The organism is Jeotgalibacillus marinus (assembly GCF_040801915.1).
In the GTDB taxonomy this organism is placed as follows: domain Bacteria; phylum Bacillota; class Bacilli; order Bacillales; family Jeotgalibacillaceae; genus Jeotgalibacillus; species Jeotgalibacillus marinus.
Window position 1 is genome coordinate 1 of sequence record NZ_JBFMIA010000012.1, and the last position, 57,671, is coordinate 57,671.

A 57,671-nucleotide genomic window follows, 5' to 3' on the forward strand; every position below is an offset into this window, starting at 1 on the left:
ATGGAACCGAATGGGGGAAGTGTCTTCAAACGGTCAAGAGGTTGAATGGACAACGGATACGTATCACCAGTTTGACGGGAAAAATAACGATGTGGTCCAACTGAACAATGGTCGGCTGCTAAACGTTCATGAAGATCATGATAGCGATGAGATTCGATATGTATTGGGAATCTATGATGAGGAAGAAAAACGGGTCTTTTGGGGGGAGCCGGATAGGGAAAAACCAACAACAACTTCCCCCATTCAATATGATACAGGAGTAGATCCTTCTGTCACCATCCTTGACAATGGGGATGTGTTAGAGGTTCATAAAAGTGAATGGAGTCATACTCTTTTTTACAATTTAGGGAGATTCAAAGACGGGAAAATGTATTGGTATAGTACAGGGAATGAATATGATAAAGGACGAAGCCCTTCTGTTACCACCCTTGCCAATGGAGATGTGCTAGAGGTTCATCGGGGTGAGGGGAGTGATACTCTTTGGTACACCATAGGGAAGTACGAAAATGGGAAAATCGAATGGGGAGGCCCAAGTATTAAATATGATACAGGAAAGGCCCCTTCTGTCACCGTCCTTGCCAATGGAGATGTGCTAGAGGTTCATCGGAGTAATTGGAATAATGACCTTTGGTACAACATAGGGAAATACAAAAATGGGAAAATCGAATGGGAAGGCAGTATTAAATATGATAGAGGGAGGGCCCCTTCTGTCACCGTCCTTGCCAATGGAGATGTGCTAGAGGTTCACCAGAGTGATTGGAATGATGACCTTTGGTACAACATAGGGAAATACAGAGATGGGAAAATCGAATGGGAAGGCAGTATTAAGTATGATAAAGGCTGGAACCCTTCTGTCGCCGTCCTTGAAGATGGAAAGGTGCTAGAGGTTCATTCGAGTGAACATGCAGATAGGCTTTGGTACAACATAGGGAAATACAGAAATGGGAAAATCGAATGGGAAGGCAGTATTAACTATGATAATGGATGGAATCCTTCTGTCGCCGTACGTGATGGAGATATTGTAGAGGTTCATGAAAGTGGTGGCATTAAGCGTCTTTGGTCCACTTTAATGGAATACGAAGATGGTGACATATATTACCTTCCTCCAAATACAATAAGTCCTATAAATTGGATGGAGGAAATGGGTAATCAAAGTCACCTATTTGGACAACTAAGGTTAAATGAGGTTCTATTACCAGGAACACATGATTCAGGATCAAGTACAATTACTCACCGCTCTAAAACATCTCCAGATGCTCCGTCGAACCTATATAATATACTAGAAAGTCCTCTAGGTCTTATTGCTAGAGAGATAACTGCTGATTTTGGAAAGACACAACATTTATCTGTTGAGCAACAATTGGATGCGGGTATTCGTTATTTTGATTTACGTGTAGGTCCCCATACACAAGAGGACGAAGACAAAGGTACTCTTAAAACTATGCATCAGCTATATGGAGAAGAACTGGAAACTATTCTAAACAATGTTAAATCGTTTATAGATCAAAATCCAAAAGAAATTATAATACTTGACTTTCAACATTTTCATGAAATGACCCCGGATAAGTATGATTATCTTGTTAACGAAATTAAAACGATTTTTTCATCATCAGGTCGTACAGATGGTGATCAATTGATCTCACAAGATGAATTGAAAAATGATACTTTGGAAAACCTATGGGGTAAAAATAAAAATGTTGTTGTTCTATTTGGTAAAGATAATCACGAAAGAGAAATAAACGATTCTGTTGATATTACGAAGTATCAAGATGGTAAAACAATATTAAATGGAAATAGTAACTTATATTCTCCATGGCCGAAAACAACAGACTCAGAAGTTCTTAGAGAAAAATTATCGAGTAATCTTGAAAAAGCCAAAGAAGGTGGCAACAAAGACAAACTTTTCGTGTCGCAAGGAATATATAATCCCTCAGTTACTCAGTATATATTGCAAGGAATTAGGGATTATACCCTAGAAGATTATGCTTACCGCGCTAATCCAATAGTGATAAGTTGGTTAGGTTCAAGTTGGTTAGATTCAAGAACGAACATTGTTATGATAGATTTCTTTGATAATACAGATCTAGTAGAACGTATCATTAATAGTAACTATTTCATAGAAGAACAGAACTAAGGTAGCGTCTGCCCAAAATGAAGTTATATTGGTTCTGGTGCAAAAAATTAAAATAACCGTAAATACTCTTTAAATATTGGACATACTGATACGATTATTCTAAAAAGGGTGTGTGATCGGTATGGAAAATCAATTTAAGTGGAAGCACGATCAGCCCGAAATGATTTTATTAACGGTAAGATGGTACCTGCGGTACAATCTAAGTTTTCGTGATTTAGTGGAAATGATGGAAGGTTTATGATTGCACACACCACCATTATGCGTTGGGTCCATCAATAGGGTCCTGAATTAGATGAACGAGTACGACGTCATCTGAAAACAACCAATGATTCTTGGCGAGTGGATGAAACGTATGTGAAAGTAAAAGGTCAATGGATGGTTCTCTATCGTGCAGTAGATTCAGAAGGGAATACGATTGATTTTTATTTAAGTGAATCGAGAGATAAAACAGCAGCCAAGTGCTTTTTCAAGAAAGCCTTGGCTGCTTCTCATAATCGTGTCCCTCGCGTGATCACGGTAACAAAAATCTGTAGCTATTCAGGAGTTAAAAAAGAGAAAAGGATGTCTAAAGACATCCGCATAAGGCAAGTAAAATATCTCAATAATATCGTAGAACAAGATCATCGTTTCATTAAGAAACGTATTCGTCCGATGTTGGGATTCAAATCGTTTGAAACAGCTACTTCTATACTAAGTGGCGTAGAAGCCATGCATATGATGAAAAAAGGGCAACTTTGACCACAGGTGAAGTCTGTCCAAAATTAAGTTGAATTCATACATACGTTGTTTGGAATCGCATCATAACTGGTCAAATAGAACTGAAACAGTAGCTCTATGTCTCTATCAAAATGTTTTTGCACCAGAACCTTCATAAATCCATTTGTCTAATCCAGGATCAAAATCATCATAGGCTGGCAGTTCAAGCTTTAATTGTACTTCTACGTCAAGGGAATACCATCCATCCATCCATCGCTACGTGACGAAAGGACGTTTGACAGTTACTTATGGCAAATCCAGGAGCAAAAAATCCGTTATATCTCTCAAGATGTCAGGGAAAAGTATCATTTGCTACAATCCCCATAACCGCTATCCCGCCGAACGAAAACATAACATAAACAATTGAAGACCATAGAGCTGTGATATTCTTCGTAAAGAACGGTGTAATTGATGCCTGCTCCCCATTTTCAGAAATATGCATGGGGATAACACCTGTGATTAGAAGAACCGCAAAAAGAATAAAAATGATTAAGGTTGAAAGTTTAATGGATGCAAAAAACGACTCGATTGTTCCAAAATTACTCGCTCAAAATAGAATAATCTCTAACTCTAACGATGCATAAATGACAGAAATATCTAAAGGGGCATATGAGGAAACCAGAATTGTGTAAATGTAGATAATGCGATTATTTCAGTCGAGATAATAAGGATTCCTGACGTCCCATCCATCCAGTCACAAACCACAAGCTGATACAATAATAGGGGATTAATAAAACCGAACAGGAAAGGGACCACTATGAAAAAATTCATCAAGCCTTATGATCGTTTTGATCTAACCATAATTGCTTTCTATATCGTGCTAGTGGGTATCATTCAACCAGACATTTTATATACGATTTTAATCACGGCACTGGTGTCTCTGATTCTCATAAGTAAAAGATTATATATTGTTTTCAGAGGGGGCGAAGTTGAGGACAAGGAGAGCAAAGAACAGCGTAGAAAGCGCCATAACAGAAAGTATAGATAATCGTGTGTGAATTAGATATTACCGGTGGTGAAATGAGGGATTAGGGAGGGAGCATCATGATAAAAAATAACTGGTATAACAAAACAAAGAGCGCCCCTGTATGCTAATGTACTTGGCGCTCTTACCTCTATGTATTCGCCATGGATGGTCCAAATGGTATTTTAGAATATGTTCGAAAGGAACCTGGCTGAGGATCATTAGCGGTCATTTCAGCTAAAGCACTAAATACAAGAAAAGCTGTCACTCCTGAATACAAATAAAGCAAAAGGACAGCGGGTCCTGATTTTGAATAGCTAGCCCAGAACCGAGGAAGAAACCAGCACCAACGATAGAACGGATCCCATTTAAGGAGAGGGTCTGCCAATTTAATTTAATTTAATTTATGCCCTTTTCCCTCTTTTTGCTGATGTTCTACCTGTTGCGTTATCGAGCGGTGTGGTCTCATATAAATGTCCCCTTAAGAAATCATCTGCTTATTTCATTAGTTTGTGTAGGTTTGGGTCCTTCATTCTTTTAGTTGAGCAAGGATGTCTGCAAATTTTTGTTTGTCTACGTTTTTCCGAAAGTCGCGAAATGGATTGCCTTGGTTTTTGATTCGTTCTAAAACAGCCGGCATTGAAAACAGGTCGGGCTTCAGTGAATCATTTACTTCGCTCCAGTTTAAGGGGGTAGCGATTAAAGCTTGCTCGTTTCCCCTCGGTGAATAAGGTGCGATAATGGTTTTCCCCATGTCATGCTGGATGTAGTCTAGGTACAATTTGTTGTGGCGATTCTTTTTTAGTCGCTCGGTTGTGAACCATTGAGGTTCCTGTTCACATAGGAAACGGCAGACAAATGATGTGAAAATCCTTGTTTCTTCATAGGAAAAGGTGTTGGTGGGTAATGGAATATACACTTGTAGCCCTTTTCCACCAGAGGTTTTCACGAACGATTCAAGGTGGAGTTGATCAAAGATTGTTTTCATCCTCGTCGCTGCCTCGATCGCTAAGGAAAACTGATCGACAGAAGGCGGATCGAGGTCAAATACAATTTCAGTAGGATAGGTAGTGTCTGTTGTTTGAAACGGGATATGAAACTCTAGTGCAAGCTGGTTCCCTAGCCATAACAACGTTTCTATGTCATTACAAACAATGTACTTAATATCATCAACCTGATTTGTTAAAACGAAATCTGGTGCATAATCAGGACAATTCTTTTGGTAAAATCGGTCATCCATCGCCCCATGCGGATAACGGATGACTGTAAGAAGTCGTTGCCGTAAGAAAGGAAGGAGATAAGGAGCGATCAGTTGTAAATAAAGCAAATAATCATCTTTTTCAATTGACACTGTTGGCCAAATTGGTTTATCAGGATGTGTGATCTCAACCTTTTCTGGGAGAGGAAAAAGCTGCCGTTGCATGTTTTTCCAGGTACAATCTGCAGGCTCCTTGTCAAAGTTAAATGCATGAAATCTTGGTTCTCTCAAATGCTTCCTATCAAAAGCAATGCAGGCAATGTCTACGCACACAGATGGGTCCAATTCCCAGGTCGTTTGCGAATCTTTTTTCCCATTGGATTGAAAAAGCTCAATTAGCGTTTTTTCCTCGACTTTTTCAAGACCATGACGAAAATGAACAATTTCAACAGAAGTTGTCCCTTTATAGATGGCCCCATGGAAATACCCATTCTTTTTATCCCAGGTAGTTAGGAATACACTAATATATCTCCAGTTTTTAATTTTCAACCAATCGACCGTACGCTTATCGCTTTTCCACGTACTTGATTTTTTCTTGGCGACGATGCCTTCTCCGTAACTTACGACAACGTTCTTCCATAAGTCATCGCTATTTTCATACACATCAATGGACTGTATCCTTTTCCTGTCTTCATCGTTAATAGACAAAGAGAAAGAAACGGCTTTAAAAAGCTTTTGCAGTTTTTCCTTCCGTTTTGACATGGAAAGATCAGTGAGCTTTTCTCCTTTTAGCGTCAGCAGATCAAAAACGACATAATGGCAGGGGAAGTCGTTGACATGTTTTTTGATGGCATTGGCATTGCTCATACGTCCTCTCACTTGCACGGTGGAAAAGTCACTTTGAAAATGATTGATTAAATAAACCAATTCTCCATCAAACGTAAGCGGTAAAAAAGGTTGGATTTGCTCATACCATTCATCGCAGAAGTCAATGATTTCAGGGAACATGTTATTCAGTGATTTGCCGTTTCTACTCATTAACTGGGGTGTCCGGTTCTCCCATGTCAATAAACAACGAAAACCATCATATTTTGCTTCGTAAAGCCACTCTTTTCCTATGGGAATGTCGGTTGTAGCTGTTAAAAGCATTGGCTTCAATTGGTACCCTACTTTCTGCTGTTTTGCCAATAGGTTTTGATGATCTTTTGCTCCTCATACATAAATATGATCAAAAGATTGCATTCTAAGAAAAAAAGTGAGTAGGTGAAGTATGTGCATACAGTTTGGAAAGGAAGCATTAGCTTTGGACTTGTGAACATTCCAATCAAGCTTCATACGGCGACAGAAAATAAGGACATTCAATTACGGCAGCTACACAAAGAATGCCATACACCCATTAACTATCGAAAAGTTTGTTCTAACTGTGAAAAAGAAGTTCAAACCGAAGACATCGTTAAAGCATATGAGTATTCAAAAAACAAATTTGTTGTGTTAGATAATGAAGACCTGGAAAAGTTGAAAAAAGAAAATGAAGACAAATCAGTTGAAATTATCGATTTTGTCAAACTGGAAGAGATCGACCCCATCTATTTTGAAAAGAGCTACTTCATGGCCCCAGATAGCGGGGGAGGAAAAGCATACTCTCTGTTGAAAAAAGCACTTATGGAGTCCGGGAAAATTGGTGTCGCTAAAATCATTATACGTTCAAAAGAACAGCTGGCAGTTGTGCGAGTATACAACGAGACGTTAGTCATGGAGACCATCCATTTCCCAGATGAAGTTCGAAGCTCAAAGGATGTTCCGAATATTCCTGAAGACCAACAAGTGGTCCAAAAAGAACTGGATACAGCGCTGTTACTCGTTGATCAATTAACAACGACATTTGATCCTGAAAAATACACAGATGACTACCGTACAGCCCTTATGGAACTAATCGAGGAGAAAAAATCAGGCAAGGAAACGGTCACAGCAAGCGAGAAAAAACAACCAACCACCGCCTCAAACGTAACCGACCTAATGGCTGCACTCCAAGCCTCAGTCGATAAAACCAAAAAGAAAAAAACAACCCCACGAAAACGTGCCACGACAGCGAAAGTGAAGAAGAATGCTTAACATGGAAGCGTAGAAGAGACCACTGAGAGATTATTTCTTAGTGGTTTTTTTTGATAATCGTAAATAAGCTTTTATTATTTCAGAAGGATTTTTTTAATTCATTCAAGGCCATTTCTTTAAGGTTCGAAACCCTATAAAACTTCACTTAACCAATTATTGTTAAAATATGTATTTTATAAAATGATGAAATTACTATCAATCTAAATTTTCACTTTTAAAATCTGGTTATCTAACTGCAATGTTTGACAACACGACGTTTATTGAGGTTTTTTCGTTACAGATTCGACTAGTGATCTGATTCTACAGGTCTTTAAATACAAAGAGAATGCTTAACATGGAAACGTTGAAGAGTCCACTGAGAAATGATTTCTTAGTGGATTTTTTTGATAATCGTAAATAAACTTTTATTATTTCAGGAGAGGATTTCTTTATTCACTTATGGCGATTTTTTAAGGTTCGGAACCCTATAAAACTTCACTTAACCAACTATTGTTAATATATGTATTTTGTAAAATAATAGAAAGTACTATCAATCAGAACTTCGCTTTAAAATCTGGTTATCTAACTACAAAGTTCGACAACACCACGTTTATTGAGGGTTTCTCGTTACAGATTTGACTAGTGATCTCATTCTTTTGGTCTATAATTATAAATTAAAAAAATTGTCATAAAATAAAATATATTTACAATAGTTGCACAATTCTAAAATATAAATTATAATCAATTTAGAATAATTAGAAGGGGTGATGCGAGAGGGAAGATACTAGAGAAGTAATATCACTGGTGAAAGGAAGTGGGGGATACTACAAAAAACTAGATGGATTTTATTATGAAAAAGAACAGTGTCATTAGTCATGTTCTACAGCAGTAAGTTAAGTAATGTTAGGTAGTGTATTGATGTTCAGTAGCAAGCAAGCGCCGAAGTACATAAGAGGGATCTTTCTGACCTCCCTAATAATGAAAGCGCTGATATCCAAAGGTGTGTTTGGAGATAACACGCCATACGAATTGATGACTTGGTACTTTGGAAAGAAGAGTATGGCATTAGTATTGCCATATAGGTTATGAATCTATCGGATTAATTGGAGGGTATAGCTCTATCGCTGACTAAGTTGCATGCAGAAGCGGAAGCGAATAGTCTATATATTCATGTCGAAATTCAACCCTAGTTAAATTTCGAGGTGAGTGGTAGCCTACCAGGAAAAATGAAATACTGTGCGAATACTATGAAAAAGCATAAAAAATGAGGGGGAATTGATGATGGGAATCACTATGAAAAGAAATAGTATTGTAGGTCTATGTTCAACATTCGCATTAATGGGTGGTCTAGTATTTAGTTCAACTGCAAGTGCAATGGTACCAACAGACGAAACAGATCCAATTGTAGAGTTCACAAATCTTTCTTCTTCATTTGACACGACAATTGACGGTTCTCAAGAAAAACAAATTTATGGTGAGTATGGTGAAGTGATTGGTACACTATCCCTTGAGCCGATCGAAATGGAAAACGATGTAGTAAAAACTTATGAAATTACTTTGAGTGATCATGGTGAAGTTATTCGCTCTATGACTTGGGAACTGAAAGCAGTAAATGATACAAAAGGTGCAGGAGTTATATTTATTGATATAGAAAATCCGCCATCGGTTGTGTTACATCCTGGCTATACTCGTGGTGCTGCAGGATATCAAGTTAAGAACCCGATGGAAGACCCTTTACGTGGGCATCCAATGCAAGTAATATTAGAACAGCATGTATTTAGTCTAAATCATGATGAGAGATATTCCGCTGATATAGATGTACAAGGTTCAAGTGGTACTCTGTATTTAGATTTTGAATTAGTGAGACATTAAAATTAAAGTAATAAAAATCCCACTGAATACTATGAAGTGAACCCAAAAAGTTAGACACTTTATTATTAGGCAGCGGGTAAGGCATGAAGTCCGGTATTCTACCGGGGTCCTGCCTTTTAATTTTGACTTAATCCGTATGAATACTTTTTCATTTGATAATGCCAGCCCTGGTCGGAATGGAGGGTGACCTCGTCTCCCTCTTGTAAGCATTTCACTGCTTTGTCGAGCATCAGGGGGTAACAGGTCTGGATTCGATATTGTATGAAATAATTTCACCGTTGAATAGATCCAGTACAGGGGACAAATAGGGTATTTCACCAAAGAGGTGGAATTCGATCACATCTGTCACCCATTTTTGATTTGGCTTCGTGGCATGGAAGTCACGTTGTAAAATGTTCGGAGCAATCTTGCCCACTTTTCTTTATACGAGCGATATTTCTTCATGCGAACAAGAGATTTCAATCCCAATGCTTTCATAAGCCTGCGTACGGATTTTATTAAGAACAGTGTCATTCGTCTATGTTTTACAGCAGTAAGTTAGGTGATGTGTTGATGTTCGGGTGCAAGCGCCGAAGTAGATAAAGAAGGATCTTCTGACCCTCTTAAAAATGAAAGCGCTGACAACAAGGTGTGTTTGGAGATAATACGCCATATGAATTATGACTTGGTACTTCGGAAACAGAAGAATATGACATTAGTATTGCCTATATAGGTTATGAATCTCAGGTAAAGAATTACGCACTTTGCAGGTAAAGCGAAAAAAGAAATTTGAAGAAATGGGTATCGAGTGGAAGTGATTGACTCGAAAGAATCAGTGGATGAATTGATTGAGAGGTTGCAAGAGCAAATGACGGAGAAAGATGATCACCATTCGGTTGGGTAGCCGAACTCATGCCGTTCCACTTTAAATCAGCCACCTCTGGTGGTATATCAAATTTGAAAGGATGTTTTAAAGATGAATCGTTTTTCTATATTTACAAAGATGTTATTAGTTTTATTACTCGCAGTTCCATTTGTTTCACCTGTTACATCTCACGCTTCTTATGATGATGTAGGTATCGCAATTGCAATAGGTACTGAAGCCTCCATAGCTGTTCTTGATGAAGAGACCATAATTCATTCTTATTCTGATAATAACACTTTGTTTATTCAAATTGGAAAATACGCTGAGAATGATATCATATGGGGCACTGGAAAAAATTTCGGTCCAGGAAATTCACCCGAGATATCTACTAATGGAGACAGTATAATAATGGTTTATGAAGATGTTTCTGATAGATCAACCTATTATGCTTTAGGAGATTATAAGGAACCATCAGAAATTACTTGGAGTGTTAAAGATGTTGAATATAATTCAGAAGTACGAGTTAAACCTACAGGTGCCTATTTAGAAAGTGGGTGGTTTGTAGAATTTCACAACGCTGGAAATTTCGGAATCGATTACACAGTAGGTGACGTAGATTCAGATAGAATATTTTGGGATCAAAAACGTGAATTTGAATCTGATAACATAAACCCTTCTGTAACAGCGTTAGATGATCACGCTATGTTAATTTTGAGTGAAGATATAGATGATAATTCAACATATTATAGTGTAGGCTCATTGGATGCAGTCAGAGGCACATTAGCTTGGTCAGACAATAAAAAGTTTATAGATGGTGACAATGCCTCTGTTGTTCAATTGAATAATGGTGAAATTCTAGCAATGGCTTCGTCAGAAGCACGCTTGCCTGTGCCTATTGGTCCTCTTCTTCCTGCTATGAAATATTCTATAGGTAGTTTGGGCGTTGGAAATCAAATAGATTGGGATAATACAGATAATATACATTCGTTTTATAGCACAAGTCTTGACTTGGCTGTAATGGATGATGGGGTAATAGTTAATTTATACACACGAAATGGTTTACTTTATACCGATTTAGGACATTTGGACAATGGAAATATAATTTGGCAGAATGTAAACTAGCGTACTTTCATGTAAACTTTAAAACCCTTGATGATTCCAATAGGAATTATAAAGGACATTATACACTGCGTCTGATCGAATACTCATAACGTACATAGTAAAGACCGACTTATCTTTTGGTGGTCGGTCTTTGTTATAGGTATTCTTTCCTCTATATATTGAAATCGTTAATCACTTGGTCTATTTCATTCCGGGAGATTCCTATATAGCGTTTCGTCACGAAGATGGAACGGTCATTTATTTTATAACTTAGGAAAATTGGAAGACGATAAAATGGTTTGATTTCTAAACGATCATTATATAAAGGGGAGATCTTATGTTTAAGAAAATCATTACATCCGGTTTAGCAGTGACTATGTTAATGGGTGGAGCACATGCAATGGCTTCAGAAAAAGAAGATCATGAAGCAACGATAAATCAAGAAAATACTGTTTCATATTCGTTTGATGAACAGGATCATAACTTTTTACCGGGTATTTCTGACTATCTTAAATTTGCGGGTGAACCACATATGATTGAACATCAACATTATTTGTCCGATCTTCCAGAAGAAATAGAAGGTAATAAAGGTCTTTTGATGGGTAGTAACAACTTTGGTGTTCAAAACTTTTTATACACGACAAAAAAAGTGGATGCAGATTTAGATTTAAAACCAAACACAACATACAATGTTGAATTTGATGTGAATATCGCCACGAACGCTCCAAAAGATTCCCGTGGTCTTTATGGAAGCCCTGCTGATGATCAAGCGATTAAAGCGGGAGTGACAACGTTCAAACCAAAAAGCGAGGTAACAAGAATGATTGATGGTCCACGTGGATCATTCTACGCGATCAATATGGATCTTGGTATGGGATTGGTTTCCGGAACAGATGCAATCATGCTTGGTGATATGGCAAAGCCTACAAGTTTAGGTTTTGAAACGTATGAATTGAAAAATGTAAACAATGAAAATGAGCCTTTCGTTATTACAACAGATCAAAACGCTAATCTTTGGTTAACGGTTGGTACGCATTCATTTTTCGGCGGAAAAACAACGTTCTACCTCACAGAAATCAGCGTAACAGCAAGAGAAGTAGAATAATAAGTTATACGAATAAAAAGAAAGACACCACCTTTTTTGAAGTGACCCCTGTCCAGTAGACAGATTAAAAAAGCATATTTTAAGCAACCTGAGTTCTATATGTATAAGGGCTCAGGTTGTTTTTCTTTTTGAATCTTGGTGAATATAAAAATGGTTGTATCGGCGAACGGCATACATAACCTCCTCAGCCTTACGGAAAATGACTAAAGGGATTTTCCAGATGCATTGTCCCAACAGTTCTTCTTTTGGGACTATCTGCTTTCTTCTGGTGCTTCTTTAGTAACTGATTGGGCACCTTTATCACTATGTAGAAGAATTCCTTTTACCTCCCGTTTTTCCCTTGCCTTGCCTTCATGAGGGGATCTATCACCAGTTATAATGGTGGTTAAGAAGGAAAAAATGAACTCTCACTTCTATTTTTCTACTTATCCCTTGAAACATATGCAGATCTGTGGCAAAGTTAAACACTGATAAAGCATTTGAACGAACTTCATAACTGAAACATGTGGGGGGACCAGTGTTGCTGGTTGAGACCGTATCCTGAAGATACACACCCTTGGAACCTGATCTGGTTAAAACCAGCGTAGGGAACATATTTAAACATTCTTATTTATGTTGATATGCACCCTAGGTAAACGGCCTATGGTGCTTTTTTGTCGTATGTTTAAGGGATTAGTATGCATACCTTTTTAGCGGTGTTTTGCGCTTTTCTTATTGATATGATATGTCCCTCATTTTAGTTCCATCGTTCAATGCTTTTAACAGATTTGGTAGAGGGAGAGAAGAAGATAATGAAAAAATGGATAGGATTTCTAGTGGTTGTTCTGTTGCTAGCGGCTTGTGGGAATAGTGACGATAATAGCTCTGAACAAAATGACGGTGAAGAGAATTTAAAGGAAGTCACAGTGGTATTGGATTGGACGCCGAATACGAATCATACGGGTTTATATGTAGCTCAAGATCAAGGATATTTTGCAGAAGAGGGACTTGATGTCGAGATCATACTGCCAGGTGAAGCAGGTGCCGATCAGCTTGTGGCTTCAGGTCAGGCGGAATTTGGGGTTAGTGCTCAGGAAACCTTAACGCAAGCGCGTGTCCAAGATATACCGATTGTTTCGATCGCAGCGGTGATTCAACATAATACATCTGGCTTTGCGTCGCCTGTAGATAAGGAGATTACCTCACCACAAGATTACGAAGGTAAAACGTATGGAGGATGGGGAGATCCTATAGAAGAAGCAGTGATTTCCTCTTTAATGAAGCAAGAGGGTGCAGATGCAGAAAAAGTGGATATTGTGAATATAGGTGAAGCAGACTTTTTTACAGCTGTCAAAAGGGATGTCGACTTTACATGGATCTATTACGCATGGACAGGAATTGAAGCGGAACTTCGCGGGGAAGAATTGAATATGCAGTATCTTACGGATTACTCAGATCAGTTAGATTACTATACACCTGTTCTGACGACGAATGAGGAGTTGATTGCAGAAAATCCCGATATCGTTCGTGCATTTGTAGCAGCAACTTCGAAAGGGTATGAATATACCATGGATCATCCAGAAGAAGCGGCGGATGTTTTAATAGAGGCTGTTCCAGATTTAGACTCAGAATTGGTTAAAGCAAGTCAACAATGGTTGTCGCCAAAGTATCAAGATGATGCATCACAATGGGGAATACAAGATCAAACGATTTGGGAAAACTATGCACAATGGATGAATGAAAATGGTTTATTGGAAGGCGATCTGGAAGCGGAAAAAGCCTTCACAAATGAATTTTTACCAAAAGGAGAATGAATAGATGAGTAACTCTTTAGTTAGTATTCAAATTATACCGAAAACAAAAAATGGAGAAGATTCCATTCCATATGTAGATGAAGCGATTGCTATCATTCATGAGTCAGGAATACGATATGAGGTCCATCCACTTGAAACAACGATGGAGGGGAATTTGACAGAAATTTTCTCCGTTATTGAGAAGATGAACCAACGTATGACGGAAGCCGGCTGTGAATATGTTATTTCCCAAGTGAAAATCCTTTATCAGCCGAGCGGTGCCTCGATGGATAAATTGACAGAGAAATATCGTTCATGAAGGTTCTACATAGAGGATGGAGACCATTATTGGTCCTCATCCTCTTCGTTTCTATTTGGCAGTTATCCAGCTGGGTATTTGAAATACCGAAGTGGCTTCTTCCTGCACCATCGGAAATATGGGCAGAGGCAATAGCAGGGTGGGGAAATTACAGTCATCATTTCATTTCAACGATCAAGCTATCCTTACTCGGGTTATTGATTGGTAGTGCTGTCGGTCTAATCGTAGCTGTTAGTTTGCATCGCTTACCAACGATGAGAGAGGCATTTTATCCGGTTATTATTTTGTCGCAAAACATTCCTATCATTGTTTTGGCCCCGTTGTTAGTCATATGGTTTGGTTTTGGAATCCTACCAAAAATCATTATCATCACGTTAGTTTGTTTTTTCCCAATTACGATTGCCGCATTGGATGGATTCCGGCAAACGAGTGCTGAGCTTATGCATTATATGAAAATGGCTGGTGCATCAAACAAACAAATTTTTTGGAAGGTAGAGTGGCCATATGCGTTACCTTCGATTTTTTCAGGCCTGAAAATAGCTGCTACATATAGCGTAATGGGTGCGGTTATTTCTGAATGGCTGGGAGCTCAAGAAGGGATTGGGGTTTATATGACTCTTGCCTCTTCTTCATTTCGGACAGATCGTGTCTTTGTTGCGATTTTCCTAATTATGATTTTAAGCTTATCATTCTTTGCTATTATTTCTTCATTGGAGAAGAAAATCGTGAAATGGAAGCCTAAGGGAGAGGGAAGTAATCATGAATAAGCTCAGTGTGAAAAAGATAACGAAATCTTTTGAGGAGAATAAGGTGCTGGAAGAGCTATCTTTTCATGTCAATGAAGGAGAATTTGTTTCGATATTAGGTCCTTCTGGAAGTGGGAAGAGTACCTTGTTTCATTTAATTGGCGGCCTCTATACCCCAGACTCGGGAGATATTTGGATGGATGGAGAACGAATCAATGGACAAAGGGGATCAATCAGTTATACGCCCCAATCTTCATCATTATTGCCATGGCGGACAGTCCTTAGCAATATTCTGCTTGGAGGAGAGATTGTTGGCCAAAAAAACGAACCAGAAGCCTTGCGAATGATTGAAAAAGCAGGTTTGAAAGGATATGAACACTCGTATCCTTATGAATTATCCGGCGGGATGAAACAGAGAGTGGCTTTTATCCGGAGTTTGTTGAGCCCACAATCACTCATTTGTTTAGATGAACCGTTCTCAGCCCTTGATGAATTTACGCGGCTGGAGATGCAAAATTGGCTGCTTTCCATTTGGGAAGAATACAAGCGCTCCATCTTACTGGTCACACATAATATTGAAGAAGCCCTCTATCTATCCGACCGTATCATCGTCTTATCTGGTAAACCAGCAAAGGTCAAAAAAGAGTTTATTGTTCCTTTTCCAAGACCGAGGCAGGAGTCCATTGTGTTGAGTGAAGAGTTCTTGCAATGGAAAAAGAAAATCTATAATGAACTATAGCAATCACCTGACTGCTCCAAAACTAGCCAATGGGAAGCAAATAGGAATGATTCGTGCCATGTCTTCTCAAGTAGCAGAAAAGCGTGGGAAATCGGTTGCGTATGGGGGCAGTCAGCTCAAGCAGTTGTTTGGCTACCACTCAATCATTTCGATTTGGTGGTTTTTTTATTGTTGCCACTAAGGTACATGTTAATGACAGTAAATGAACAGGAACTGCCATTTTCATACGTCATAAATAATGATATGATTGGTGAACGAGAGGTTCAAGAAGGAGTATTGGACACGACAACACCGATGGGAAAGCTTATGGTCACGATGCTTGGAGGATAGTCGAATTTGAATATGACGTGAACCGAAAAAAACAACTTGAGGGGATCGCAATAGCAAAGAAGAACGGGGTATACAAAGGCAGACCAGTCAAATATTCAGCGAACAACATAAAGTCAAACATGCGATTGATTATACCTATAGGAGCGAACAGTGAAAGAGGTGGCTTCTATCACGGGTATTAGTGAGCGGATTCTCTACAGAAGGATGAAGGATCAAAATATTACACGAGAGGTGACTCTATGAAAAAACTAGTAGCGGCATTTAGTGTGTGGGCTTTGTTTGCATTGACTGTTTTTATTCTAATAGATCCACCAACGAATGGACAGTCATCAAATAACAAATCGGCCCACTATTTGGTGGGTGTAAATTATGATCGCTTAGTAGAGGTGGGAGAAGTAGCGGTTGGGTTTGAGGTTGGAGCGGTTGAAATTCTGGAAATGGATACACCTATAGTGGAAGCTATATCTGTAGAAGGTGTAGCGGTTGGGTTTGATGATGAAACGGTTGAAATTCTGGAAATGAAGACACCTATAGAGGAAGTTGTATCTGAAGAAGATGAAGGTAATTAAAAACGCCTTGCTGGGTCCCCATGGATCACGGCAAGGCGTTTTTGACAATCTGCAAATGATAGTCTTTAGAATTTACATTTTTGTCTTTTATTTATTGCAGTTCGTACCAGTGCCAGTCTAAGCGCTCATTAATCACGACCGATATATAGTTTGTCAAAATGGAATCATGTGTTTAGCAATGATACTGCCATTTTTCATGTATTTTCTACTTGCCCAATACAGTTAAAAACGAAAGGAGTTTTACCTCTGTCAAATAAAAATAATGATAGAATTGCAAAAAAATTGGAATGACAGTCGCTGTTATGTTAACGATCATAGTAGTTTTATTGTTTTTTATATCTATTTCTATTGGTATATGTTTTGGAGTTGTGTATTTATTATCAAATTTTTCATTTGTTAATTTTCAATATTATTCGAATTTCTGGGATAATGTTTTATTTTTTATGGGACTTACTGTTTTAAATCTATTTGTACTTGCATTAATTGAGGTATTAATAACGATAGATAGGATAAAAGTGAAAAAGTTATTAGATTTGGGACCTACTAATGTAAAAGAGTGGATTTTGTACTTTTTAGTGTTCATTGTTTATATGAATGTTTTTAATATCTATTCTGTTAGATTAGAGGCTACTGTCGTGGGAACTAGTTTCATTGCTATATGTTTTGTCACCATTTTTGTTTTTCTTGAATTTTTACTTGATAAAATTCAAGGTGAGGAAGAGCAGGAGCGTTTGGAAGATGTATAAAACTCTATTGTTGAGTCTGTATGTGACCTGGTTATAACAAAGGATGTTATCGAAATCAATATAGGTATTGTATATATCGAATGGAGGGTATACAAAGCTTTGCAGATTATATTTGAGTAGGAACACTCGTATCCTTATGAATCATCCGGAGTCTGCTGGGCCCACAATCACTCAGTTGTTTAGATGAACCATTCTCAGCTCTTGATGAATTCGCACGTCTGGAGATTGCTCTTCACGGGTAGGATTTTGTGTGGGGCGCTACTTATATAATATGAGTACATAATTTCTCTTTTTGGGTATTTTTTTTCGCATCTTGGTCAATGATAGGTGAAAAAAGGAGGGAAGGTAAAGATGTTTGTATTAGGAAAACCGAGGAGTAAATTTGGTTTTTTTTTAGATAAGAGAAGTATTACCGTAGTTGAATTTTCAAAGGAATCAGGTGTTACTAGAAAAACATTGGGGAAGGCTTGTAACGAAAGAGATTATATTCCACGCCAAGATGTAATGAAGAAGATTTTAAAGACTGTTAGAAAAGTAGATCACAACGCTAAAATGAGTGATTTTTGGAACATGTGACTTTCGATGGGATAAAGGGTTGGACAGGTTTCGAGTCATATTCAGTCTTATTGGTTGAACGTTAAAGTAGAAAAGTTGTGTGTGCATTTATGGAATAACATGAAAGGTGTGAGGCAAATGCTTGATATTACTTGGGAAGTGTTTAGTCAGACTGGGAATGTTGAATTGTATCTTCTGTTAAAAGAAATAGAAGAACAAGAAGTTGTGCATATAACCGAAAACAAAGAAACAGCGGATTTTTTCGTATAATCGCTTTTAACTTTTGATTGAATATTCTGTATTATTGTGCTAAACTAATATCAACTGTCATGATACGTACGGTTACTCCATCCGTTCGGATCAAGATGACCCCCAGGAAGATAATCTCTCGCCTAGGGGTTTTTATTTATGGGAAATAAAGTATAAAAGACAGTCCACCAGTCCACCTATCCACCTACCAATTGAAGTAAGAGTGGTTAAGTGATGACGGTCAATATAGTATATGTAAACCCACATCATCAAAGTTTTGAACAATAAAATTCTTCACCAATACGCCAGAAGTATCCATAATAGTTATACCGATACTTCCGATAATACCTCCATCTATTACAGGTGTCACTTTCCCGATCCCAATCAGCTTGATATTCTCTTTACTAATGGTGACTTCTTCTGTATAAGGATCACCATTTCCTTTTGCTTTTACTAATATGATATCTGCTGGATTGGCTTCCGTAACTGCATCTGAAATCGTAGGAAATTCATCAGGCACCATGAGTGTTTTTCCGTTAAAGACAAGGACCCCTACCACGATGACGACACCTATGAAGAGTACCCCAACAAACGTGAGTATAATACCCGTCACTGAACATTTGGACGTTTTTTAATCCCTCACCTCTCTACCTTTCCGAACGGTGTTTTCAGCAGTGATGCTTTTCATCTTTCAAACACTTGCGTACAAATTTCGCAATAAGAAAGACGGTAATTATCGCAAAAATAATCCCGATAATAAGGACGATAATCGCAGGGATGACAACCACGAGATCGCATATTTCTCCGAAACCTAATACCAACAATGCTGTGGCGATAATAATGGCGTTTGATAGTGCCAACCAACAAAGGGCAAAGCCCACTCCTTTACATGCACAACAGACTTTTTCTTCTTGAAGGGTCATCGTTTTTCACCTCGTTTTTTTATTTTTGCTGACTATCCACCTTATGAGAGAAGACCCCGATATGTTGATGAAGTTAAAAAAGACCCGTTAGCGTCATTTTCGCCGTGCCATTCGTTACGATTAAGCGGTAAGACTTTTTCCTATTACTGTTTCAATGTACTAAATTATGTTTTTGGGTGATGTGACTTAAGTCACACTTTGTTGATTTGTAACAATTTTACGTGTTCCTTTTTTTCTATTTTCGAAGGTGTATCCTTAGTTAAAATTGGTGTTGATGGTTGATTATTGTAAGCGAATAAGTTAATAATGAAGACATAGCTTACCCTTTTTGTAGGTCAATGGGTGTGTCGTAACTTTACACGTAGAGGTGACTAGTTTTTGGTCGCTCAAAGCTGTTACATCAACGAATTTCGGAGATTTCTTAAATGTAGTTTTGACAATAACTGAAGGTTGGAGCAGGCTAGATGAAAAATAAAAATATAATGACTGATGTAGAAAAAGAGAATTCACTTATATCAAATGATAGGGTACAAGAATTCCAGCGATTTATTGATCGTTTAGAGGGAATGGGTGAGTATCGTTTACCTCAACGTGCTTACCATATTATTAGACTGGCTATTCGAGATTTAATGCTGCCTCCTGGAAAGGCAATATTAGAACGTGAGATGAGTGAAGTGCTCCAAATGAGTCGAACTCCTGTAAGAGAAGCGCTCGTACGATTAGAAACGGAAGGTGTTGTTCGACTGGTTCCAAGACGAGGTTTTATTGTAGAGCCGATTGAAAAGGTGGATCTTAAGGAAATTTATGAAGTTGTCGAAACGTTGGATGGGCTTGCGATCGAGCTGGCTACTATGCGGGTAGGCGACACAGAACTTGATAAACTTGAGTCAATCATTAAGAATCAGGAGGAAGAACTTGAAAAAAGGAATCTAAAAGGGTGGTCCATTCTAGACGATTTATTTCATTCTTCAATTATTGAATACGCAAAAAGTAAACGTCTTCATGCAGTGATTGATAGTTATTCAGATCAATCTTATAGAGCTCGATTATTTACGATCAAACATCGTCCAATTCCTCATCGTTCTATTGTAGAACATAAAGCAATGGTTTCATGTATGAGAGCAAAAGACGGTAAAGCTGCTCGTATGGTCATGCAGTCACATCGGAGACGGGCTCAAAAGGAAATTTTGGACGCTCTAGATAAAATAGATGAAATGAAGCGCGCAGATAAATAAGAAAAAGGCAGTTTCCTATAATCAATAAAGGAAACTGCCTTTATAAATGTGCAGTAAGTAATTGGGTTATAGTAACCCACCAAAGACGAGGGGAACAAAGTAGTAAACAATAATGGTAGTAAAGAGGATGGATAACAAATTTAGCCATACGCCCGTTTGCGCCATTTTACCCATTTTTACATAACCTGTTCCAAATACAATGGCGTTTGGTGGTGCGGCAACTGGAAACATAAATGCAAATGTCGCTCCCATGCAAGCAGCTACCATTAGAACGATCGGATCAGTACCCAATGATACGGCAGCGGCAGCTACAATTGGATACACCATTGTGGAAGTGGCTGTATTGGAAGTGAACTCAGTGAGTATAGAAATGAGACTAACGATTAATACAATGATAAGGAAGATTGGAACACTGTTGAAGTTAATTAGTTGTCCACCGATCCATTCATCGAGACCAGAGTTCATAATACCCGCAGCCAGAGCCAACCCCCCACCAAAGAGCCATAAAATTCCCCATGGAAGTTTAAGAACTGTATCCCAGTCTAAAATCGTCCCTTTTTTATTTTTGGCAGGGATTAAAAAGAGAATGAACCCGCCAATTAATGCAATAAGTGTGTCATCGAGCGTAGGAATAAAATTGTTAAGTAGAAAACCACGTGTGATCCATGCTAATCCTGTGAGTGAAAATACGGTTAATACTACTTTTTCTTCAAAACTCATCTTACCGAGGTTCTCAAGATCTCTTTTAACAATGCTGCGTCCTCCAGGTATATCCTTTACTTTCATCGGAAAAGCGATTTTAACAAGATAAAGCCAGACAAGGGGGATAAGAATAATAACCATAGGTAAACCGAAAAGCATCCAGCGTGCAAAGGATATTTCTACACCATATAAATTAGTTACTGTGGCAGCTAAAATTATATTGGCTGGCGCACCAACCAGTGAACCGAATCCTCCTATAGTAGCTGAATAGGCAGTCCCGAGCATTAAAGAAGTTCCAAAGGGGAAGTTCCCTGGGGTGGTGTCAATGACTGTATTGTTTTTCAGAGAATCCGCTACATGTTTTGTTACTGCTAAGCAAATAGGGACCATCATCATGGTTGTAGCAGTATTTGAAATCCACATCGATAAAAATGCGGTGGAAATCATAAATCCAAGAATAATCATGCTCGGATTCGTTCCAATAAAAGCGATGATAGAAAGTGCGATACGTTTGTGAAGATTCCATTTCTCCATGGTTAACGCGATCATAAAGCTTCCTACAAAAAGAAAAATTAATGGATCGCCGTAAGAAGCAGATACTGCTCCTGTTTCCATCACACCTGTAAGAGGAAACAGTAAGATTGGAAGTAGTGATGTGATTGGAATAGGGACTGCTTCCGTCACCCACCATGTAGCAACCCAAGATACCGAAGCAAGAACGGTCACCGCATCATTTGACATGTCAGCTGGAGAAACAAATAATTTTATTAAAATGAATAGTGCAGGCCCGACGATTAAACCAACTAATTGTGATTTTGTATAATTAGGTGGTTTCTTTTGTTGTTGTTCGTTCTTGCTATTTGCCGATCGATCTTCAAGTGGTGAGGCAGTACCCTCGGACCCTGTTGGCTTTAGATTAAGACTGCTGAATAAGGCGATCATTATTCCTTTCACTTGATCATTCAACGTCCACATGTATGACCAGAATGCTTTTGCGCTTGTCATAATCAACCTCCCAGTTTGTTAAAGAATTCAAATGTTACCGCTTTCAAAAAACACCCTCCTTTATTAACGAAATTCGTAAATTCTTAGTTGAATGGTATAGTAATGAATACATTAATGTCAATATAAATATATGAAATATTTTGACTATTTAACAGGTGATTGTTGTTTGTATAAGTTGAATAGGAGGTTAGTGTGTAGTGTTGTGTGTGTTTTACTGAAATTAAAATGCTAGTATATATAACAACTTGACAATAACGTATACGTTGATTTAACATTCAAGTTGTAAATAGTTAAAATAATCTAAATTTGATTAAACTTTTTTGGGGGGATTTTAGTGAGTGCAGAAAAAAAGTTTCGTATAGCTGTTATTCCGGGTGATGGGATTGGGAAAGAAGTCGTTCGAGAAGGGTTACGGGTCCTCGATCACTTAGCAAACGAATCAAATGGTCAGTTTTCCTTTGAAAGCGATTTCTTTCCGTGGGGCTGCGAGTATTATTTAGAAAATGGTAAAATGATGGATGAAGATGGAGTCGAAAAGTTAAAAGATTACGATGCGATTTATTTTGGTGCAGTTGGATTTCCTGGTGTACCAGATCATGTGAGTTTATGGGGATTGCGCTTAGCTATTTGTCAGGGATTGGATCAATGGGCAAATATTCGCCCAGTTGAATTCTTGCCAGGAGTTCCAAGAAGGCTTAATCATCCTGATGTAGAAACGTTAAATTGGATACTCGTTCGGGAAAATTCAGAAGGTGAATACTCTGGAGTAGGCGGTCGGAATTTTTCAGGTCGTGGGAATGGAAACGAAGTGGCGGTTCAATCAGCCTTATTTACGGAACAGGGGTGTGAAAGGATCATCCGTTATGCATTTGATCTTGCCCGGACACGTAAAAGAAAGAAAGTAACAAGTGTGACAAAGAGTAATGCGCAGCAGTATGGAATGGTGTTGTGGGATGAGGTATTCGCCCGTGTAAGTAAGGAGTACCCTGATGTTGAAACAGATCAACAGCTTGTCGATGCCATGGCTGCACAATTCGTATTGCACCCTGAAGAATTAGAAGTAGTGGTTGCTTCAAACTTGTTTGCAGATATTTTATCTGACTTAGGAAGTGCCCTCGCTGGAAGTTTAGGGATAGCGGCAAGCGCTAATCTTAATCCAGAAGGGTGTACGCCAAGTATGTTTGAATCTGTACATGGGTCTGCTCCAGACATTGCTGGGGAAGGGATCGCCAATCCGATCGGTACAATTGGAAGTGCAGCATTAATGTTAGACCATCTAGGACTAAAGGAAGAAGCGAAGCTCTTGAACAAAGCGATTGAAGAAACGACACGTAAAGGGTTTCTAACTCGTGATATAGGTGGAACGCACAATACGGTTGAAATCACAGACGCTATTATCGAAAATCTATCGATGGTTAAAGAGGAAGTGTAGGTTAAGATACTGTAATCGAAATAATCCTTCAACAAAAACACAAAAGGTCTCACAGGCGATCAACGCTTGTGAGACCTTCTATTATTTAGCGAAGAACGCCGCAATGACTTGGCGATCTTCTTCACTCAATCCATATAGTTCGAACGTGATCAGGTGTTCAATCTCATTTCGCAACTGCTCAACAACCGAGTCATCGCGGGCACCCAAAATGCCCTCAACCAACTCGACCAATTTCACTTGCTGCTCACCAGAAGGACACTTCAACGGCAAGGCTTGAATATTTCCTTTCAACACCTTCACCGCACTCCATTTATTCATGTAGTAAAACTGCATCAAATCAGAATTCAGCAGTGCGAGAATGGTTTTCATCTCCATACCTGGAATGCGCGGCGTGATGATGTTGGCACTATTTAATGTGAGTGATTGTTCCGCATCATAGGCAAATACGAGCTTTTTATTGATAAATTTATAAATCAGCTTTTCATCGACACGGTAAAACGACGTCGGCTTTATTTGCTGATACGCTTCTGGCTTGAACTCAATATGCTTTTTCGCAGGAGCCAGACGATACGGCTTTACGTCTTTCCCTGTATAAATAGGTTCGCTCCGTTCAGTCGGTTCGTCCAACAGATGCTGTTTATTATCACCCGTCACGATCCCAAGTGCGTAATCTGTATGCTCATCTAAATAAAACAGATCATTCTGCTCTTCAATCTTACGCACAACCGCATACAAATCATCCGTCGCTTCTGGGTTGATCGTGTAGTCGCATGTAATGATGTTCTGAAGGTCGATCGAGGTCACGGCTCCTGACGATACAATCTCCACGCGGTCATTTCTCCTTGTAGAGTTGGACACCTGCACGCTCACCGTTGGCGAATTCACATGGTTAAACATCTTATGATTCAATACGATTTTCTCTAAATTAAATTCCGTGATCACATGCTCACGGATCCATTTATGTGCACCCACATTTAAAAAAGACACAGGCAACACAAAGAATAAATGTCCGTCTTCCGCTAAACGCTGTACATACTTATGTAGTATCAGCGAAAAACTTTCACGCTGTCTTGACTTCATTGTCGGATAAAGTTGAGTGATTTGCTCGATCTCACCCTTGCTAAAACTGTAGCCCCACGGTGGATTGCCAATGACTAAATCGAACTTCTTGTCATTAACAACCGATGATGCAAATCCAATCTCTTCATTTAAAAGAGCATTCCCCACATGAATCGAAAGCGGCGGAACTCCATCAAGCGTGCCGTGGCAAATGATCAAATTCACCTTCGTCAGCATCACGCTTGTTTCATCAAGGTCGATACCGTGTAGGACGTCGCTCAAAATCAACTCACTTGGGACGTGTTGCTTTAACTGATGAAAGCATTCAATCAAGAAATTCCCAGAACCACAGCAAGGGTCAATGATCATAGCAGACTCCTTGAATGCACTAAAATCAATAGTCTGAATCATTTCCTTCATTATATAGTGCGGCGTGTAATACGATCCTTGCTTCTTACGGACGTCCAACGTGACAAGTGCTTGATAAATCTGGCCGAGGAAGTCTTCGTGTTTGGCGAAGTAAGGAATGGTGAGCGTCTTAATCTCACTAAGCACTTCAAGTTGCTCAGGTGACAAGGAATGATCGGCATCAAATAATTCTGGCAGCACCCGCTGAATAGCAGGATGTACGTCAGGGGCAATCGATCGGATCAATGGAGTCTGATTCTCAGCACTCGAAATAATACCCTTATCCCATAAAACCTTTAGCGACAATTCTTTCATGACGATACTCACATTAATACTTGAGCGCTCCACAATTGCGGATAGTGTCTCTATAACTCCTGTATATTCATTATGCTCTACATAATCTGTGGGAATCACTGTGCTCGTCACGTACTTCTTGTTGCGCCGTGACTGTAGCGCTGTGCTTGTTCCATTCATCAATTCTTCACGAAGCCGCACAACCTCCGAGCGATCAAACCGCTTATCCACAACAGGTGCAAACACACCTTTTTTTACCCAGTTTGCCACGGTTGCCTTAGACACATCAAGTAGTTCTGCTGTTTGAGCGAGAGTTAGTAAATTCTCCGTCTTATTCATGTTTATCTCCTTACATGAGTTCGTTCTTTATGGTTTGCTCGTGGCTTTTTATCCGCGTGATTATATGTTGTTATTGTTTAGATGATATACGATTTGGAGGGGGGGAGCAAGGATAGGGGAAGGGGTTACTAGAAGATCATTCAAACAAACGTTTATTTGAGATTACAGGGACAAGCAAGAGTACGTTCGTTTGTGTGAATAAGTTCAAAAAGCCGATCGTTCGTTAATGATGAACCATCGGCTTTCCTTTCAATCGTTATTTTTTAACAACATGAAGTAGTATCTTCGCTATCGCCTTTCGTGAAGAAGAACTCCCACTCATTTCCTTCAGGATCCGTCACCCAAAACTTATCCTGAAGAGCATAACAACAGTTTGTATTCATTTCTTCTCTGGCGAAGAAACCAAGCTTCTCTAGTCGTTCTTTATGTTTTAATACCTCTTCAAGACTTGCTACTTGAATACCAAAGTGACCAACCTGATTACCTTTAACTTCATTTCTGACATTCAATGTAAAGTTTAATGCTAACTCCTCCGGTAGAAATTTTGCATAATCATCTTTAATTTTAACCGGTTTCTGATCAAAGACCTTAGAGTAAAATTCAATGGATGCTTGAAGATCAGTTACATTTAAACCAACGTGTGCTCTTAACATAAAACCACTCCTTGTATCAATTTTTTTTGATGAATGAATTAAAAAAATAACAATCACCGGCTTGCGTTAATTTGTAATCTTTGTTGATCTAATAAGACCCAAGGACATTTCGTCTTATTAAATCAATTTTTCTTGATGTAAGTTTAGTATATATCGATATTTACCATAATGCAAGCGTTAAATCAATTTTTTTTGATTTTTTTTATTAGATAGGATGTCGTAAATGCTCAATTTATTTGGAAAGCATTCAATCAAGAAATTCCCAGAACCACAGCACGGGTTAACGATATCATCGTAGCAGACTCCTTGATGCAATGATATCAATGGAATCATTTCCTTCATAATGGTTTGAGGGAGAGTCATTAAATTCATCCTCTTATTAAAGTTTATCCCCTTGTTCGTATGTTGTTATTGTTAAAATGATATATGATACGGTGGAGGGATTGTGAGAAAAAGTTATCAATAAGGATGACTCTGTGAATAATAGATAATGGTCATATATATATGTCTATACAAAGAGATCAAACTAAATATACGTTTTAAATCGTACTTTAATAGTTTCTTCTTAATGCATTGAAATAGTAATATATAGATATAGAACGGACGTGTTACATTACTAATGAGGTTCTCAAGATATCATTTAGGGTCCTAAGAAAGACTGGTTGGAAATGCTATGCAAACCATCAAGAGGATATTTAGCGTGGCATTAGGATATAATTTAAAAGAATAATTGAGGTGATATTATGGCTCATAAAATACCAAATTTTATTAACGTTCGTGATTATCAGAAAGATGCCATCAGTTCTTGGTATAACAATAATGGTAAAGGTTTATTAGAGATGGCGACAGGCACTGGTAAGACAATTACTGCATTATCACTTTCAGCTAACCTGACAAAAACTGTTGGGAAGCTAGCTATTATTGTTGTTACCCCTTTTACACAATTATCATTGCAATGGGTAGAAGAATGTAGAAATTTTAATCTCTTACCAATTAAAGCATTTGAAAATAAAAATAAATGGTCACCGAAGATGGAACAGTATATAGATGCTTATAATGAGAATTTGTTAGAGAATATTTGTATAGTAACTACAAATGCAACTTTTTCACAGAAGACATTTCAATCGTTATTGGCAAACCTAAAAAACCCTGCACTGCTAATTATAGATGAGGCGCATTATTTTGGAGCGAAAAATTTAAGTAAGTCACTACCCGAGCACATAAATTTCCGATTAGCATTAACTGCAACTCCTGAAAGATGGATGGATGAAGAGGGAAGCGAAAGGCTTCTCAATTACTTTGGTAATAAGGTAGTTTATAAATTTGGATTAGATCAAGCTATTAAAGAGGGATTTTTGACGAGATATTATTATTACCCTCATTTGGTAGAACTTACACCTGATGAGGCGGAAAGTTATGTTGAATTAACATTGAAAATAAGAAAGCTTTCTCATCAAGCAAAAGTGGATAAAGAAAAAAAGGAGATAATGAATCGTTTAGCAATAAAAAGAGCGAGGATTATATACTCTGCGCACAATAAAATGAATGTTTTAAGGGGAATTATAGAGAAAAATATAAATATTAAAAAATCATTGTTTTATTGTGGAGACGGTAAAGTTCAAAGTGATGTAAATATCGAAGTCAGACAGCTTGATGGTGTTATGTCCCTTTTAAGAAATGAATTTAACATTGAAGCAAAAAGATTTACCTCATCAGAACCGAATAAAACTAGAAGTAAAATCCTTACTGACTTTGAAAAAGGTGAAATTGACGCCTTGGTCGCAATTAAGTGCTTAGATGAGGGGATTGATGTTCCTTCAACACAAACAGCTTATTTGATTTCGAGTACTTCAAATCCTAAAGAGTTTATTCAAAGAAGGGGAAGGGTTCTTCGAAAACACAAGGATAAGCATCATGCAATTATCCATGATTTTATTGTATTACCACCAAACCCTTATGACTTTTATGAAAAAGAAGATGAAATGTTTAATATTGAAAGAGCCCAACTAGGGAAAGAGTTACAAAGGTTTGCTGAGTTTTCAAATTTAGCAATAAACGGGCCAGAAGCAGATAATGTTATATGGAAAGTTAAACAGAAGTATAATTTATTAGATATGTGAGGTGAAAATAATGGAGAACGTTAACACTCTAGAAGAAGTTTTAATGAGATTGGATAACAGAGAAAAGAAAATGCTGAAAAATATACTCGATTTAGAAAAAGCAGCTTTGGATAGAAATAGTCAAAAAAGAGTGCAAATAAAAAAAGAAATATATGATGTTATCAAAATGGGAGTGAAGAGTGAATGATTTTTAATAAAATTGAACTTCATAATTTCCGTCAATTTTATGGAACTCAAGAAATAATATTTTCTATAAAAGATGGTAAGCACGTGACGGTGATTCATGGTGAGAATGGATCAGGGAAGACTGCTTTATTGAATGCGTTTAACTGGTGTCTGTATGGGAAAACGGATTTGCCAAAACCGAATGATTTAATCAATGAATTTGCATATTCTGAAATGGATAAACTAGGTAAGGTTGAGATGTATATAGAATTAGAGTTTAAGTCTCGACAAACGGAATACTTGTTAAGAAGAACATTAAAGTTTGAAGAGAAGGATAAATGGACTTTTGCGAAAGATACTACTGGAGAAGTTACCTTAAAATATTATTCTGATGATAGATACAAAGAAATAGGAAATCCTTCTATTGAATTAAATCAAATTTTACCTGAAAATATGAGAAATTATTTCTTCTTTGATGGAGAAAGAATAGATAATTTATCAAAACAAGAAGATAGCTTGGAGATAAAAGAAGCTATAAAGACGATTATGGACTTAGAAGTATTAGAAAGAAGTATAGAACATACAAAGTCTGTTAAGAAGCAATTTATGGATGAGTTTAAGGAAAACACCAATGACTCGACTAAACTTGTTGTAAATCAGTTAGAAAATGCTACATCTAAATTAGACAACATGAAGGTGGAGTTAGACCAGGTTAAAAACAATATAAGTATTAGAAAATCCCAAAAGCAAGATATTGAAATCAAGCTGTCGAAAATTGATTCTATTGCAGTGATTCAACAAGAGAGGATGGAACTTGAAAAAGAAAAAGGGAAAAGTGAGATGGAGCTAAGGGATGTAAGTAAAAAAATAACTCAAAAAATAAGTAAAGAAGGGTACCTTGCTATTACCCGTTCTCTTGTGCATAGAGTAAGTGAACGGTTAGAAGAAACAAATAACACGAGAAGTTCTCGAGTAGAAGTTCCTATTCGAGTGTTAAAAACTATCATTGAAAATGACAAATGTATTTGTGGAACATCATTGTCTGATGGACAAGATGCTTTGGCAGAAATCAAGCATTTACTTGATCATTCATCTCCAGACAATGAGGCTACTTCTTATGCATATCTTAGTGGTGATAATAAATTAGTGGATAGCTATAGAAATCGTTTTTTCGAAGATCTAACTGATTTGAGAAAAAGAGAAGCGAATTTAATTGAACATATTGATGACACAATGAACAGAATTGAGGAAAAAAGTGCAGAAATATCTAAAAGAGACTTTGAAGACCTTAATGGATTGGAAAAAAAACGAAAAACATTTGAACTTGAAATTGAATCTTATCAAAAAGACTTAGGGTTATTAGAAAATTCAATTGAAAATTATGAGAGAGAAATTAAAGATTTGGAGAAACAACTAGCAGAGCAAAAAGAAATTGAGAGTAAAGCGGTGATATCAAAAAAACGGTATGAAACAAGTGCTAAGATTCTAGACGTAATGGAACAGATCCATATAATAAAGGAAAATGAAGTGAAAGTAGAGCTTAAGGAGAGGCTTAAGAAAGTTTATAGCTATTTTTTAAGAAAAGAGTATTCAATTGATCTAAGTAGTGATTTTACACTGATTGTGAAAAACAAAAGTCAAAAAAAAGTTGCGATGTCGCAAGGAGAACGACAAATAACAAGCTTATCGTTTATTGGAGCAATCGTCGAAATGGCTAGAGAGAAATATAATAAAAGGTCAGGTAATGGTATTGGTGAAGGGGGAATATATCCTCTTGTAATGGATTCCCCATTTGGTGCATTGGACTCTGATCATAGAAAACGGGTTGCTCAAGGTGTACATAAATTATCCGACCAGATTATCGTCATTCTATCTACTTCACAGTGGAAAGGTCAAGTGGAAGAATCCTTGTCTAATTACGTAGGTTCCAGTTATACCTTAGATTATCAAGCGCCTATGGTATCAGGTGATCCTTCTTTTGAATTTACAAAGATTGAGGTGTCATCAAAATGAACAGAAGAATAAGAAGACCAACTGACCAATACAAGATTTACAAGGAAGTAACCGATAAAGACTCCATAGGACTTTTTGAATCATACAAAGATTATTTTATGCTATCAGCAGTAGTTGGGCTTGTAGTAGGAGAGAAAAGAGAATTTACGTCTTCATTAGAGTTAATATCATGGAATGTTTTTAATTATGAAACTGATTTACCAGTTATTAATCTTATATATTACTTAGATAGGAGAGATGTAAATATATTATATGACGATAATGAAGAAAGTTTTAATGAAAAGATAACTGTAATCGAAGAATATGCGGCAGCTGGAGCTGAAATTGTCTACCAAAAGCTCATTCAAGATCCAACTAGAGCTAGAGACGTTTTGATCTCATATTTTACGAAGTTAAATACACGTATAAAGCAAGAACAGCATAATGATGTGAACATTATTGGTGAATTTTTATCTTGAGCTAAAGGAGCATTGATCAGCTCGATCAATGCTCCGTTTATATACTAGAACTTTTCCTAAAGTTGTTCAAAAACCTTCATTTCCTTAAGTGATTGATAAGGTGAAAGTGAAAAGCGGATTGACTCTCTTACTTCTTTTAAGGAGAAGCCCATTGCTTGTAAGACATGAGACGGTTTTGAACTACTGCATGCTGAACCGCTAGATGCTGCAATAATTGGAGCAAGCTTTTTTAATAAAATTTCATTATTGACGCCAATAAATCTAACATTGACAACACCTGGTATTTTTTTCTTGTCGTCTGAATTGAAGGATATATGATCATTAAACTTGTTTTTTAAAATTTGTGTTAAGCTACTTTCTAATAGTTTCATTTGCTCACTATTTTGTATTAGTCGTTCATTAGCTAACTTTGCAGCTTCCCCGAATCCTACTATATTGTGTACAGCGTACGTTCCGCTACGCATGTTGTTTTCTTGACCTCCTCCGTGTATAAGTGGGGTAAAAGGAATTGATTGTTTATATTCATCTTCTCGAATTATTGAAATTCCGATTCCCTTTGGACCAAAGACTTTATGAGCAGACGCCGATAGAAACCCAACACCAGGAATTTTTGCCCAATTAATCTCAATCTTCCCCACCGCTTGAGTAGCATCAGTATGAAATAACACATTTTTTTGTTGAGCAATAGTAGATAGAGTTGAAATATCATTTAGAGATCCAGTTTCATTATTTGCCCATATGATAGAGATTAAAATTGTATCATCTCGAATTGCTAATTCGAGGTCATTTGGATTAACTCTCCCATATGAGTCTACATCTAAATAAGTGATCTCAAATCCTTTTTTCTCTAAGAAAATACAAACATCTAAGACCGAAACGTGTTCGGCCTTAGATGTAATGATGTGTTTACCCTTCTTAGCGTAATAATCAGCTACACCCTTAATGATCATGTTATTGCTCTCAGTTGAACCGCTTGTAAAAACTATTTCATTTTCAGTTGAGTTAAAGAGTTTGCAAATGTGTTCTCTAGCTTTCTTGACTGCTTGTTTTGAATCGGTAGCGAGTTTGTAATATTTTCCAGAAGGGTTTCCGTATTCATTTTCGAGATAAGTAAACATCTGTTCTCTAACTTCTGGAAGAATTGGAGTAGTTGCACTATTATCAAGGTACAGCATGCTTAACACCTCCATTACTAACCTATTTTAATAAATTTGATATAAATTTATCGTAATTCCCAGAATGCTGATATTCTTGTTCCAGCAGAATGCATCCTCTTGATAAGTGTGCGTTATATAAGCCAGGAAAGTATTCTTCTTCTTCAACATGTCTTTTTGAATGTTGTCTAATAAGGGCTTTATAGAAATAGTCTTGATCACCTGTGAGGGTGTTTCGATTGAACTCAAGGCCGTCAGGATCACTACTCTTTAGTTCTGGGATAGTTGGTACCTTAAGTGATAAGGCGATAGAAAGTCTAGCTAAAATATTTGGTGTCATGCTAGTTGATGACTGTAGTGACTTCAATGTAGTGGCAGTATTAGAGTCAGTTTTCAATCTGAAGTTCATAATTTAATCACCCTTCAAAGAACCCTTTTTTAATATTAGTTCGCTTGTTTGTGACATCATAATCCAACGTATATTCCTCCGAAATATAAGGGTGCATTTCACCATGTAGTTTAGCATCGATCTCTGAGTCTGTTGATAGCACAATTACTTGTTTCCCAAACTTAGGAATCAATGAAGTACAGACAGATCTTTTGTGTTCGTTATCTAATCTTCCTAGTAAAGTATCAAAAATAAATGGTAGTTCTCTTTTAGATGAAGTAAATACTCCCCAAATTATTGAAAGGATAAGTAACTCTTTTTCACCCGCAGAAAGATTATCTTTATTTACTGGTACGTCTTCAGTGTTCAGAATGGTGATAGTAAAATCTGTTGGATCAATTTTAATTGTATTGATAAAATCCTTTTTTCGAAATAGTCTTTTCAACATTCTTGTTGAAAAATACTCTACATCCTGCAATTTTCCTCGAAGCTGTATTCGTCTAAATTGTTCACTAACAGAAATTATTTTTTCTGAATGCTCGAAGGAGGAATTTTTCTTTTTAACCCCATGTAATTTCTTTGATATTTTTTCGTGTTTTTTTTCTAGGTCTGCTTGCTCGCTGTTTGCCATATCGATTTCTTTAGATAGATGATCAATTTCGAATTGGATTTCCTTGCTTGTTGTAGTCATTGATGAAATAGACGTCAACATTTCATTGAATTCACTGGTTTCATTATTATCTTGTAACTGTTTTTTGATGTTTTGTACTTCAATAAGAAGTTTTTTTTGATCTTGAATTTTTTGGTTGACACTCACAAATCTTTCCTCATTAATACTCGAGTTAAGAGAACGAACTTGTTGCGCTTCAGCATTTGAAGCGTAATGAATTAGATTAACATCATCATTTGTAGTTAGCTTTTCTTGTAACAGGTTTAACAAATTTTCGTTGTTTTTTTTATTGGACTGAATATTTGATTCAAAAAGTAATTCACTGATTGGCAAGGATTTAATTTTTTTACTTAATACTTGAGATATATGGAAATCTTCTTCGAGATCTAATTGTTTGACTGAATTTCGAAGTAAGGAAATCGACATAAAGAAAGGTAATTCTTTAGCGATGAAATTTTTTATGTCGTCGTTTAAGTTTTTTCTAGCTGCTTCAATTCTTGATATTTCATTGTATAATTTTTCACGTTCTTCATAAACAATTCCTCCATGGAGGGAGAAGTTTTTTTGTGTGTTTTCAATTTCACTTTGTAAGTCTAAAAGATTTGTTGAAAGTTTTTCTTTTTTAGTTGAAAGGGTAGATATTCTTTCATTTACGTCTCTAAGCTGATCGGATATTTGAGATTCTTCTTCAAACAATTCTTTTGTCTGTTTGTTATCGATGGATTGAGAAGAATAAATTTTCAAGTCATTTTCAAGGTTTGTAAAGAGATCAAGGTTAAATATTTTAGATGAGAGTTCTCTGAGATATTCTGACATCTTATCATTTGAAATGATTTTTGAAATTTCTTCACCATCGAATAAACACAGTTCTAGCAATGAAGGTGGAAAGTTATTTCTTAAAGATGTGAAAAAGCGATCTTTATCAGCTTCATTTAAATGCTTTCCGTCTCTTATTACATAGACTTCTTCTTTTATTTTTTCATTTTCAATACTCCAATCGCGATATATAGAACATTCAAAGCGTTTGAAGTTTTCAACTATGGAAAAATCTATTCTAACTCTAAAGTGATTTTCACCATTTTTAATTGCGGCATTATTAAATAGAGAGGAAACTTTTTTAAAGTATTCTCTAGTTTCTGTTCTGTATCCATATGTCAAGGGACCATAGAGAGCTAACCTAACCGCAGACAAAAAAGTTGTTTTACCAGCGCCATTCTTACCGCCAATAAGTATAGTATTGGCATCCTTTTTGGTAGGGAAGTTTATGGTATTGAGATTTTTATAGGGTCCTAAATTGACTAAAGTAATTTTTTTAAATATCACAGTGGGTTTTCCTTTCAGTTCAATTACAAATGTAAGTAATCTTGTTTAAGTGCAGAAGAAAGCTGGTCCATCAACCCTCTTCTTACTTTAAATCCAGAGTGGTTTTTTTCAATTGATAATAATTTCTTAAATAGCTTGAAATCAACACCGTGCTCTTTACATACAATTTCTAATCTTGATAAGTCTCTTTCGTCAAATAACATCCTTTCATCTTTCTCCCAGTCTAACTCTTCATTGGTTGTTTCTGTATAGATTTTTGGAAGAGTATCTTCAAAGTCACCATGTTTAAACCAAATATTTCTGATTTCACGTAATTCAGCTTCTTGAATAAGTTCATAAGATTCATCAGATGGGTGGTGCAATGTTTTTTGTATGGATAATAGGTTTCTTAAAATTTCTTGTCTTGCTTCCATGGTAAAAGGGCCTAAGCCGAGGCGTTTAAGTTTATTGTCATCATCTTTAATGAGTATTTTAGGATCGTCCGATGTTGATAAGTCTATGTTATGAGTTTTTAAATAGTTATTTAGATTTTCCTTTTCAATAACTTTGTAATCGCTAAAAAGTTCTAATTTTTTTTGACGACCACCTTTTTTGGGTGTAAGAACATAACTTTTATCATCAATATCTTCAAATTGAACTTCTCTAAAATATACTTGTCCATTCATACGATATTTCATTCTCATTGAACGGTCATCTCGTATCGAAGTTAAGTAATTTCTAAAGTTTAATAAGGGTTTCATCCAGTCTTGTCCGTTTTGGATAAATCCTGTTAATGCTTTATCTTCGTTTACGACAGTACAAACCCAACAACCAAATCTACTATTTCCACAAGATCCTGCAGATTCCTTTACGGTCTTATCTATAACTAATGGACATTCTCCACTATTAGAATCTTGGTATAATCTATGTAGATCAAAGTTATTATCTCCCCAAGGGGATTCATTTGATAATAAGTAATTCCATACATCATCAAGCGAAAATTTTTTGATTGGGGCATAGACATATGCGTTATTTAAACTCGAATGTCTCATTAAAATTTTCCCTTCTACAGAGTGAGACCGTATTACATTTGCTCGAGTCGCACTTTCACTTTCGCGGACACCTAAAAGCATGATGACTTCCCCGAAAGAGTCGACTTTATCTGTAATGAATTGGTTTGCAGGATCAATTTTTAGTCTGTCCGTACACCATCTAAATTGCTGGTTGGGAGATGGATAACCTTTCCCAATAATATTTACCCAAAAAGAATGTTCAATTTTAGGTTTTACCTTATGTGTTTCAATCGGTAAATCTAGCTGCATAGCCTTTTCTTGTATCCTATGCAGTGTAGTATTAATTGACTGAATGATAAGTGGAGTCTCAACGAGTGTATCTGATGAAATTACATATATTTTTTTATTCAAATCGTTTTTAGGTAATTCCATCAGTGCTTCAAACATTAGTTGCACAACTACTGTAGAGTCTTTACCACCGCTGTAACCAACTACCCATGGTCGATCATCTTCTTTATAAACTCTTTTAATCTCATCTTTAGCTTCTTCAACTAGTGTTGTTCCATCATTAATTAAATTTGATATAATACCGCTCATGTGTAAATTCCTTTACCTTTCTGAAATGAAGTCTCTGTTTTTTCTTCTTGCTCAGTAAGTGCCAGCCCAAGTAATTTTTTTATTTGTATAGAAGTTAAACATATGGTGTGTGTATTTTTCTGAATACGTCCATTTGAACTAAAAGCTCTTCCCATCCACAAGTTTTCATTAGATCTTGCCCAGTCTATGGTCTTAAGTTTTTTAATATATTGTTGCCAATCATCAGGGTGGAAAGTTCTCAGGTAGTTCCCGACTATTCCCATGCTTTCAAGGAATACTCCATGTCCTATAATATAGTTCATTCGTAATTCCTTAGGGTTAATTTCTCTGGTTAATATCATTTTCCACTCTACAATAGTCTCAACTAGAAGACTCCAGAATTTTTTGATGTATTTTTCATCTCCTGCCGTGATCGGATCCCCTTTTTTCTTTCCTAATAATTTTAGGTTCGTATTAAAAATGTGATTTAATGCTATAATTTTAGGTGAATTTTTAGACAAAGATACTCTTTCTGTATCCGTATATCGTCTTAGAAAAGGGATGTCCTCCGTTAGTGATTTAGTCACTAGTGACATCTTATCTCTATGGTTATATAAAATGCCAATTGACGATGTTGTGTTTACAGCATGTCGGTTTAAATCAGAAAACATTTGCTGAGCTTTGTTTAGACCAGTGTCTAAATAAAATACGACAGAGATTGTTTCCTCTCCTAATTCTGGTTGTATCTTAAGGGCCTCCTCAATGGCTGCACGGCGATGTTGTCCATCGTTTATTAAGAATCTTGCATCTAGTGAAATAGAAAGGGTACCGAGATCTCTTTTACCAGGAGCTTCTGATAAAGGTATAAAGCTAACGTTTCCATCTATAGAAGCCGTTATCGATGAAAAGACATAGTCTTCTCGATACTCTACTATGTAATTTGTTATTTCTGGAATTCTATTTTTATTTAAGATCCGTTGAGCCCTATGAGATGCAGGAAGTTCTTCTTCATCAAAAATGAATAATTTAGGAATTATTTTTAATGGGCACATTGCAATATAGTACTCTTTGGAAGCTTGAAGACCACGAATTGCTGAAAAGTTATATGTAAACCCTGTTTCCATTTTTAGTCATCCTTACGTACGTAAAATTTTATATTTTGATTATATTACGTACGTAATATAATTTCAATAATAGGCTCTCAGTAAATAATAGGAAAACGACATAAATAGGAATCTCTAGAATAGAGGAAACTGTGATAAAATAAGGGGTATATCTGTGTGGGAGGTAAATATAAACGTGTATTGTAATTTTCTGAAAAAAAATAATGAACAACTATATAATACTTCACAGCAAGTTGATCAATTGGTGTTTGTGAATGCACCATCAGCTTTAGTGCAAGCAAGGGTTTTTGTAGAAGCATTAGTTAATATGCTCATGAGAGAAGAAAAATTGGATGATTATAATATGGGTTTGAAGCAAAAAATCGAAAAGTTGAGTAGAAAAGAAGTTTTTAAAGATGGTGTATTCAGCGGAATGGATTTTATCAGAGTTAAAGGAAATAAAGCTGCTCATGAGGGGATTGATGTTTCATTACTGGATGCTCTCCATGCTCATAGGCTTGTCTACCGGCTTGGTAGATGGTACGTGACGAAGTATCTTGTTAAAGAAATAGAAGTTCCTGAGTATGAAGATCCAAAACCTAAACAAACATCAATCGACCCAGAGGATATTCAAAAAATGATTTCTGAGAAGTTGGCAGCTTTTAAAAATATTACTCCTCTAGCTGAAGACAAACAAAATATTGTAAAAGAGGAGAAAATCAGCCTTGAAGAATTACCGGCTGGAGAGAGTTATCTAGTCAAAGAAATCAATCGCTTAAAAGCTTCATCAAGAGAAGCGTTGGAAAATCCAGGTGAGTTTAGCGCGTTTAAAAAATATATGCACGTTAAAAGGAAGATTCAAGAAGATTTAGAGAAAAAGCTAGAAAAAGATAAAGGTAAAGATAAATCCTTAATTTTGCTAGTTGGAAGTGTGGGAGACGGTAAATCACACTTGCTTTCTTATCTTCAAGAAGAAACGAGTATACTCGATTCCTATACTATTATCAATGATGCTACTGAAAGTGAAGATCCTTCAAAAGACAGTATTCAGACTTTAGTATCAAAACTAAAAACCTTTAAAGATGATTCCACTGAAAATGAAAAAATGATTGTAGCCATTAATTTAGGCGTATTAAATAATTTTATTCATAAAGAAGACGTACTAGGTTCATATAGTCAGATTGTTAATTTTGTAAATGAGAATGGTATTTTTAATGAAGATGCTAATTTACATGAAGAAAATGATTGGATATCAACTTTTAATTTTTCGGCACATCAACCGTTTACCCTTAGTGAAGAAGGCCTTCATGCTAAGTATTTTGAAAAAATCACATACAAGATAGCCGATTCTAACAATGAAAATCCATTTTATTTAGCCTATAAAAAGGATATGGAATTAGGTTTGAATACAATGGTACATGTTAATTACGAAATCATCATGAATAAGGATATTCAGTCTAACATTGCAAAATTGATATCAAAGATCATATTAAAAAATAAGGTTGTTGTTTCAACTAGAGCATATTTGAATTTTTTATCAGATATACTCATTCCAGATGATTTATCAATAGAAGAGTTGAAGATTGAGAAGTTAACAGAATTTGAACGATTGAAATATTCATTATTTTATTTATTATTCGAAAGAGAAAATAGGTCTAGTATTTTAAAATCAATCGCTGTGCTAGACCCAATTAACTTTAGAACAGATGAATTTGATAAAATAATGAACCGATTATATAACAGTAACGACTTTAACGGTCTTTTATTAGAAACAATAGGGGATAATCGACATATTACAAAGCTTTTTGATTCCTTTAGCGGTTATTTTGTATCTTCAAATGTTGTAAGTGAAGATAGTAGGCAATCCGAATTAAGTGATGAACAATTAAACCTTGTATCAGCTAACATTTTAAGAGCTTCTTATTTATTAAGCGAAATCACCATTCAAGAGGATGAAGTTTTTAGACAATATATAAGGTTCTTATATGGGTATAACAGACAAACACCTTCTGGTGTTAACGATATTATTAAATTTATAAAATCTGTTATAGTTCGGTGGAAAGGTTCGCCGATAAGGGATTTTGTGTATATCAATAAACTGACTGATAACTATAGAGTGGCACAAAAATTATTCATGAAACCGAAGAGAAACACTAAAAAAGCCAATGTTAATACTGAACTTGAAGCGTTCAACCGTACAATTACATTATTTTTTGAATCTAATGTAGAAAATGTTCCAAATGATATTTCTTTAGAGATTGATTACACCTTGTTTTCTACGATGTTCAAAGTAAATATGGGGTACAGACCTAATAATCAAGATTCTGAGGATTGTCTAACATTTTTGAAATTTATAAATGAATTACTTAGATGCTCTCCAGGTCAAGCAGAATTTATTATTCACCATCACGAAAATAAGAACCTTTATAAACTAACTAAAGGGTATATAGATGAGATTTCATTCGAGAGAATATAAAAGGCGGTATAGATATGAACAGTTATTTTCAATTTGATCAATTAGAGGGTATCTTACTTCGAGGAGCTAAGGATAATAAATTCAGTAATAGCACCGGAAGTGTTTTAAGTGTATTACCTTTCGATACGAAGAAGTTACCGAAAGTATTTTCTGAAAACACTGGGGAACTCCTGGGTGAACTTATGCGAAATAACACAAACATGAAAATATCAAAAATAGAAGAGGACTCATTTGTATCAAATAAAATTGTAGATAACATTTTAAAATCTATTGATTTTAATAATGAAGAAGAATCTGAAGAATTTTTTGAGGGTTTTTTAGAAGACTATTTAAATATGGAAGGTTCTAAAGAGAGTCCATTACACCCTCATCTATTTATGTATAATGATTTGTCAGAAAAAGAGCGTAAAGAGAAAATCAAATACGCAATTTTTATCAATGAAGTTTTATTAGGCGGTCAAGATAAATTTAAGGACCTTTTCCTGGACAAAAGTTCAGATAATCTTTTGACACAACTTATAATGGAGTCGCTTCCTGAACTTATTGGAAATAGCAATCAAAAGAAAAACAAATATGCGGTAATTAACGTGGGGCTAGTAGAGCAATTCCAAAAAGATTTTATTTATCTAAGCAACAAAAAAGAATATTTCTTAAAGCACTTATTTACATTGATTCATTATTATTTGTTTCAGTACTTTCTCCAGTTTTTTAAATCTGCCCAAAGTTTCGGTACAGTAAGTGATAGGAAGGTTACTCCCCTGAATCACGTTCTTGATTGGGAAACTGGAGTTGGCTCTTACCGTGAAGCTGTAAAGGAATATAATACCATTCGAGAACATGCTGATAAATTATTCGTGCATGTTCACTGTATGTCCCACCTAAGTCATAATCAAGTGAATTTAGAGAATGAGCGGCACGTATTCTCATACTATAAAGTAAAAAAAGACTTAGAAAGCTTAGATGATGAGATGCTGAAACGTGAAAAAGAAAATTTAATTTCTTGGATTAAAAAATACTGTGAACTAGCTAAAGTTGAAGAGAGTAACGGCCTGAGTGACAAAGAAATCCCTGAACTTTTCGAAACCCTTTTCTCATCTATAAAAATTAAAATGAATGATGATGTGAAAAAGAAATATGGAAATAATTTATCAAATATAGGAGCTTCTATTGCACTAAAGAGTAGAGGTAGACATGGAAATGTTTTGAGCTTGTCTCAAGACCTACTACTAATGTTGTGTGCGGTATCAGTTGGAGATGAAAAAATTCATCTTAAAGATTTATTTAATAACTTGGAACAAAGAGGAGTAAAATTTGATCATTACTCCAGAGTAGAAGTGATCAATTTATTGGATCATTTGAACTATATCGAAAAAAAGAGTGATAGTGGGGATGCGCAATATGTCAAACCAATTCTTTGATTTTATAGCAAAATATTTATCTGATTATTTTCGAAAACGAACAGTCAATCCGGGAGAAAGATATTATTTACGCCTAAATTCTATTCAAGACGTAGAGAATTTTAAGACATCGCTTGAAAATTCAATTATCACCGAGAGATTTATTTTTGAGTTAGATAACGGAGAGCAGTATATCACCAATTTGATACCAATCTCAGATGGGTTGGTTGTTGCATATAATAATTCACAAGTTTCATCCGATTTTTTAGTTACTTTAAGAAATAGAATAAGTGACCAGGAGCAAGGGAGTATATGGGAAGGTAAAGCCTTGTTAAGTATAATCTCTTCTGAACTTGATTCAATTACGGGAGGAAGTATCTCTTTGGTCAGTGGAAAGATGCCACTTCATCCAGATGTAATTAGTGAGTATCTTAAAGAAAATATTGGAAATAGTATTAGTTCATCAACCGAAAGTATTGTACTAGAACAATATTTAGAAAAAATGAAACAAGAGAGACAGACACACTTCATTAACTTTTATGATTTTCAGGATGTTTTTAAAATCTTGGATCAGAGATCAATCGAATTCGATGATTATAAAAGAATGGGTCTATTCAAAGATGACAATCTAGTCGATTATTCAGGTGTAAATCAAAGAAAAAGGTTGGAAAAAAACAGAGAGTTGTTCTCTATTACTAACCATATAAATGAAAATAACTTAGACAAGAGTGAATTAGAAAAGTATTTTATGCCGAAAGAAGCTTCAACGTTAGCAAAAGATGAATGGGAAAAAGTATTGTTTTCTAAGGTTCAAAGATCAAATGAAGACAGAGAAAAACAGAACAAGAAAACTAAGGTCGAGTTGTTAAGTCTCGAGTGTGAAAAAGGAATAGAGATTTATAAGCGTCAACTATCTGAAACAGTTGCAGGTAGAAGAAAATATCAGGTAATCATTTTTTCAGACGGTGAAGAATTTAATTTTGATGCAAATATTAGCATTAAGTACAGTGAACAAAGCACATTGAAGAAAAGTTTTGTTTCAACTTCTCCAGAGTCCAACTTTGAAGTACAAACTAAGAAATCAAAAATTACGGTAGGGGTACCTAAGTCGTATGGAGAAGTTATTTTTGGTAAGGTTCATTATAAGCATGAAAACAAAATACAACTTGGAGTAGAGTTGAATATTTGTGTTATTCCTATCTCATCGTCTAATGTTTTTGAAAACCATAAACATCATTTTGAGATAAATGTTAAAGATAAACAAATTATTTTGCCAATTGGAGATTATTCAATTGATTTAGGGGAACCACCTCATGGTTTCAATGAACCTTTTACGGTGAGTAAGAAAGATCAGATCATCGAGGTTGAGGAATTGGGGGCATTTACAGTAAAAATAGATGAATTACTAGCTGAAAGTGAAGACCCTATCCAGTTCAGGACTCTTATAAGAGGGGTTCAAATTCCAATTAGGCTAGAAGGAGATCAAACTTCTATTGTACCTATTACTCCTAATAAACTTAGGAAGATTCAAAGAGAAGAGCAAATTTCATTTAACTATAACGATGGTAAAGTGACAGGAAATGAACATCAATTTTCATTGTCAAGTGGGTATCGTTCATTCATAGAATTGGAATGTCAGTGGTTAAGAGGTGGATTTTTTAGTGCAAATTACATTAATGGTTATTTAAAAGAAAATGAACAATTCGTATTGCCAGAGGATTTGAGTGAATCATATAGTAGGTTTATAAACTCGTTCATTGAAAAACCACCAAGTCTAGTATTATGGACGGAAAACGTAATCCAACGTGCTAAAGATTATTTGAATGAATTTATTTCACATGTGGAAAATATGAACGAAGAAAGACCAGCAGGTAGTACAGGCATTAATATTTTTAATCTAGGGTTAATTCGATTAAACGAAGAGATTTGGCTCACTCCATTTCATCCAATTAATGTTGCATATAAGATTCAAGAGATTGAAGAGTTAAGACAAGAAAATGTAGACACTTCAATTTTAGATAGATTGAGATCGGATGGTCTTTTACCTTATATCTATGGTAATAAAAATGAGGTTTTTAGTCCGGATCAACAAGAGAACGTTCCTGGATGGATTCTTTATAAGAAAAAAGAAACTTCAAATGTCTTAGATGCTGACCTTTATCTAAATAAGGTTATAAAGGGTAAATTAGATCAATTTAAAAATCATTTCACATATTATTTTATAAAAAAATCTAAGGCTCCTTTTAAAATACAAGTGATCAATATTTTGAATGATTATCAAGTAATAAGAGGAATACTTGACTGGTATCTAGAGGAATTAAGTAGTAACCCGATTAGTCCTGTGCCAATTGAAATAAAAATCTTTAGGTCAGAGTTAGGTGAATCGTATTCCGAAATTTATACTGCTTTAAGAGATCCAGAGGAGCTAGAAGATAAATTTAAAATAAAACTAAAAGTAAAAGACCTTTCTAAAGATGAAATATTTAAGTCTTTTCAACGAAATATTCGATTTAGTGTACAAACAGATCTAGATCAGGTGGATTATTCACATATTGCCTTTTATAAGATGCACTCGCAACAAAATTTTGCGGTTCAAAATATGGAACATTTAGCATCCGGTGTGTCCTTAAATGGTTTATATTCTTCTACTCCTTCTAAAAAGTTTGAAGAAGATTACAGAACCGGGTATGGCACAGAAGATATGCAGAATGGTGAGAATTTTCTTATAAAAGTCGCTTACTATGTGAATGAACTATCAGCTAACTTGGAAAACGAGGCTACCAATACTTACGTAAAGGGTAGGGGCATTGTTTCAAGAACATCTTACAAGGATTTAGAGTTAATTAAGACCATATTAGAAAAGCCTATTTGGGTAACATTTGTAGACCCTGGAGTTGAATTAGATTTCTTTGAAAACTTGCTTGATGATTTAATCGTTATTCATTATAGTGATCAGTATTCTTCTTCTTCTAAATATGATGCAGTGACTGTTACGAGTCGTTCGAAACAATTTAATAACGTGATTGAAGAATATCTTGATTCAGTAGATATCACAACTAAACACAACCAATCAAATATAGAGTCTATCATTTCTGCATTTAATACAATAAATGGGGAATGGCTTCTCAAAATTGTTGGCAGTAAAGGATACTTTGCAAAAGAGAAGTTAAGCATTATAGCTGCCATAAAGGCAACATTAGCTTACCTTAACCATAAAAATATTTTGTGGGTACCAATTAGTCTTGAAGAAGTGTTAAGGGTAGCTGGTGCCGCGAACCTTAATAAAAAAGATGGAATCTTCACAGCAAAAAATTTAGGTGTTACAGGGCAGCATAGTGATGATCTTCTTTTCATCGGTTTAGAGGATTCAGACAGTGGTCTTAAGTTTCATTTACATCCTATGGAAGTTAAAGTAGGACGTAATGAACCAGGTGTGATGAGGAAAGCGGAGGAACAAATTCAAAAAACGGTTGCTCTACTGGAAGAGGAACTTATAAATAAAGAAGATGGATTTGTTAAAAAGTTCTATCAAAATTTCTTCATTCAACTGTTTGTTTCCAACGCTAAAAGAATTGAAGAAACAAACTTTTGGCCTAAGAAAGAGTATAAATTGACAAAGAATACTCTTGGTAAATTGAAAAAAGGTGATTTTACATTTAATCAGCATCTTCATTCATATATTGGACAAGGCTCAGTGTTCTCCTTTAATAGAGAAATGACTTCTCGTTCTAATAACTTAGAAGGAAATGTACTAAAGATAAACTTATTAGAAGAAGACGTTAAAAGATGCTTATTGAGTTCAGTAGATGGTTTAGAAGATTGGCTAACAGGAAGTAAGACTGAATTAGTTAGAGAAACAATTTTAAAATATTGTTACTCCGATAAACAAGTGGTTGAGGATGTTGATTTAATAGAATCAATTACACGTTCATTAGTGTAGGGCGTGAAAAAAGCGTAGCTATTATTAGCTACGCTTTTTTTGGTAATATTGCGATACGGCTATCCTGAAGACTGTTTTTTGATCTTAATTCCTTATTAAGAATTCTCAAGCCTCTTTCAATTAAGAAAATAAACTGTTTGTTAAGCTCTTGGTCATTTAGATTTTTTTGCTCCTGCTCAATTATTAAGTGTTTGAAAAGTAGATATTCGTTGTTTTTAATAATACCTTCTGGAATTGTCCATTTTGGTGTTGAACTTGTATCAACACTGATCGTCATTGGTGAAGACAATCCTTTCCCCAGTGCTACCTGTATTGTTAATGGTCTCTCTAGATTTAAGTCTGCCGATATTCCATCAAGCATTTCCTTACCATCTTTTGATAAATTCAGCTTTTTATTTGCCATTTCACTTTACCTCCACCAGATCAAAATAACCTTTTCGAATGATTGTATATTTTTTATTTTCATCATAGTCTAGCAGGTATTGTTTAGCGGAGGATTTTTCCATCAAGTTTACATATTCTTGTGTCACTTCTGTATCGGTGGAAAGAATAATTACTTGCTTTGACAACTCCGTATAATAATGTTTCACTAGGTGATTTCTATGGATACTATCAAGACGTCCAAGAGGTGTGTCAATAACTATTGGTAAGTCTAATTCTGATAACTTTATTAGTGCCCAGATAAATGATGAAGATATTAGTTGCATCTCTCCTGCAGAACGATCATACACACTTATTTCTTGTCCTCTATCATTAAATAACCGAATACTGTAAGTTGATTTATCGAATTCAATGCTCTTAAATTCATTTGTCTTTCGAAGTAGCTTAGTAAGCATTAATTTGAATTCTTCTTGGATTTTATTCATTTTGTAATTAGTCATTTCAACAAGGTACTCTTCGTAATATGCTATAATTTTTTTTACATAATTTAACTTTTCTCCGATTAACTCAGTTGATTCATCATTATCAGATACTCTAGTGATATTGTTTTTTAATCGAATAATTTCATTTTTTAATGGAGTTGCTTTATTGGAAGCTACTCTGTATCTTGTTTTTAATTCTCCTAATTTCTGATTTATTATAGAAATTTTTTCGTTTTCAGTTTTAGTATCTACTAATTCTGGAGCGTCAAGTATTTTTTCTTCCATCTCGCTATATGACTGTTCTAGATTTTCAATTTCACTTAATAATTTCTCAATTCTGGTTGAATCCAAGAATGGATAAGATGTGAAAAATTGAAATTCTCTATTTGATAAATCATGTAGTTCATTAAAGTCTTCGATCTTATATTTATTTTGTTTTTGAAGCCAAATTTCTTCACCCAAACTTCTAATTTGGTCTATCTGTTCATTGGAGAGCTCGGGTTTAATAGGTGAGTTTAAAAGCTTTTCCATAAATTCATTGTATGGGTCTAATAAGGATTTTTGAAGTAGAGCTTCAGATTTTAGCTTGTTCTCTCTTTTAAGTGAATTCTGCAGCTTTTTTATGGAATCATTTAAGAGTATCCCCAAAATGCTCTCTTGATAAAGTTTACTAAAGTTCTCTTCTGCAATTGTTAATTGTGTTCCAACTTGTGTTTGCTTTTTGATCAATATTTCTCTTGAAGACGAATTATTGGCAAGCTTTTTATTTCTTTCAATTGTTATTTCTTTTATTTGTGATTCTGCTTCACCTATTTGTTTTCTATATTTAGTGATTCTCAATTCTAATGTTCGTAACTCTTCTTCTTTCTTTGTTAACTCGTCTTGAAGTCGTAAAGATGTTTTCAAGTCAGTGATTTTACTGAATTTTTTGAAAAGAGATTGTTCTAACTTTTTTAAGTCAGAAATCAAAGATTTGGTTCGGTCCAAACCAGTAATTTTATGAATAGTTAGTTTCATACTTTCTGCATCTTGTTTTGTAATGAGTTCCTTTATGTCTTCTCCATCAAATATAAAGAATGGGGCAGCGTTATATGGAATATAACGATCAATAAATCTGTTGAACGCATTGATATCAGTAACATGGATGTTTTTGTTTCGTGTAGCACCTATTTGTTGGATCGTTCTATTTTCATGTACTTTTCTTTTTAAATGGTCAAATAGCCACTCTATTTCAACCTTGTACTCTTCTTTCGTATCGAGTTCCAACGTAAGAGAAATTGAACATTTTTTCCCCCCTTCGTTAAAGAAAGTGTCATTAATTGTATTTGAGAAAATTTTCTTTTTTTCCTCTTCTGTAATACCTCTCTCGCCAAATAAAATATATCTAATTGCTTTTAAAATAGTGGTTTTTCCGGCGCCATTTAATCCTCCAAATAGAATTATGTTTCTTTTTTCATCTATATCATTCGGTGTCAAAGACAAGTCTATTGACTGGATCCCATAATAAGTTTTATAGTTTTTGAATTCCAACTTTTTAAAAAACATATTTTTATTCCTTTCGATTCTCATTTATTTGCATTTGTATTAAACTCTCTAACTCATGAATCTTCTTAGAATCTACTCTTTTTTCATACTGATTTAGTTTCGATTCTTTTGATAATTTGTGTATAAGTTGCCTAGGTATTTTGTGCTTGGTGGCTAGTCTTAATTCAATCTCATATTCTTTATCAATCATTGGTTATAGACCCCTTTGGTGTTAGTTGGTTAATTTGGTATATTTAGTTAATTCAACAGATCTGTATGATTGTGTGCAAGGATTTTTGCGTGTAAAAAAGGAATACGCCCCCAAATGTCGAAATGAGTATAACGAAACAAACTTTACTATATAGAAGAATAGATGAAATATGATTTTATCTCTCACATTGCGTTTTTTCGATATGGATTAATCCTTCTGAAGCCTTGTATTAGAGGGGTTATGGAGAGCCTATCGGAAACAGATGCTTTTCATATTAAGGCAAGATTCCAAGCACGCGCTCAAGAAAATACTGCACTAGTACGAGGGTCGGAAAAGTGGAAACATCCAATTGAATATAAAAAAAGGTACCTATTCTGGCACGATGATAAGTGGTGAAACTTACATGCTATACAAGAAAGATGTCTTCTATAAACATTTTAGCACAATTATTAACCTAGTTGCTCATTTCTCTATTGTAAAATGGTTCCTGTTTTCGGAGGTTGTTGTTGAGTTTACTATCATTAGCTTATTTAGATGCTAAGTTTATAATAAAAATGATTCAGGGGAGAGTTTAAAGATCTTAGAGTAAAATTCAATGGATTTATTAGATCAACACAGTGGAGGATAGGGAAAGTGTCTGTGCATTTGCCCAAACCAAAAAGAGACATAAATTCTATGTCTCCTTCAATCTTAAAATATAGATTATGATATAGTTGAAATGTGTTAAGGTAGCAAGCAGTCACCCCGCATCTGTTTAACGGGAAGGGGGTCTGCTTATGGATAAGTTTATTCGACTCTGTGAGGGCATCCAAACCCTTTCCCTTGCATTCTTAACGGCGTGCAAAGGGATCGGGCTTGTAGTAGTAGCATTCAAGGCACCGACTGTGGCGGTCAATGTTTTGCTTGTACTGTTTGGATTTCCTCCGATACTGTAACAACATAGTAGTTTAAAATTAGTAAGGCGTTCAAAACGGTCTGCATAAACAGTCGGTATCCCCAAAATACCGATTGTTACGACTCTTAACACAGGGGTTGCAGACGGTGAGAACGTCCTTGCTTTTTTGTTTATCTATTTCCAGTATACCTCTCGGAAGGTCGTTTTATTCCTATAAAAAAAACGCTCGCAGGTCCCAAATACCTTCGCGTGAGCGTTTTTTCTACGGAGATAAAACATGTGGCGTATGTTTTATCTGTTTAACCGTTCGTCTTTCTAGGGTCCGTTAGTAAAGCTAGGAACAAATAGAAAGCTTATGGAACTATTAAGTTCTTCGACTATCTAAAGTATACTACTTGGTTAAAAGAAATGCAATGGATGATAAGCACGCTGGGATAACAATCCATTCCTACACAGTTGAGTTCCTTTCGATTTATAAAGGAATTCCCCTTTTTTTGTCGAAATGATTGAAAATTACAATAAATTAGTAGACAATATTATTCAAGTTGCGATTTTTGAGTTTTTGAGTTGCACCTGTAATTGATACAAAGTCGAGATCGATCAAGAATTCCATTTTACCATGTATAAAAGTTTTCATAGTGTAACGATCGATTTTTCTCACCGTCCCCGTTTTTTAAGGGAAACATCTACCTAGAGCGTCTTGTCGTATTAGTTGAAGAATTGTAGGAGGGACTGGCGGTGGCAGTACTAAGATGAAACGGGTGAAAGTTTCAGAATATTCATAACGATCAAAGGCGAGCATCCGACCGAAAGAAAGATAAAAAAGTAAGTAGATTGAAAGGGTTGAAGTGAGTGAGGGGTGAGAAAAAGGAGTTAAAAAAAGTACTATCAAGAATGGATGTGTTGTTCCTATCCATTGGAGCTATGCTCGGTTGGGGATGGGTTGTACTATCAGGTAATTGGATTACTTTTGCGGGATCTATTGGGGCTTTAGCCGCCTTCCTCATTGGTGGAGTACTTGTTATATTTGTCGGCTTAACCTATGCGGAACTAGCTTCTGCCATGCCAAAAGTCGGCGGAGAACATCAATACGTGGAACGGGCTATGGGAAGAACTGCGTCATTTATTGCTTCGTGGGCGATTACCTTAGGGTACGTGTCTGTTGTGGCATTTGAAGCGGTTGCTCTGCCGACTGTGATTGATTACATAATACCTGATTCACACGTTGGATATTTATGGACAATTGGAGGAGGGGATGTTTATTTAACATGGGTATTGATCGGCTCTGTTGGGGCCGTATTATTAACCGCTCTTAACTATTTCGGGTTAAAGCCAGCTGCTTTTATGCAAGTGGTGTTGACGAGTGCGATTATTATCATTGGTCTATTATTAATATTTGGATCCGCTACAAACGGTGAGGCAAATAATTTAGAACCATTCTTTTTTGGTGGAGCTGGCGGGATTATGACGGTATTGATCATGGTTCCATTTTTATTTGTAGGATTTGATGTGATTCCGCAAGTGGCAGAAGAGGCAGATATTCCAGCGAAAGAGATTGGGAAAATTCTCATTTTCTCTGTAGGATGTGCGGTTGTGTTTTACTTAGCGATTGCTTTTGGTGTATCAATGGCATTGGATAAAGAAGCACTAAGTGTAACAACATTGGCAACTGCTGATGCGATGGCAGCCGTCTTTGGTTCTCAATTTTTCGCAAAAATCTTAATAATAGCTGGGATTGCTGGGATTGTTACAAGCTGGAATGCTTTTATCATCGGTGGGAGTCGTATTATTTATGCCATGGCGATTTCTGGCATGTTACCAAAATGGTTCAGCTATTTACATCCAAAATATAAAACGCCTTCAAACGCTGTGTTATTCCTTGGAGCGTTAGCGGTGTCAGCTCCTCTTTTGGGACGACCTGCATTAGTGTGGATTGTAGACGCTGGAGGTTTAGGTATTGTGATTGCTTACTTTTTCGTTGCTTTATCATTTATTCTTTTGCGTAATAAGGAACCGAATATGGTCAGGCCGTTTAAGGCAGGAAAAGGGAAGGCAATCGGTTGGATTGCACTTGTACTAAGCTTTGGTTTTATCGTTCTATACATGCCAGGAATGCCGGCAGCTCTAATTTGGCCATATGAATGGATCATGGTGGTAGGTTGGAGCGGTATTGGATGTTACTTCTACTATCAAATGAAAAAGGGAAAATATGACGCAAACATTGAAACACTTCCTGAAGAACAGAAACAGTACAAAATTTAAAACAAACAATCGATAGGGCATTTGTCACGATGCGCGGATATATGCAGGACAAGCTTCGATACAGCTTTCACATCCGCGGATATGAGCTGACCAGACTTCGATACCCTACCTATTCCCGCGGATAATCACTGCAATTGTCACGAACGTGTAAAACCTTTAACCATTAAAGAGAGGATGTTAAAAATGACAAAAAATGAACGTTTAATTCAAGAATTATCAGAGCTAGATAAAAAGCATTTCCTCCACCCAATATCTCCAATAAAACAACAACAAGAGGATGGAGCTGCATTTATTTTTACAGAAGGCAAGGGCGTTCATCTTTATGATTTGAATGGTAATTGTTATATTGATGGAATGTCATCCTTGTGGAATGTCAACGTTGGTCATGGCAGAGAAGAATTAGGGAAAACGGCAATGGAGCAAATGCAAAAGCTAGCTTATAGCTCTAATTTTTCTACATTTAGTAATGAGCCTGCGATTCGACTGTCAGCTAAACTTGCTCAAATTGCACCAAAAGGACTAAGTGCCACGTTCTTTGCTTCTGGTGGTTCGGAAGCGAATGATACTGCCTATAAACTTGTCCGAAATTATTGGTTATTAAAAGGAAAACCAAGTAAAAAGAAAATTATTTCACAAACGAAATCCTATCACGGCGTTTCTATGGGGGCAACAAGCACCGGGCTGAAACCTTACCGAGAGTTTACGAACTCATTAGCGCCTGACTTTTGTTATGTAGAGCACTTTTCGGCTCAAGCCCTCCGTGAATTAATTGAAACAGAGGGGGCAGATACAATCGCTGCATTTATTTCAGAGCCTGTACAAGGCGCTGGTGGGGTTCATATCGCACCAGAAAATTATTTTAAGGAAGTAAGAGAAATATGTGATGAGTATGAGATTTTGTTTATAACGGATGAAGTAATTACAGCATTCGGCAGAACAGGCAAAGACTTCGGGATCGAACACTATGGAGTGACTCCAGATGTAATGTGTTTTGCTAAAGGCGTCACCAGTGGTTATCTTCCTTTAGGTGGTGTCATGCTTTCAGAAGAAATCCATCAAGATTTCATTGAACTTTCTGAGGGTACAATGCTACATGGTTATACGTATAGTGGTCATCCAACGGCTTGTGCGGTTGGATTGAAAAATATTGAAATGATCGAAAATGAAAACCTAACCGAAAACGCAAAAGTGATGGGCAAGGAAATGTTAAATGGTTTTAATTGGCTAAAAAGCAATCTAGAGATTATCGGCGAGGTTAGAGGATTAGGATTAATGGGAGCCATTGAAATCGTAAAAGATCAAGTCACTCAAGAAAAATTTGATTCTCCTGTATCTCCTTTAATTGTTGGAGAAGCAGCAAAACGTGGCCTCATTTGTAGGTCTGTCATTTTTGATGGTCAAGATACTCTTGTGTTTGCACCACCACTCATCATTAACAAAACGGAGATAGAAGAAATGACTTCTATCCTTTATGATTCCATTCTTGCTGTTGAAAGGCAAATGGTACAAACGAAATAAGCTTTGGAGAAAAAAGGTAGTGGATGAGTTTGTTCTCTGAAGTTGAAAAAGAAGGATGAAAAAACAGTTGTCGATTATCGACAGCTGTTTTTACTTAATCTTCTCTGGCAAACGCTGAATGGAATCGATGACTGCTTCAAGATTCGCTTCAATCCGGTGTAATAAATAACGAAACGATGGCCGGAAATTCAATTTCGCTTTTGACAGGAAATTCATTCTATTCAGAGTGAGTTTGATTATGTAATACTAAAAGATAGTAAGAAATTAAAATACTATTGAAAAGGAGAATAAAATCATGAATAACAAAGCATTTGATCCTGATGTACAAATGCCAGACCATACGAATGTCTATAAGAATCAAACGAAACTGTATGAACAAATGATTTCAAAACAGCCTAGTGTATTAAAAACCATAGAGGAGATTACACCTATAAATCAATTAGATGTTATTGATATGGGAGCGGGTTCAGGAAGGTTAACGAGTGTACTAGCTCCTTATGTTAAATCAATTTTAGCACTAGACGCTTCGGCTGAGATGTTAATCCTTAATGAAGAAAAATTAAAGCATAATAAAAACTTAAATTATCAAATAGAGGTTGCTGACCATCGAAAAATCCCAGCAGAAAACGAAAGTGCTGACTTAGTTGTATCAGGGTGGTCGATTGGTTATCTTGGTAGCTCCGAAGTAGAGAATAATGTACATAATATCGAAAAAGTTATGGAAGAAATTATGCGTGTGCTTCGCGCTAAAGGAATGGTCATAATTTTCGAAACGATGGGAACTGGATTTGAAACACCTAATCCACCTGAATTTCTAAAACAATATTACTCATTACTTGAAAATAAATATGGTTTTTCTCATAAGTGGATACGCTTAGATTATCAGTTCGATAGTTTGAAGCAAGCGGAGGAGTTATCAAGATTTTTCTTTGGAGACGAACTAGCTGAAAAAGTGGTTAGAGAAAATTTAATTACACTACCCGAATGTGCTGGTATTTGGTGGTTGAAAAAAGAGAGATAATCAAGATAAGAAAAGAACCAATTTCTCCCCGGGTTGATCTAACCTATAGACAATAGCCTGAGTCCTAATGAAACTGGAACTCAGGCTATTTCGTTTATTTTTTGATAACTGTTTATTTGATAGGGTAGGTAATGTGTAGTCTTACCTTTCCTTGTTGTTTATTTAAATCCATTAGTTTTTTAGCTGTTTGAATGCTCATATATAAGACATTTCAGAACGTTCAGGGTAATAAGAGGCTGCCTGACGTACAAAAGCGTTTTCAAGGGCATTTTGAGCCTTTTGAAAAAATTCCAATAATCCATATACCTCAACTCCTTTTATGAAAGGTGAAAGCGGGTGTTTGTACTAACCATGTTATCCGCGGATCAAGCCGTATTGTCACATTTTGACTACTGAAAAAGGTGCCCAGCAGGTGCTGGTCACCGCACTTGTTAAGCAAATTCAACAGGTGTTACTTCACGTTCGATCAGTCTGGCGCCTTTAATGCCAACGAGCGCGCCAGTTGGTGTGACAAATGCATCTTGTGCAATGATGTTTTCCATCACTGCTTGGATTGCGGCAGGATCGAGTGGCTCGTTTGGTGAGTCAATGGATAAGTTGGATGATGTGCCACTTTCTGTTACAAATTGAAGTTCTAGTGTTTTGACCATGATTGTCCCTCCTTTCTATTGGGGAAACGCCTCGATTATTCCTCGATACCAGCTGTTTCTAAGCGCTCAATCTCAAGCAATGGATAGCTACTTAATGAAGAATACGCTAATGCTGTGTTGTATAGTTGATCGGGTGTTACAGCAACACCAATGCGGCTTAACGTTTTCTTTTTAAGCATGGGCATGCCATCTGCGCCAGTGCCTGCTTCAAACACAAGACGAAGCTTTACGTCATTCACATATTTTTGTGCCATGTTCGCTCACCCCCTTTCACTTCCTATATCGCAAGTCGACGGTAAAAAGGACACCCTTATTGTTCAAGCCAATTAAAAATAGGTTTTTCCTGCCTTACAGCGGTGAGTGTGGCTTGTTGAAAGGCTCGGTATAAGTACTTCTTTAACGACTTCACCTTCCCTTGCTTCGCTTGTAAAATCGTTGAATGCCAAGCCTCAATAAATGGTTCTGGACGATTTTCTATTAGCATAGATGGTTGAATCGACGCTTTTGCTCGCAATAAAATCCCGTAATAAGCATAAATGGAGGCTGCATCATTAAAATATTTTGAGAAGGCTTTGAATATTGGAGCTGGAATTTTTTTTGATAAGGTCTCCGCTGGTACAGCCGTATCTTTTATGTGATTTTTATTTTTTTGTTTTAAAGATAAAGAAGGTTCATTCTGATTTTTTGGGATACAAACCTTAGGGACATCAGGGGTTGTCTGTGATGGACGAGTGGGCAACTTCGATTGGTCACGAACGCCAAATAAGGAAGAATGATCTTTTTCAACAGGAAGAATCACAAGGATATTTGCGCCCTTCCCCCCACGAATTTCACGCATCGTATAGATTTTTTGAATCATGTGTTTCTCTGCTAAACGATTAATCATCCGTCTGATCGTCTTATCAGAACAACCCATTTCCTTCGCCATCGTGGCCACTTTTAAATGCGCAGCACCTGGAAATTTCACCGCGTACCGACTGATCAGCTTGAATAACGCTTTCTCTTTTTGTGATACGTGTTTTTCTTTTAACTGTTTCTCCACAGCAAGGTTTAATTCTTCCTTTGATTTAAATGATTGAAATTTGTTTAACCACATCATGGTTCATTCGCTCCTTTGTATATGAAAAGTTGAGAAATAATATCTCACTTCCATATCGCAAAAAGTCGAGCGATTGGTCACCCTTGCTACAATAAACGTTAAAAAAGTTAGAAAGGAAAATCCGAGTGAAAGGAGTGTCGACTGTTTTTTTCATTAAGTATGTAGCGGTGAATGGCACCAGATTTTCCACATTGACTGAGGTGGACGAGCCTTAAAAGATGGTTTTTAAGAATCAAAAATCGGTGAATCTAAAGATCAGATTGGCTCATACTACAAGGTAAGATAAGGTCTCTAACGGTGGTGATTTTTTGAAATATGTCTTTATATTTATGGCTTTCATTTCCCTTATAACTGGCTCTACTACGAGCAAAGATAAAGAAATTGAGTCATACTCCTGGACCGATCATAGGTTGATTGCACATGCTGCAGGAGGAATTAAAGGAAAAGATTATACGAATAGTCGGGAAGCGTTTATTAACAGTTATAACAATGGATATAAATTAATTGAAATAGATCTATCATTAACAAGCGATGGTAAATTAGTCGCGCGACATGGATGGGATGAAACATATGGGCAAGATTTCGACCCTGCCAAGGCGAAAGCATTAACGTATAAGAAATTCATTAAACTCCCTTATTACCTTCAGTACACGCCAATGGATTTTAAGGATATTTTGGTATTATTAGAACAGCACCCGGAGATTTATGTTGTATTGGATGGGAAGGTTTCTTCGGTTGAGGATTCGAAAAAGCTATATAAAAAAGTGGGGAAAGAAATAGAAGAAGTGGAGGAAAGCATTCAGAAGAGATTAATTCCTCAAATGTATTATCAAGATGAGCTTGAAGTGATTAGGAGCTATGGTTTTCACGACGTCATCTATATAATTGGTCGTGAAGAATTTTCAACCGAATCCATCGTTAAGTTTAGCAAAAAACATGATATTCAAGCAGTTGGTATCGCTAAGACCAGAGCAAAAGAGACGATGATTGAACATCTTTATAAGAAGGGAATTGTGACGTATATTTATACGATCAATGACCTCGATGAAATGTATTCGTACTTCGAAATTGATGTACATGGTTTTTATACGGATTATGTCATACCTGAAGAAATTGAGGACACCCATTGATATGCGGGTGTCCCTTTCGTTGACCGTAAACAATCCACAACTCCTTTAAGAAATTGTGGATTGTTTGAAAGCGACTAGTTTTGATTTCTTGTTTGTTTTTCCCATATGCGTAAGGAAGGGTATGGATCAAAGGCCCATTCTGTTCTTCCATTATCTCGGTACATTCCGTAGTGGAGATGTGGGGGGAACTTTCCGCTTGTTCCTTCTTTCCCGTAACCAGAGCTTCCGACATAACCAATGACAGTGCCTGTTTTTACGATGTCTCCTTCTTTTATCTCTTCACTAAATCCTGATAAATGAGCATAGTAATGATAAGTGTTGTGAACATCCCGAATTCCAATTCTCCAGCCCCCAAAGTCATTCCAGCCGGCCACTTCTACAATCCCATTCGTAGTAGCCAGAACGGGAACGCCAGAGGAAGCAAATAGGTCAGTTCCTTCATGCATTCGTCTACCACCCCATCCTCTACTATCGCCCCATGTACTTCGATAACTAAAATTATGGTTCAACGAAAGGGGAAAGGTGTAGTTATATAAATCCAAAGTATCAAAATGCTTGTAAATCTTTGCGATCGTCATAATTTGATTCACGGATTCCTCACGTTTGTAATAATCCATGAGTGCTACTTTAAAGTCTTCTTCAGCCTGTCCGTATTCACTCAAATAGTCAGCCATCGTAAACAGTACATCTTCTATGTCATTGCGATCAGCGTAACCATTATCATTCCCATCTTTTCCTTGTCCACCAAAAAAAGAGATCATGGAAGGCGATTTACCTTCTTTGTACGGATTCGCCTTACCTGCCCAAACTTTTTTATCAAATTGGATAGCGATGGGGCCTTCTCTACTTGGGAGATCATCACGAACAAGTTGGATATTTCGTTCAAATTGGTCCACAGCAGCTAAATAATACCAAGGAATGAAATGCATCGCGCTATATTGTACATAATATTCCATGCGTTCGTTTAAAAGTTTTTCTCGCGATTGTGGTTTGTTTTCAGACGAAACAACGGAGGAAAAGAGAACAAAAACCACAACGGTTGAAAGTAAAAATCGCATACATCTCAACTCCATTTTTCTAATGTACATTTATTTTCCCCAATCTACATGATTTCATCAGTGAATAATTATTAAAAACAGTATGTGGTTTTTCCCATGATTTAAATTTCATCTTTGGGCAATTATAAGGTAAATGACGTATGGTAAAGGACTGAATTTCATGTTAACAGCACAACAATTATCATCTTTTCGCTCCCAATTACTGAAGAGGAAAAAGGAGTTAGAGGTACAATTTGAAGAAAATGATCATTATGATTTGCAAAGAAGTCACACAGATTCCGTAAGTGAACTTTCTTCTTACGATAACCACCCAGGAGATACTGGCTCAGAGTTATACGAAAGAGAAAAAGATCTCGCACTAAATGAGCATGATAAGCTTGAACTGAAAGCAATTGATGAAGCGTTAGAAGCAATGAAGGTCGGCATGTATGGTCAATGTGCCGAATGCGCGGATGAAATTCCGATTGAGCGTTTAGAGGCACTGCCAACAGCAAGGTATTGTATTGCGCATACTCCAGATCAAGA

At 36.3% G+C, this 57,671-nt stretch carries 50 protein-coding genes, 3 pseudogenes and 1 riboswitch (1 of these 54 running past the window's edge); of the genes and pseudogenes, 32 read left to right on the forward strand and 21 right to left on the reverse strand.

All coding sequences use genetic code 11. From position 1 onward, the window contains the following. The coding region (locus tag AB1471_RS12270; protein WP_367780059.1) for a phosphatidylinositol-specific phospholipase C domain-containing protein at positions 1-2,134 on the forward strand (2,134 nt) is incomplete at its 5' end. 115 nt (positions 2,135-2,249) lie between these two features. Next, positions 2,250-2,899, forward strand: a pseudogene (locus tag AB1471_RS12275) (IS6 family transposase). 78 nt (positions 2,900-2,977) lie between these two features. Here AB1471_RS12275 and AB1471_RS12280 read toward each other — a convergent pair. The 3 genes from AB1471_RS12280 to AB1471_RS12290 all read right to left on the reverse strand — a co-directional run bounded on the left by AB1471_RS12280 (position 2,978) and on the right by AB1471_RS12290 (position 6,210). Continuing rightward, the gene (locus tag AB1471_RS12280) at positions 2,978-3,100 is read right to left on the reverse strand and encodes a hypothetical protein (RefSeq protein WP_367780060.1); all 123 of its coding nucleotides are present in this window, start codon (positions 3,098-3,100) and stop codon (positions 2,978-2,980) included. Positions 3,101-3,182: 82 nt separating this feature from the next. Next, entirely contained in the window at positions 3,183-3,332 is a 150-nt protein-coding gene (locus AB1471_RS12285) for a hypothetical protein (RefSeq protein WP_367780061.1), read from the reverse strand. A 1,051-nt stretch (positions 3,333-4,383) separates the two neighbouring features. Continuing rightward, positions 4,384-6,210 (reverse strand): DNA ligase D, encoded by a 1,827-nt coding sequence (locus tag AB1471_RS12290; RefSeq protein WP_367780062.1) that lies wholly within the window; start codon positions 6,208-6,210, stop codon positions 4,384-4,386. A 114-nt stretch (positions 6,211-6,324) separates the two neighbouring features. On the opposite strand from AB1471_RS12290, the gene ku reads away from it, so the two are divergent. Then, a complete protein-coding gene (gene ku, locus AB1471_RS12295) occupies positions 6,325-7,164 on the forward strand; it encodes a non-homologous end joining protein Ku (protein ID WP_367780063.1) in 840 nt (279 codons plus the stop codon). A gap of 1,257 nt (positions 7,165-8,421) precedes the next feature. After that, on the forward strand, positions 8,422-9,015 hold the full coding sequence (locus tag AB1471_RS12300; protein WP_367780064.1) for a hypothetical protein: 594 nt from the start codon (positions 8,422-8,424) through the stop codon (positions 9,013-9,015). Positions 9,016-9,143: 128 nt separating this feature from the next. Here AB1471_RS12300 and AB1471_RS12305 read toward each other — a convergent pair. After that, positions 9,144-9,510 (reverse strand): annotated as a pseudogene (locus AB1471_RS12305) (DDE-type integrase/transposase/recombinase); the annotation flags it as partial. A gap of 460 nt (positions 9,511-9,970) precedes the next feature. Here AB1471_RS12305 and AB1471_RS12310 point away from each other — a divergent pair. From AB1471_RS12310 to AB1471_RS12370, 13 genes and pseudogenes are all read left to right on the forward strand, one after another. Continuing rightward, a complete protein-coding gene (locus AB1471_RS12310; protein ID WP_367780065.1) occupies positions 9,971-10,981 on the forward strand; it encodes a hypothetical protein in 1,011 nt (336 codons plus the stop codon). 316 nt (positions 10,982-11,297) lie between these two features. Then, positions 11,298-12,065, forward strand: a complete 768-nt coding sequence (locus AB1471_RS12315) for a hypothetical protein (protein WP_367780066.1) — start codon at positions 11,298-11,300, stop codon at positions 12,063-12,065. Between the two features lie 497 nt (positions 12,066-12,562). Further along, positions 12,563-12,672: riboswitch (TPP riboswitch) on the forward strand. Between the two features lie 184 nt (positions 12,673-12,856). After that, positions 12,857-13,858: an ABC transporter substrate-binding protein gene (locus AB1471_RS12320; protein ID WP_367780067.1), complete on the forward strand. Its 1,002-nt coding sequence runs from the start codon at positions 12,857-12,859 to the stop codon at positions 13,856-13,858. A gap of 4 nt (positions 13,859-13,862) precedes the next feature. Then, a complete protein-coding gene (locus AB1471_RS12325) occupies positions 13,863-14,156 on the forward strand; it encodes a thiamine-binding protein (protein WP_367780068.1) in 294 nt (97 codons plus the stop codon). Beyond that, positions 14,153-14,923 carry an ABC transporter permease gene (locus AB1471_RS12330; protein ID WP_367780069.1) on the forward strand — a complete coding sequence of 257 codons (771 nt, stop codon included), beginning with the start codon at positions 14,153-14,155 and terminating at the stop codon, positions 14,921-14,923. The genes AB1471_RS12325 and AB1471_RS12330 overlap by 4 nt, the downstream gene beginning before the upstream one ends. Continuing rightward, the gene (locus AB1471_RS12335; protein WP_367780070.1) at positions 14,916-15,641 is read left to right on the forward strand and encodes an ABC transporter ATP-binding protein; all 726 of its coding nucleotides are present in this window, start codon (positions 14,916-14,918) and stop codon (positions 15,639-15,641) included. The genes AB1471_RS12330 and AB1471_RS12335 overlap by 8 nt, the downstream gene beginning before the upstream one ends. Beyond that, on the forward strand, positions 15,631-15,822 hold the full coding sequence (locus AB1471_RS12340) for a hypothetical protein (RefSeq protein WP_367780071.1): 192 nt from the start codon (positions 15,631-15,633) through the stop codon (positions 15,820-15,822). Before AB1471_RS12335 ends, AB1471_RS12340 begins: the two co-directional genes overlap by 11 nt. Further along, positions 15,810-15,971 (forward strand): hypothetical protein, encoded by a 162-nt coding sequence (locus AB1471_RS12345; protein WP_367780072.1) that lies wholly within the window; start codon positions 15,810-15,812, stop codon positions 15,969-15,971. The genes AB1471_RS12340 and AB1471_RS12345 overlap by 13 nt, the downstream gene beginning before the upstream one ends. A gap of 239 nt (positions 15,972-16,210) precedes the next feature. After that, positions 16,211-16,540, forward strand: coding sequence for a hypothetical protein (locus AB1471_RS12350; RefSeq protein WP_367780073.1), 330 nt, complete (start codon positions 16,211-16,213; stop codon positions 16,538-16,540). A 302-nt stretch (positions 16,541-16,842) separates the two neighbouring features. Next, positions 16,843-17,286, forward strand: coding sequence for a hypothetical protein (locus AB1471_RS12355; protein ID WP_367780074.1), 444 nt, complete (start codon positions 16,843-16,845; stop codon positions 17,284-17,286). A 143-nt stretch (positions 17,287-17,429) separates the two neighbouring features. Then, positions 17,430-17,513, forward strand: a pseudogene (locus AB1471_RS12360) (ABC transporter ATP-binding protein); the annotation flags it as partial. 124 nt (positions 17,514-17,637) lie between these two features. After that, positions 17,638-17,862 (forward strand): transcriptional regulator, encoded by a 225-nt coding sequence (locus AB1471_RS12365; RefSeq protein WP_367780075.1) that lies wholly within the window; start codon positions 17,638-17,640, stop codon positions 17,860-17,862. 117 nt (positions 17,863-17,979) lie between these two features. Continuing rightward, positions 17,980-18,111: a YqzL family protein gene (locus AB1471_RS12370; protein ID WP_367780076.1), complete on the forward strand. Its 132-nt coding sequence runs from the start codon at positions 17,980-17,982 to the stop codon at positions 18,109-18,111. Between the two features lie 220 nt (positions 18,112-18,331). Here AB1471_RS12370 and AB1471_RS12375 read toward each other — a convergent pair whose 3' ends face one another. Both AB1471_RS12375 and AB1471_RS12380 read right to left on the reverse strand, forming a co-directional pair. After that, complete coding sequence (locus AB1471_RS12375) at positions 18,332-18,649, reverse strand: hypothetical protein (RefSeq protein ID WP_367780077.1); 318 nt, start codon at positions 18,647-18,649, stop codon at positions 18,332-18,334. Positions 18,650-18,758: 109 nt separating this feature from the next. Then, on the reverse strand, positions 18,759-19,013 hold the full coding sequence (locus AB1471_RS12380) for a hypothetical protein (RefSeq protein WP_367780078.1): 255 nt from the start codon (positions 19,011-19,013) through the stop codon (positions 18,759-18,761). Positions 19,014-19,477: 464 nt separating this feature from the next. On the opposite strand from AB1471_RS12380, the gene AB1471_RS12385 reads away from it, so the two are divergent. Next, positions 19,478-20,248 (forward strand): GntR family transcriptional regulator, encoded by a 771-nt coding sequence (locus AB1471_RS12385; protein ID WP_367780079.1) that lies wholly within the window; start codon positions 19,478-19,480, stop codon positions 20,246-20,248. A gap of 66 nt (positions 20,249-20,314) precedes the next feature. Here AB1471_RS12385 and AB1471_RS12390 read toward each other — a convergent pair whose 3' ends face one another. Further along, positions 20,315-21,955 carry an SLC13 family permease gene (locus AB1471_RS12390; protein WP_367780080.1) on the reverse strand — a complete coding sequence of 547 codons (1,641 nt, stop codon included), beginning with the start codon at positions 21,953-21,955 and terminating at the stop codon, positions 20,315-20,317. Between the two features lie 334 nt (positions 21,956-22,289). On the opposite strand from AB1471_RS12390, the gene AB1471_RS12395 reads away from it, so the two are divergent. Further along, a complete protein-coding gene (locus tag AB1471_RS12395; RefSeq protein ID WP_367780081.1) occupies positions 22,290-23,387 on the forward strand; it encodes a tartrate dehydrogenase in 1,098 nt (365 codons plus the stop codon). Positions 23,388-23,468: 81 nt separating this feature from the next. Here the strand turns inward: AB1471_RS12395 and AB1471_RS12400 are convergent, their stop codons facing one another. Both AB1471_RS12400 and AB1471_RS12405 read right to left on the reverse strand, forming a co-directional pair. After that, complete coding sequence (locus AB1471_RS12400; RefSeq protein ID WP_367780082.1) at positions 23,469-25,487, reverse strand: N-6 DNA methylase; 2,019 nt, start codon at positions 25,485-25,487, stop codon at positions 23,469-23,471. A 263-nt stretch (positions 25,488-25,750) separates the two neighbouring features. Beyond that, positions 25,751-26,140 (reverse strand): ArsI/CadI family heavy metal resistance metalloenzyme, encoded by a 390-nt coding sequence (locus AB1471_RS12405; RefSeq protein ID WP_367780083.1) that lies wholly within the window; start codon positions 26,138-26,140, stop codon positions 25,751-25,753. 743 nt (positions 26,141-26,883) lie between these two features. Here AB1471_RS12405 and AB1471_RS12410 point away from each other — a divergent pair. Genes AB1471_RS12410 through AB1471_RS12425 form a run of 4 tightly spaced genes read left to right on the forward strand, consistent with a single transcriptional unit; the run spans position 26,884 to position 30,896 of the window. Next, positions 26,884-28,260 carry a DEAD/DEAH box helicase family protein gene (locus AB1471_RS12410; RefSeq protein ID WP_367780084.1) on the forward strand — a complete coding sequence of 459 codons (1,377 nt, stop codon included), beginning with the start codon at positions 26,884-26,886 and terminating at the stop codon, positions 28,258-28,260. Between the two features lie 10 nt (positions 28,261-28,270). Continuing rightward, complete coding sequence (locus AB1471_RS12415) at positions 28,271-28,447, forward strand: hypothetical protein (protein ID WP_367780085.1); 177 nt, start codon at positions 28,271-28,273, stop codon at positions 28,445-28,447. Beyond that, positions 28,444-30,438: an AAA family ATPase gene (locus tag AB1471_RS12420; RefSeq protein ID WP_367780086.1), complete on the forward strand. Its 1,995-nt coding sequence runs from the start codon at positions 28,444-28,446 to the stop codon at positions 30,436-30,438. Before AB1471_RS12415 ends, AB1471_RS12420 begins: the two co-directional genes overlap by 4 nt. Further along, positions 30,435-30,896 (forward strand): DNA phosphorothioation-associated 4-like protein, encoded by a 462-nt coding sequence (locus AB1471_RS12425; protein ID WP_367780087.1) that lies wholly within the window; start codon positions 30,435-30,437, stop codon positions 30,894-30,896. Before AB1471_RS12420 ends, AB1471_RS12425 begins: the two co-directional genes overlap by 4 nt. 56 nt (positions 30,897-30,952) lie before the next feature. Here AB1471_RS12425 and AB1471_RS12430 read toward each other — a convergent pair whose 3' ends face one another. The 5 genes from AB1471_RS12430 to dndB are packed head-to-tail and all read right to left on the reverse strand — an operon-like array spanning position 30,953 to position 37,123. Then, complete coding sequence (locus tag AB1471_RS12430; protein WP_367780088.1) at positions 30,953-32,071, reverse strand: cysteine desulfurase family protein; 1,119 nt, start codon at positions 32,069-32,071, stop codon at positions 30,953-30,955. Between the two features lie 22 nt (positions 32,072-32,093). After that, a complete protein-coding gene (locus AB1471_RS12435) occupies positions 32,094-32,459 on the reverse strand; it encodes a DndE family protein (RefSeq protein ID WP_367780089.1) in 366 nt (121 codons plus the stop codon). A gap of 7 nt (positions 32,460-32,466) precedes the next feature. Continuing rightward, entirely contained in the window at positions 32,467-34,431 is a 1,965-nt protein-coding gene (gene dndD, locus AB1471_RS12440; RefSeq protein ID WP_367780090.1) for a DNA sulfur modification protein DndD, read from the reverse strand. Between the two features lie 23 nt (positions 34,432-34,454). Beyond that, a complete protein-coding gene (gene dndC / locus AB1471_RS12445; RefSeq protein WP_367780091.1) occupies positions 34,455-36,020 on the reverse strand; it encodes a DNA phosphorothioation system sulfurtransferase DndC in 1,566 nt (521 codons plus the stop codon). Continuing rightward, positions 36,017-37,123 carry a DNA sulfur modification protein DndB gene (dndB, locus tag AB1471_RS12450; RefSeq protein ID WP_367780092.1) on the reverse strand — a complete coding sequence of 369 codons (1,107 nt, stop codon included), beginning with the start codon at positions 37,121-37,123 and terminating at the stop codon, positions 36,017-36,019. The genes dndC and dndB overlap by 4 nt, the downstream gene beginning before the upstream one ends. A 175-nt stretch (positions 37,124-37,298) precedes the next feature. On the opposite strand from dndB, the gene dptF reads away from it, so the two are divergent. From dptF to dptH, 3 genes are read left to right on the forward strand one after another with little or no spacing between them, the layout of a single operon-like run. Then, positions 37,299-39,578, forward strand: coding sequence for a DNA phosphorothioation-dependent restriction protein DptF (gene dptF, locus AB1471_RS12455; RefSeq protein WP_367780093.1), 2,280 nt, complete (start codon positions 37,299-37,301; stop codon positions 39,576-39,578). Positions 39,579-39,592: 14 nt separating this feature from the next. After that, entirely contained in the window at positions 39,593-40,996 is a 1,404-nt protein-coding gene (dptG, locus tag AB1471_RS12460) for a DNA phosphorothioation-dependent restriction protein DptG (protein WP_367780094.1), read from the forward strand. Next, the gene (dptH, locus tag AB1471_RS12465; RefSeq protein WP_367780095.1) at positions 40,977-44,915 is read left to right on the forward strand and encodes a DNA phosphorothioation-dependent restriction protein DptH; all 3,939 of its coding nucleotides are present in this window, start codon (positions 40,977-40,979) and stop codon (positions 44,913-44,915) included. Before dptG ends, dptH begins: the two co-directional genes overlap by 20 nt. 28 nt (positions 44,916-44,943) lie before the next feature. Here dptH and AB1471_RS12470 read toward each other — a convergent pair whose 3' ends face one another. Genes AB1471_RS12470 through AB1471_RS12480 form a run of 3 tightly spaced genes read right to left on the reverse strand, consistent with a single transcriptional unit; the run spans position 44,944 to position 47,513 of the window. Further along, positions 44,944-45,318 (reverse strand): DndE family protein, encoded by a 375-nt coding sequence (locus AB1471_RS12470; RefSeq protein WP_367780096.1) that lies wholly within the window; start codon positions 45,316-45,318, stop codon positions 44,944-44,946. Between the two features lies 1 nt (position 45,319). Next, positions 45,320-47,323 (reverse strand): DNA sulfur modification protein DndD, encoded by a 2,004-nt coding sequence (gene dndD / locus AB1471_RS12475; RefSeq protein ID WP_367780097.1) that lies wholly within the window; start codon positions 47,321-47,323, stop codon positions 45,320-45,322. 4 nt (positions 47,324-47,327) lie between these two features. After that, the gene (locus AB1471_RS12480) at positions 47,328-47,513 is read right to left on the reverse strand and encodes a hypothetical protein (RefSeq protein ID WP_367780098.1); all 186 of its coding nucleotides are present in this window, start codon (positions 47,511-47,513) and stop codon (positions 47,328-47,330) included. Positions 47,514-48,289: 776 nt separating this feature from the next. On the opposite strand from AB1471_RS12480, the gene AB1471_RS12485 reads away from it, so the two are divergent. The 4 genes from AB1471_RS12485 to AB1471_RS12500 all read left to right on the forward strand — a co-directional run bounded on the left by AB1471_RS12485 (position 48,290) and on the right by AB1471_RS12500 (position 53,209). Next, complete coding sequence (locus AB1471_RS12485) at positions 48,290-48,448, forward strand: hypothetical protein (protein WP_367780099.1); 159 nt, start codon at positions 48,290-48,292, stop codon at positions 48,446-48,448. Positions 48,449-49,260: 812 nt separating this feature from the next. Continuing rightward, positions 49,261-50,670, forward strand: coding sequence for an APC family permease (locus tag AB1471_RS12490; protein ID WP_367780100.1), 1,410 nt, complete (start codon positions 49,261-49,263; stop codon positions 50,668-50,670). A gap of 183 nt (positions 50,671-50,853) precedes the next feature. Beyond that, a complete protein-coding gene (locus tag AB1471_RS12495) occupies positions 50,854-52,188 on the forward strand; it encodes an aminotransferase family protein (RefSeq protein ID WP_367780101.1) in 1,335 nt (444 codons plus the stop codon). A gap of 328 nt (positions 52,189-52,516) precedes the next feature. After that, positions 52,517-53,209, forward strand: coding sequence for a class I SAM-dependent methyltransferase (locus AB1471_RS12500; protein WP_367780115.1), 693 nt, complete (start codon positions 52,517-52,519; stop codon positions 53,207-53,209). A gap of 431 nt (positions 53,210-53,640) precedes the next feature. Here the strand turns inward: AB1471_RS12500 and AB1471_RS12505 are convergent, their stop codons facing one another. From AB1471_RS12505 to AB1471_RS12515, 3 genes are read right to left on the reverse strand one after another with little or no spacing between them, the layout of a single operon-like run. Beyond that, entirely contained in the window at positions 53,641-53,859 is a 219-nt protein-coding gene (locus AB1471_RS12505; RefSeq protein ID WP_367780102.1) for a DUF2922 domain-containing protein, read from the reverse strand. Between the two features lie 35 nt (positions 53,860-53,894). Further along, a complete protein-coding gene (locus AB1471_RS12510) occupies positions 53,895-54,113 on the reverse strand; it encodes a DUF1659 domain-containing protein (RefSeq protein WP_367780103.1) in 219 nt (72 codons plus the stop codon). A gap of 56 nt (positions 54,114-54,169) precedes the next feature. Beyond that, entirely contained in the window at positions 54,170-54,958 is a 789-nt protein-coding gene (locus AB1471_RS12515; protein WP_367780104.1) for a helix-turn-helix domain-containing protein, read from the reverse strand. A 308-nt stretch (positions 54,959-55,266) separates the two neighbouring features. Here AB1471_RS12515 and AB1471_RS12520 point away from each other — a divergent pair, with 308 nt between their 5' ends. After that, a complete protein-coding gene (locus tag AB1471_RS12520; protein WP_367780105.1) occupies positions 55,267-56,088 on the forward strand; it encodes a glycerophosphodiester phosphodiesterase family protein in 822 nt (273 codons plus the stop codon). Between the two features lie 74 nt (positions 56,089-56,162). On the opposite strand, the gene AB1471_RS12525 is transcribed toward AB1471_RS12520, so the two are convergent. Further along, positions 56,163-57,146 (reverse strand): M23 family metallopeptidase, encoded by a 984-nt coding sequence (locus tag AB1471_RS12525; RefSeq protein WP_367780106.1) that lies wholly within the window; start codon positions 57,144-57,146, stop codon positions 56,163-56,165. Positions 57,147-57,306: 160 nt separating this feature from the next. On the opposite strand from AB1471_RS12525, the gene AB1471_RS12530 reads away from it, so the two are divergent. Next, on the forward strand, positions 57,307-57,671 hold the 5' end (the start) of the coding sequence (locus AB1471_RS12530; RefSeq protein ID WP_367780107.1) for a TraR/DksA C4-type zinc finger protein. It continues 397 nt past the right edge of the window; 365 of the gene's 762 nt are visible here — the first part of the coding sequence; its start codon is at positions 57,307-57,309; the stop codon falls past the right edge of the window.

Coding starts and splice junctions, on each gene's coding strand:
- dndC (WP_367780091.1), bottom strand. CDS start 36,020: ATGAGCGGTATTATATCAAATTTAATTAATGATGGAACAACACTAGTT.
- AB1471_RS12515 (WP_367780104.1), bottom strand. CDS start 54,958: ATGATGTGGTTAAACAAATTTCAATCATTTAAATCAAAGGAAGAATTA.
- AB1471_RS12470 (WP_367780096.1), bottom strand. CDS start 45,318: ATGGCAAATAAAAAGCTGAATTTATCAAAAGATGGTAAGGAAATGCTT.
- AB1471_RS12405 (WP_367780083.1), bottom strand. CDS start 26,140: ATGTTAAGAGCACACGTTGGTTTAAATGTAACTGATCTTCAAGCATCC.
- AB1471_RS12325 (WP_367780068.1), top strand. CDS start 13,863: ATGAGTAACTCTTTAGTTAGTATTCAAATTATACCGAAAACAAAAAAT.
- AB1471_RS12415 (WP_367780085.1), top strand. CDS start 28,271: ATGGAGAACGTTAACACTCTAGAAGAAGTTTTAATGAGATTGGATAAC.
- AB1471_RS12370 (WP_367780076.1), top strand. CDS start 17,980: ATGCTTGATATTACTTGGGAAGTGTTTAGTCAGACTGGGAATGTTGAA.
- AB1471_RS12430 (WP_367780088.1), bottom strand. CDS start 32,071: ATGCTGTACCTTGATAATAGTGCAACTACTCCAATTCTTCCAGAAGTT.
- AB1471_RS12525 (WP_367780106.1), bottom strand. CDS start 57,146: ATGCGATTTTTACTTTCAACCGTTGTGGTTTTTGTTCTCTTTTCCTCC.
- AB1471_RS12315 (WP_367780066.1), top strand. CDS start 11,298: ATGTTTAAGAAAATCATTACATCCGGTTTAGCAGTGACTATGTTAATG.
- AB1471_RS12320 (WP_367780067.1), top strand. CDS start 12,857: ATGAAAAAATGGATAGGATTTCTAGTGGTTGTTCTGTTGCTAGCGGCT.
- AB1471_RS12480 (WP_367780098.1), bottom strand. CDS start 47,513: ATGATTGATAAAGAATATGAGATTGAATTAAGACTAGCCACCAAGCAC.
- AB1471_RS12500 (WP_367780115.1), top strand. CDS start 52,517: ATGCCAGACCATACGAATGTCTATAAGAATCAAACGAAACTGTATGAA.
- dndD (WP_367780097.1), bottom strand. CDS start 47,323: ATGTTTTTTAAAAAGTTGGAATTCAAAAACTATAAAACTTATTATGGG.
- AB1471_RS12280 (WP_367780060.1), bottom strand. CDS start 3,100: ATGGATGGATGGTATTCCCTTGACGTAGAAGTACAATTAAAGCTTGAA.
- AB1471_RS12505 (WP_367780102.1), bottom strand. CDS start 53,859: ATGGTCAAAACACTAGAACTTCAATTTGTAACAGAAAGTGGCACATCA.
- AB1471_RS12350 (WP_367780073.1), top strand. CDS start 16,211: ATGAAAAAACTAGTAGCGGCATTTAGTGTGTGGGCTTTGTTTGCATTG.
- AB1471_RS12300 (WP_367780064.1), top strand. CDS start 8,422: ATGATGGGAATCACTATGAAAAGAAATAGTATTGTAGGTCTATGTTCA.
- AB1471_RS12390 (WP_367780080.1), bottom strand. CDS start 21,955: ATGACAAGCGCAAAAGCATTCTGGTCATACATGTGGACGTTGAATGAT.
- AB1471_RS12355 (WP_367780074.1), top strand. CDS start 16,843: ATGTTAACGATCATAGTAGTTTTATTGTTTTTTATATCTATTTCTATT.
- AB1471_RS12495 (WP_367780101.1), top strand. CDS start 50,854: ATGACAAAAAATGAACGTTTAATTCAAGAATTATCAGAGCTAGATAAA.
- AB1471_RS12310 (WP_367780065.1), top strand. CDS start 9,971: ATGAATCGTTTTTCTATATTTACAAAGATGTTATTAGTTTTATTACTC.
- AB1471_RS12425 (WP_367780087.1), top strand. CDS start 30,435: ATGAACAGAAGAATAAGAAGACCAACTGACCAATACAAGATTTACAAG.
- AB1471_RS12410 (WP_367780084.1), top strand. CDS start 26,884: ATGGCTCATAAAATACCAAATTTTATTAACGTTCGTGATTATCAGAAA.
- AB1471_RS12365 (WP_367780075.1), top strand. CDS start 17,638: ATGTTTGTATTAGGAAAACCGAGGAGTAAATTTGGTTTTTTTTTAGAT.
- AB1471_RS12420 (WP_367780086.1), top strand. CDS start 28,444: ATGATTTTTAATAAAATTGAACTTCATAATTTCCGTCAATTTTATGGA.
- AB1471_RS12285 (WP_367780061.1), bottom strand. CDS start 3,332: ATGCATATTTCTGAAAATGGGGAGCAGGCATCAATTACACCGTTCTTT.
- AB1471_RS12510 (WP_367780103.1), bottom strand. CDS start 54,113: ATGGCACAAAAATATGTGAATGACGTAAAGCTTCGTCTTGTGTTTGAA.
- AB1471_RS12380 (WP_367780078.1), bottom strand. CDS start 19,013: ATGACCCTTCAAGAAGAAAAAGTCTGTTGTGCATGTAAAGGAGTGGGC.
- dptG (WP_367780094.1), top strand. CDS start 39,593: ATGAACAGTTATTTTCAATTTGATCAATTAGAGGGTATCTTACTTCGA.
- AB1471_RS12485 (WP_367780099.1), top strand. CDS start 48,290: ATGGATAAGTTTATTCGACTCTGTGAGGGCATCCAAACCCTTTCCCTT.
- AB1471_RS12435 (WP_367780089.1), bottom strand. CDS start 32,459: ATGAACTTCAGATTGAAAACTGACTCTAATACTGCCACTACATTGAAG.
- AB1471_RS12340 (WP_367780071.1), top strand. CDS start 15,631: ATGAACTATAGCAATCACCTGACTGCTCCAAAACTAGCCAATGGGAAG.
- AB1471_RS12385 (WP_367780079.1), top strand. CDS start 19,478: ATGAAAAATAAAAATATAATGACTGATGTAGAAAAAGAGAATTCACTT.
- dndB (WP_367780092.1), bottom strand. CDS start 37,123: ATGGAAACAGGGTTTACATATAACTTTTCAGCAATTCGTGGTCTTCAA.
- AB1471_RS12335 (WP_367780070.1), top strand. CDS start 14,916: ATGAATAAGCTCAGTGTGAAAAAGATAACGAAATCTTTTGAGGAGAAT.
- dptH (WP_367780095.1), top strand. CDS start 40,977: ATGTCAAACCAATTCTTTGATTTTATAGCAAAATATTTATCTGATTAT.
- AB1471_RS12330 (WP_367780069.1), top strand. CDS start 14,153: ATGAAGGTTCTACATAGAGGATGGAGACCATTATTGGTCCTCATCCTC.
- AB1471_RS12400 (WP_367780082.1), bottom strand. CDS start 25,487: ATGAATAAGACGGAGAATTTACTAACTCTCGCTCAAACAGCAGAACTA.